Below are 57,424 nucleotides of genomic sequence, written 5' to 3'. Positions count from 1 at the left end.
GATGGCCCTGGCGCGCCGCTCCGGCGGAGTGCACTGCACGATCACCGAGAGCGTCGCGGGCATCAGCAGCGCGCTGCCCGCGCCCATGAACGCGCGTGCCACGACCAGCCAGTCCGCGCTCGGCGCGAACGCGCCCGCCGCGGAGGCCGCGCCGAACAGGAACAGACCCGCGAGGAGCGTCGAACGGGGACCGAAGCGGTCGGCGAGCGCGCCGCCCGCGAAGAGGGCTCCGGCGAACACCAGCGTGTAGGCGCTCGCCACCCATTCCAGCTGGGCCGGGCTCGCGCCGAGCCCCTCGGACGGATCGGCCAGCGTGGTGACCGCGACGTTGAGGACGGACGTGTCGAGCCAGATCAGCATCTGAGCGCAGACGACCACCAGCAGAAGAGGCCACGCGCGCGGGTCCGGCCGGTGCCGCCCGACTCGGCCGGTCACCTCGGTCCGGCTCACGCCGCTCATCGGTCACCTCCGTAGCTGCGCAGCGCCCGTTCCACCAGCGCGTCCGCCGCCCCGGTGTACCGGGCCGGGTCGAGGAGAGCGGCCAGGTCCTCGGGGGAGTACAGGGAGGCGAGTTCGGGGCGGTCCGTCAGGATCTCGGCGAGAGGCAGGCCACGGGCGGCGGCCTCCTGCGCCGCCACCGTGAGCAGTTTCTTCGCCGGGCCCTTGCCCAGCGCCGGCGCGAATGCCGCGGTGAGCCGCTCGCTGACGATCGCTCCGCCGCTCAGCGCGAGGTTCGCGACCATGCGGTCGGGGTGGACGACCAGTCCCTCGGCGAGTTCCACGGCGGTGTGCGCGGCCCCGCCGGCCAGCCGCAGCGCCTCCCGCAGCGGCTGCCACTCGGCATGCCACGCACCGGCCGGACGCTCGTCCTCGGCCAGCACGCTCTGCGCCAGGACGAGAGCCAGCGCGGGAACCTGCCGGGCCGCCGACACGATCAGCGTGGCCAGCGCGGGGTTGCGTTTCTGGGGCATCGCCGACGAGGCTCCGCGGCCGGCCGCGACCGGCTCCGACAGCTCGCCGATCTCGGTCCGTGAGAGTGTCTGCACGTCGAGGGCGAACTTGCCGAGGGCGCCGGTGACCAGTTGCAGGACGGCCCCCAGCTCGGCGACCGGGATGCGCGCGGTGTGCCAGGGGATGACCGGCTCGGCCAGCCCCAACGCGGCGGCGAACGGCTCGATCAGCTCGACTCCGCCGTCACCCGTCCCACCGTCCAGCACCGCGTACTCCCGGTAGGCGGCGAGAGTTCCCGCGGCGCCGCCGAGCTGGGCCGGCAGGCAGGCCGCGAGCGTCCGTACCCGGCTGAGCGCGTGGGCCGTCAACTGGAGCCAGCCGGCCGCCTTGAGACCGAGTGTCGTGGGCACCGCGTGCTGGGCCAGGGTGCGCCCGGCCAGCACGGTGTGCCGGTGATCGGAGGCCAGCGCGGCCAGGGCGGCACGGACCCGGTCCAGGTCGGCGGCCACGACGCCGAGGACACGGCGGGCGATCAGCATCGCCGCCGAGTCGAGGATGTCCTGGCTGGTCGAGCCGCGGTGCACGTACTCGGCCGCCGCCGGGTCCCGGGCGGTGACCTCCCGGGAGAGCATCGCCACCAGGGCGACCACCGGGTTCGCGGCCGAGCGTGCCTCGCACGCCAGGGCGGCCAGGTCCATCCGGTCCGCACGGGCCACGGCCGCGATGGTCTCCACGGCACCCGGAGGCGTCAGCCCCAGGGCGCTCTGGGCCCGGGCGAGGGCGACCTCGGCGTCCAGCATGGCCTGGAGCCACGCCTCGTCGGTCAGTTCGGCGGCGACCGGTGTGCCCGCCCAGGTCGGGGCGAGCAGGCCCGTGTCGGTGCCCACGGACAGCGTGTTCACATTCGTCCGCTCTCTGTGCTGTGGGGGTGGGGGTCCGCCGTGGCGGCCCGGGGGCACTCGGCCCCGTCGTGCGCCAGGCCCAGGACGGCCCGCGCGATCGCGTCCGAGTCCTCCAGCGTGACCGAGCCGACGCCGGGCCGGACCCCGACCGCCGTCACCCAGCGCACGCCTTCGGTCGGCACGCCGAAGGCGAAACGCCGAGGATGCGCCCGCCCCGCCGAGTCCAGTACCCGGGGCGCTCCCGAGGTGACCGCCAGCCCTCCGGTGGGAACGCCGTCGAGCCGGTGCTCCGTACAGCCGCCGGCCGCCCTCAGCGAGGCCAGCAACGGGTCGGCGGTGCGAGACAGGTCCGTCCTGGGCAGCCTGGCCTCGATCAGCGCGGTGACCGCGACCGGCGCGGCGGCCACCCCCTCGGCGTCGACGAGGAACGCGCCCGCCGCACCCGACGGCCGCACCCGGGTTCCCGGACCGAGCAGGTGCAGCACGTCGGCCTCGACCAGCGCGATGAGCTGCTCGATACGGAAGGCCGGCGGGCCGATCGACGTGAACGCGTTCAACGGGGTGTACCAGCCGTCGAGTTCGGCACGGTACGACCCTCCGGTGACCCCGCCGTGGTCGACGACCTGGCGGATCTCGTTGCGCAGGTCCCGCAACGCGTCGAGCGCCGCCTTCAGCGGCCCGCTCACATTGCCCAGCCTGGCCTCGGCGACATCCCGCCGCAGATACTCCAGCACCCACCGGCGGAAGTCGCCACGACCGGTGAAACGCCGCTCGCCGTAAGGGCGTTCGATCCGCCCCCAGTCCCAGCGCTCACCCGGCGGCACCCCCTGCCGGTCGAGCAGCTCCGCCTCCGCGCACCCGCCGCAGACCACGGACCGCACGAACTCCGCGGCGATCCTGGGCCCACGGGCGGTGCGCAGCCACGCCGCGTGGTACACCGTCCGCACCTCACGGTCGATCAGCGGCCACAGGTCTCTGCGGAAGCGGACCGGACGGCCGCGCAGAGCGGCGATGGCCTCGGGCGTGAGGAACAGCGGGTGGTGACGGCCGAGCGCGCCCTTCTCGTTCTCGCCCCGGGCGTGGTACGGCACCCCGCGCCGCGAACCGGCGTACAGCACCGGCTCGTTGCCGCTCGGGAGATAGACGAGGCCGCTCCCGCTCTCCTTGAACACCCCGCCCCGGCCCACGGTCAGCAGGGTGAGATGGTCGAAGAAGTTCAGGCCGAGGCCCCGCAGCGCCACCGGGCTCCCCGGCGCGATGCCGTCCAGGACCGCGTCCGCGGGGTTTCCCGGAACGACGTGCACCAGACCGTGCCGCCCGGCGAACACGGTCAGGTGCCGCTCCTCCCGCTCGGGAAGCTGCGGAGTGTGGCCCAGGGCCAGCACCACCGAGTCCATCCCGGCCAGCCGGCCGCCGTCGGCCAGCGTGACGGTCTGCCGTCCGTCCGCGCCGTCCTCCACCGAGACCGCCGTCGACCGGTGCGTGTGCACGGTCACCTCGTCGGGCAGGGTGCGTAAGAGATGGCGGAGCACCCACTCCAGGTAGTGGCCGTGGAACGCCCGCGTCGGATAGGTGTCCGGACCCAGCCGCCGGGCCTCTTCGCGGATGTGGCCCGGCTGGTCGCCGGTCAGCGTGCAGGCCCATTCGTACAGGCTCGGCCCCGGGACGACCGGCCCCGCGCAGCGCACGCTGTCGTCGGTGAACAGGGTCACCTGGGAGGCGACCGTGTTCATCAGCAGCTCGCTCGGCTGGCCGGTGCGCCACACGGCGCCCGGACCCGGCGGACAGGGATCGACCAGGTGCACGGCGACCGGCCGTCCGGTACCGGAGGCGCCGGCGCAGATCCGCTCCAGGACGGACAGGCCGCGTGGACCGACGCCGATCACGCAGACGGCGAGGGCCGAGGGGGACGTGCTCACTCCTCGCCCAGCCCTTCACGCCAGCTCGGCCGGCGGGGGCGCCAGCCGAGCGTGACGGACGCCCGGCTGTTGTCCGCCCCGCGGGCCGCGGTGAGCTGATGGGCCGTGAACCAGCCCAGCAGACGGGGCGCCAGCGCCTCCGGCACGACCCGCGGCGCGGGAGCGCCGAGCGCCTTCGCGTAGTGGGGGAGCCATTGCACGGCGGCGGCCGGTTCGTCGTCCGTCACGTGGAACACCCCGAACGCCTCCGACTCCACGGCCCGCACCGCGGCCCCCACCGCGTCCTCCACATGAAGGAACGACGTGACGCCGGCCCCTCCCGAAGGCAGGGGGAGACGGCCGGCCAGCACCCGCTGCCCCGTACCGCCCGCCCGGGCGTACACGGTCCCCGGCCCGTACAGGGCGCCGTAACGCAGCACCACCCCCTGGACGCCTTGGACCAGTTCCTCCAGGACGGCGACGGCCCGCACCGTCGCCGCCCAGCCCGGATCGGGGGCGTCCAGATACAGCGGGGCGTGCTCGTCGAGGACGTCGGGCCCCGCCGGAGCGGCTGCGAAGGCGATGGACTGCGCCACCAGCCGGCGCGCACCGCACGCGCGGACCGCCTCCACGAGGTGACGGGTCCCCTCGGTGCGCAGCCGCGCCGTACGCGCGAACGCCTCCGCGGGATCGTCCCCCAGCAGGCTGAGCGCCGACAGCTGATGGACCACCACCTCGGGGCGCGCGGCCGACACCGCGGTCAGGACACTCGAACGGTCCAGCGCGTCCGCGACGACGACCTCGTCCGCCTCCGGAGCCCGTGACGCGTCCCGCACCAGCGCGCTCACCCTGTGCCCGCGGGCACGCAGCGCGCCGACCAGCGGACGTCCGACGACTCCGGACGCCCCGGCGACCAGAACTCGCACCGCTCAGCCCTCCGATCCGGGGTCCGGGGGCGCGACACGCATCAGCAGACGGCACGCCTTGTCGCCGTCCCGCAGGCAGCTCTCGGCCCGGTTCTCCGTGAGCCGCACGCCGAGACCCTCGGACCAGCCCGCGTGGATGTCGGTGCACGGGCAGCGGTAGCCGTCGAGGGAGCCGGCCATCCGCACCATCGTGACGGCGAAGTTCCGCCGCAGGGTCAGCACGATCAGATCGTCCTGCTCCACCTCGGTCGAGGCGTTGCGCAGCTCCGGCGGGAACATCCGGTCGCCGCACGCGTCGTACCGGCGGCGCAGCTCCTCCAGGTCCTTGCCGGGGTCCCCGGTGCCCGGGAGCGGACCGCTGGAGCGGGCCACACGCCCCGCGACGTACACCGCGATCTTCCGCAGCGCCTCGGCGTTGATCTCGTTCGCCGCCTCCGGCCCGAAGCGGGCGGCCACCCCCTGGTACCAGTGCGCGTCGTGCTGCCACCACAGCCGGTACGCCTCCGACGTGCTCATCCGCGCCGCTCCTCGGCTGCCCGGGCGACGAACCGGTCGCGCATCACTCGCTTGAGAACCTTTCCGGTCGCGCCCTTGGCCACGTCCTCGGAGTTCATGGGCAGGGCCCGGTGCACCGGGGGAAGACCGGCCTCGGACAGCACGGAGTTGACCCGGTCGGTCCACACCTCGTCGGCCTGGCCGTGATCGGGCTCGGGCGAGAGCTGAAGCAGGACATAGACCTCCGCCTCCCCGTCGCCGTCCCAGTCGGCGCGTACACCGTTCGGCGCCACCCCGACGACCGTGCAGTCCGTCACCTGCGGCAGACGGGCCAGCAGGAGTTCCTCGGTGCCGGTGCTGAAGACGATTCCGGCACGGGTGCGGATGGCGTCCGGTACGCGGTCGAGATGGTAGAAGTTCCCCTTCTCGTCCTGGCGGGCGAGATCCCCGGTGAGCCAGTAGCCCCCCAGCCGCATCCGGTTCCAGGTCAGCGAGTCGTTCCAGTAACCGGGCGTCAGCGTCGGCGACTTGATCCCCAGCCGGCCCGTCCTGCCCGGCGGCAGCGGAGTGCCGTCCTCGGCGAGGACGGCGGCCTCCGCGAACCCGATCGGCCTGCCGACACAGCGCGCGTACGACGTGGTGTCCTTCGTGTGCCGGTTGTGGAAGACGGAGTGGCCCGCCTCCGAGGAGCCGAGCCCGTCCACGAAGACCGAACCCGCCACCCGTGCCCGGCGCAGGTCCCGGCCGATCTCCGTGCGGTTCCCGTGCCGGACGAGCTCCCTGATGTGCGCCTCGTGCGCCGCGTCCCCGGTGTTGAACCACACCTGGACGCTGGAGAGGTCACGCCGCGTCAGGTCCTCGGCGGCCATCTCGCCGAAGGTCCCCGCGAAGGCAAGCACCGCGCTGGGCGCGAACTCCTCCACCGCGTCGAGGACGTCGGCGCCGCGCTGGCTGGAGAGGAGCTTGAGGTCGGTCCGCAGGAGAAGGCAGTACAGCAGGGTCGCCACCATGGCGTTGTGCGCCCCCGGCAGCCCCACCAGAGTGCGTTCCATGTCACTGCCGGTGGAGAAACGCAGCCGGTGCACCTGCGCGTACATGAGCGTCCGGTGGGTGTGTGGCACTCCCTTCGGCATTCCGGTGGTACCCGAGGAGTGGGAGATCAGCACCGGGTCGGTGGGATCGTGCCGGTACGGGTACGACGCCGGCAGGAGCCCGCGGTGTCCGGGACCGATGTCCTCGGCGGTGACGTGGAAGCCGAGCCCCTGGTCCGCCAGCACCTCCCGGTGCGCCTCGTCCGTGAACGCGCCCACCGCGCCCTGGCGGCGGACGTACTCCCGGGCGGTGTCCGGCGGGAGGTTGCCGTTGACGAAGGAGGGGATGGCGCCGAGTGAGGTCAGCGCGAGGTAGTTGAGCGCGAACTCGGCGCTGGAGGAGGAGTGCACGGCCACCGGGTCCCGGGGCCGTACCCCGTGGGCGGCGTACCAGCCGGCGTACTCCTCGACCCGCTCGCACAGCCCGCCCAGCGTCAGCGCCGCGAGGCCGTCGGTGTCCGTGTGCAGCACGGTCTCGTCGAGGGGACGGCCGTACGCGCGCAGACGCTCCAGGATGTTGCCGGCGCCGAGCCGCTCGTCGGAGCAGATCCGCGCCCGTTCCTGTCTATCGATGAGCATGGTTGCCCTTCTCGTCCCTCGTCGGGGCCGGCAGAGATGTGGAGGCGGAGCCGGTCAGCATGAACGCGGCACGCCCGCGTCCCGGGCCCGCCTCCGTCACCAGGAGATGGTCGCCGCCCTCCCGCAGGAGCCACCGATGGGCCGCGGCCAGTTCGACCAGCCCCTGGACACTCCCGTGGTGCCGGGCCGCCGGCGCCAGGTACGGGCCGGACATGCCGTCCCTCGGCACCGCGGCCGACCGGACGGTGACCCCGTCCGGGCCGGGACGCCCGAGCAGCACCGCCGACGCGAGGCCCGCGGACGCCGGGAGCCGGGGAAGCGGACGGGCGTCGGCGTCGGCCGCCTCCTGGTGGAGCGCGGCCACACGCGGGCCGCCGCCGAGTTCCACGCCCACGACGAGGACGTGGTCCAGCTCGGTGTCCTCCAGCAGGAGATCCGCCATCAGCAGCGACTCGGTGACCGGGTCGTCGAGGGTGGAGACGCTGAACATCTGGCCGGTGATCCCGAACTCCCGGCTGATGTGGCCCAGCACGGAGTTGGCGGTGGCCTGCATGAACAGCAGCGGGTTGTGGACCTTCCCGGAGACCATGCGGCTGCTGGCCAGATCCGCGGTGGTGGTGTCACCGGCCAGACTCGCCAGGGCGACCGCCGTACGGGTCCCGTCCACCGGCTTCTCGATGAGGCAGCGACGGCTCACCTCGTACACGAGAGGGCTGAAGGCGGACTCGACGAAGCCCGGCAGCCTCGGCAGCGCGACGTCGTCGGCCGAGCCGGTGGCGTGGGTGGCGGTGGCGCTCGCCAGCACCGCCAGGGGGGATCGCAGCGCGGGTCGTGGTGTCATGGGCGCTCCAGGAGGAGTGCGGTGTTGGCACCGCCGAAGGCCGCGTTGACCGTCAGGGCCCGGCGCAGATCGGTGTGGCGCGGCCGGTTCGGCACGTGGTCGAGGTCGCATTCCGGATCGGGCCGGGTGAAACCGGCGGTGGGGGGAAGGACGCCGTCGGTCAGGGCGAGCAGCGTGATCACGAACTCCACGACGCCCGCGGCCTCCAGGAGATGACCGGTGGTGGACTTGGTGGAGCTGACCGGGATCGACTCGATGTGTTCCGGGAAGGCGGCCCGCAGCCCCCGCGTCTCGGCGCCGTCGTTGTACTTCGTACCGGTGCCGTGCGCGTTGACGTAGCCGATGGTCGCCCCGTCCGGATCGCCCGCGAGGCGGGCCGCCTGCCGGGCCGCGCGGGCGAGGCCGGCCCCCTCGGGATGCGGCTGCGCGATGTGATGGGCGTCCGTGGCCGTCCCCCACCCCAGAACCGACGCGAGCGCCTGCGCGCCGCGCCGCCGGGCGTGTTCGGCGGACTCCAGGACGACCACCGCCACACCGTCGCCCAGCAGCAGCCCGGTGCGGTCCGCGCTGAACGGGCGCACCGCGCCGTCGCGGGACAGGGCCCGTCCGGAGTCGAACTTCCCGAACGTCTCCTCCTCGACGAGGTAGCCGCCCGCGCAGATCGCCACGTCGGTCCGGCCGGAGGCGATCAGCCGGCATCCGTGGATGATCGCCGCGGCCGAGGCGACACAGGCGTTGGAGAAGGTCAGCCGGGGGCCCTTGAGACCGAGGCCGGTACAGAGCGACTCCGTGAGCCGGGCCGGAACGGCGTCCGACAAGGGGGTGTCACCGCGGACGGCGGCTCCCGGGGAAGGGCGCCAGTACCGGGTGACGCTGGTGTGGTCCCCCGCGACACCCATCAGGACGGCCGCCTCCGTGCCCGGACCCAGGCCCGCGTGATCCAGCGCCTCGGCGCCGCTGTCGGCCAGTGCGTGGCGCAACGCCCAGTCCCTGACGGCACCGATGCCGTCGGGGGCCGCCGCCGCCATCGGGGTACGGTACGGACCGGTGTCGAACCGTGTGGTGGGCGCGAAGGCCGGGACCCCGGCGAACACCCCGCGCCGCAGCGCGTCGGCACCGGTGCCGAAGGCCGTGCGTACCCCGAAACCGGTCACCGTGACCTCAGCGGGCATCCTGCTCGCCCTCCTCGGCCGGTTTCGCCGAAGCGGCGTTGAGATAGGCGGTGAGCCGGCGCAGCGAGGTCAGCTCGAAGATCTCCTCGTCGCTGGGTTCCACGGTCAGGCCGTAGCGCTCCTCCACGACGTGCAGGAGCCACACCAGGCCGAGGGAGTCCAGCACCAGTTCGGCGTCGTCGGCGAGGTCGGCGGGCAGTCCGGGGAAGACGTTGCGGTCCGACAGCAGCGCCCGGACCGTCTCCGGCGTGAACGGTGACACCATGCGGAACTGATCGCTCGTGGTCATGCCTTCGCACCGCGCCGGACGACCTCCGCGACCAGTCCGCCCAGGGTCAGGGCGGCCAGGGGCTCGATGTCGGTGTCCGGGATCTCCACGCCGAACCGGGTCTCCAGCCGCAGGCTCAGCTCGATGAGGCTCAGGGAGTCCACGTCCAGTCCGCCGACGGTCAGCGGGCTGTCGTCCGTGATGCCGTCACGGTCGGTCAGGATGTTCATCTCGTCGATGACCGAGGTGAGGACGAACTCGCGGATCTCGTCTTCCAAGGTCGAGGTACTCATGATCGGTGTCTCCAGGTCAGGGAGGTGGGAAAGAAAAGACGGGGAAGCCGGGGGGAGGCCGTCAGCGGTCCGCCGACGCCGCGTGCAGAACCGCGGCCTGGCGCACGAGCTTTCCGTTGGAGGTGCGCGGCAGCTCGTCCAGCAGGCGGATCACCCGGGGCGTCTTGAAGTCGGCGAGCCGCTCCCGGCACCAGCGCAGAAGCTCCTCGGGGGACGTCCGGGCACCGGCGGCCACGGTCACGTACGCCTCGGTCACCCCCTCGTGGACGAGAACCGCCTGATCGACCGCGGGATGCTCCCGCAGGACGTTCTCGACCTCGACGAGGTCCACCTTCAGCCCCCCGATCACCACGAGGGAATCGGCGCGTCCATGGAGCCGGACGGTGCCGTCGGCGGCCACCGTGACCCGGTCACGGGTGCGCAGCCAGCCGTCCGTGTACTGGTCACCGCCGGTGCCGTGCAGATACGGCGACTGCGCGAGGGCGACTTCGAGTTCGCCCCGCTGCTCCCGCACCACGATCCCGGGTGCGGGCGGGCCGGCCGCGGGGCGCAGGGCGCCGCTGACGTCCATGGCGACCACGCCGGTCTCCGTGGTGCCGTACGACTCGCCGACCCGGACCCCGTACAGCTCGGCGAAGCGCGCGGCGACCTGCGGCGGCATCTGCTCCCCGCCCGACACGGCGGCTCGCAGGTCGGGCAGGTCGGGGCGGGTGCCCGCGGCGCAGAGCAGCTCGTAGTGCATGGGGACGCCGAACAGGGTGGTCACCCGGTGCTCCGCGGCGGTCCGCAGGATGTCGCGCGCGGAGACCCGCGGGGCGAACACCACGGTGGCGCCGGAGACGAGCGAGTGCAGCAGTCCGCCGACGAGCCCGAAGCTGTGTGCCGTCGAGCTGAGCAGCAGCACCCGGTCGCCCGCACCGGGCATCCCGGGAATCCGGGAGAACCGCTCCACCTCCGAGCGCAGCGACTCGGCCGTTCTGCCGATGACCTTCGGCTGCCCGGTGGAACCCGAGCTGAACTGGACGAGCCGGTGGTCCGTCCCGGCGGGCCGGCCGCCGGGGAGGCGCTCGGTGACCACCTCGTAGTCGGCCCGGAAACCGAAAGCGGCCTGGACGTTGACGCCCGCACTCACCATGAACTGCGGACGGCACACCGCGCGCAGCGCCGTGATCTCCGCCGGTTTGAGCCGGTAGTCGAAGAGCTGGACCTGGGCGCCCAGCTGTCCCAGGGCGAGCAGCACCTCTACCTGGGTGAAGCTCGGTGGGGTCCGCAGACCGACGGTGCTCCTCCCGCCGATCCCGTACCCCTCGAACACGGCCGCCTGCTTCGCGACCCGTTCACGTAACTCGCCGCGCGTCAGCGACTCCTGACGGTGCGTCAGATACGGCCGGTTGTCGTCCTGAGGTCTGAGCAAGCCGTGGACCAGTTCGTCCATGGGGCTCACGTCTCCTTGCAGAACTCGCCGATGGGCAGGCCGACATGGCGTTTGTCCTCGGCGAGGTAGCCCAGGAGTTCGTCGCCCTGCCGCAGCTCGGTGACGTTGAGGACCTTGCCGCCGGGGCCGAGCACGCGGACGTGCCAGTCGTCCTGCACGGTCAGGCTGACCAGTCGGCCGTCCTCGGCCTGGGTGCGGATCTCCAGCAGCGGGCGGGACTCCAGCTTGGCGCGGCCGACCACCACCCGCCGGGTGCGGCCGTCGGCGCCGACTCCCAGCAGCGTGGTGCCGGAACCCACCTCGCTGAGGTAGTTGGTGCGGTTGTCGGGGCCGAGCGTGTACGAGTGCAGCGCGCCCGCGTTGACCCGGAACGGCCGGGTCGGCATGTACGGCAGCGGGTGCGTCTCGCTACAGCACAGCACGAACCCCGAGGAGTAGGAGCCGACGAGGATGCCCTCGTCCTCCTCGAAGTGCGAGCAGGTGTCGACGCAGACCCGGTCGCCGAGCCCGATGTGCCGGATGCTCTCCACGGTCAGCGTCGAGAGGCTGAGCTTCGGTGTGGTGGCTTCGAGCAGCCGGGCCAGGGCGAACACGTCGTCGGCGCCGCGCGGGGTGAACAGGACGCCGTCCGAACCGCGTTCCAGCACGTCGAAGACGATCGCCGCTTCCTCCAGGTCGTGGACGACGGTCACCAGCCGGCCCTCGGCGGACTCGGCCGCGGCGAGCACGATCTCCAGCGGGATCTTGGTGGGGTCGGCGAAGTGGATGACCGTGTACGGCAGCGCCATCGCTCCCGCGCAGGACAGCCGGAGCGTGCGGTCGTCGCGTACGTCGACGAAGCCGGCCACGGGTGTGCCGTCCGCCGTCCGCTTGAGCGCGGCGAGGGCGCTGAGCTCCTCCTCGGTGCCGAAGTCGCGCAACAGGACGTCGAAGCCCTTGGGTTCGGCGGCCTTGGTGTCCTTGGGCTCCTTGTCGCCGGGCTTCTTGCCGCCGGCCGGAGCCGGGGGCGTGAGCGCGCCGGTCGAGGCGAGTACCCGGGTGACGGTCGGCGGCAGAGTGCCGAGCAGGTGCGGGTCGGAGGAGACGACCCCGGCCATCCTGGCGTGGACTGCGGCGTCGACCACCGCTTCCAGCTGCGGGCGGGGGACCTCACGCAGATCGATCCATGCGAACCTCATGCGACACCTGCCACGATCGTCGAGTAGTCGGTGGTGCGGGCGGTCGTGCTCTCGGTGATCCCCTCGCGGCCGTGCACGACGGCGGAGAGCCTGGACACCATCGCGTACGGGGTGGGGGAGTTGAAGATCCTGCGTCCGACGGCGAGCCCCCGGCAGCCGGCCGCCATCACGGCGGTGCCGTAGGCGATGAGGTCCGACTCGTCCGGCGGTCCGCCGGCGGTGAGGACGGGGAGGGGGCTGTTGGCGACGACCTCGGCCATCCGTTCCACAGGCAGTGCGACGGACGTCTTCACGAGGTCCGCGCCCAGGTCGGCGGCGACGTTGACCACGTGGGCGAGGAGTTCGGGGTCGTGCGGGTCCTCGATACGGGGACCGCGCGGGTAGATCATGGCGATCAGCGGCATGCCCCAGGTCTCGCAGGAGCGGGCCACCGCGCCGAGGTCGGCGAGTTGCTGGGCCTCGGTGTCCGAGCCGATGTTCACGTGCACGCTCACCGCGTCGGCGCCGAGACGCACGGCCTCCTCGGCGTCGCCGACCAGGACCTTGGCGTGTACGTCGTGGGAGCGCGCGGTGCTCGCGCTCAGGTGGACCACCAGGGCGCAGTCCTTGAGGATCTCGGGGGCGAGGGCCCGGGCGCGTCCCTTGTGGACGATGATCCCGTCGGCACCACCGTTCACGAGGTCACGTACGAGGCTGTTCCATTGGCCGGCGGGGACGATCGGGCCGTCCGAGACACTGTGGTCGAGCGGGACGAGCAGATATCTGCCGTCTCCCGCCAGCGAAAGTCTTCTTAATCGCAGTAGCTTGCCGTTTTTGGGCACGATAAATACGTCTTCCCGGTGGGGGGTGAAAAATTGGAAAATTGGTCACGGGAACTCGAAATCAGGCGCAGCGCGACTGAAATATCAGCGTTCGTAGAAACTTCAATCTTCCTGGCGTCAGCATTCCCTGAGGAATCAGCGGTTGGCAAGGATCTGTTCAGAGTTAATATTTATGCGTGAATTTGTATAGACATTCATTGGTGGATTGATGGGAATGCCGCCCATTTCGGTCGTGTGCGGCATTCCCGGTGATGGTCGCGGAACTTGTTACGTTACGAAATGGCGCGCTGTCAGTACTACTGCGAATAGTGCCGGCCGATCGAATAACGCAGCATTCCTACGTGCTGGAGGCGGCCCACTTCTGGTTGCCCGCGCCCGTGCAGCTCCACAGCTGGACGGGTGAGCCGTTCGCCGTTGCCACGCCCGTCACGTCGAGACAGAGTCCGGACGCGTCGTTGGTGATGCTGCCGTCGGCGTGTAAGGTCCATTTCTGGCTGCTGCCGCTGTTGCAGTCCCAGGTGATGACCTTGGTGCCGTTCGACGTGCCGTCGGCTGCCGCGCCCAGGCACTTCCCGCCGATCTGGAGTTCGCGGCCGGACGAGTACAGATAGGTCTGGCCGGCGTTGCCGGACGCGCAGTCCCAGATCCGCTGCTGGACGCCATTGGCGGCGTTGCTCGTGTCGTCGAGGCAGCGGCCCGAGCCCTGGCCGATGAGTTGGCCGGCTGCGCCGGCCGCCTTCTTGGTGAAGGTGACCGTGGCGTGGGCGGGCAGTGTGTAGGTGAAGGAGCCTTCGCCGTTCCAGGTCATCGTGAAGGCGGTGGGGGAGGAGTTGTTGTTGTACGCCACCGTCGCCTCGCCGCCGTCGGGGTTGCGGTACGCCTGCGACCAGATCCCGCCGCCGTCGGAGGAGCCGATGCGGGTGGCACCGGGCATGACGAACTTCGAGAACTGCCCCAACTGGTAGTAGTTGTCGGTGTAGGTGACGTTTCCGGTGGACTGGTCGACGGTCACCAGCCCCGTGCAGTTGTCACAGCCGCGGCCCATCTTCGGGCCGCCGTCGGTGCCCAGGGCCAGGTTCCACAGGAGCGCGCCGCCGGCCCAGTTGAACGTGGACTCCAGGGCGAGCTGCGTGGCGTTCATCGGGGCGATACCCGGTCCGGTGGAGCACTCGGTCTCGTACAGCCTCTTCGACGGGAAGGAGTTGTGGATCGTCGTCATGAGGCCGAGGTTGTTCTGGTAGCAGTGCCAGGCCGTGCCGTAGACCGCGGCGGCGGTGGCGCTGTCGGAGAGCAGCGTGTTGGCGTACGGCGTGCTCACGTGGTCGCCGTCGCCGCCCAGGATGACCTGGTCCAGGCCCGCCTGGGTGAGCGCGGGGGCGAGGTTGTTCTTGATGAAGGACGATTCGTCCGCCGCGCTGAGCAGCATGCCGGAGTACGTGGGCGGGGCGAGTTCGGGCTCGTTCTGCGGGGTGACGCCCCAGACCTCGACCCCCTTCGCCCGGTACTCCTGGAGGAACTTGACGTAGTACTGCGCCAGCGGGCCGTACATGTCGGAGCGGAGGGTGCCGCCGCCCGCGCCGAGCATGGTGTTGGTGGTCTTCATCCAGGCGGGCGGGGACCAGTTGTTGGCGAGGAGCTTCATCGCCGGGTTGAGGGCCTGGGCCTGCTTGATGACCGGGATGACGTAGGCGTCGTCGTGCGCGGTGGAGAAGTTGGCGAGAGTGGGGTCGGCGACGCCGCCGTTGTCGTCGTACGAGTAGGTCGAGGGGCTGCTCGGCGGGGTGGCGGTGTAGTCGGAGGAGCCCATCGGGACCCGCATCAGGGAGAGGCCGATGCCGTTGCCCCGGCTGAACAGGTCGTTCATCACCCGGTTCCGGGTGGCGGCGCTCACCTTGTTCTGGAGGAGGTAGGTGGAGGCGTCCGTGAAGGCCGCGCCGAAGCCGTCGATGGTCTGGTACGACGTCGAGTCGTCCACGGTGAGGTTGACGGAACCGGAGGACACGGCCCCCAGGGAGACGCCCGGCTGCGGGGTCAGGGCGCTGCTCAGATCGGACGTCGTGAGGGTCACTCCGACCATGGTGCCGGCGGCCTGGGCGGCGGTCGGTGCCAGCACCGCCACGGCCCCGGCGAACACCGCCGCCAGCGCGGTGACCTGCGTGCGGAGCCCGTGGTGCGGGTGTCCTCGTCGTCTGTGGTGCCTGTCAGGCGTACGCATGAGGAGGCTTCTCTCTTCTCAGAGGGCGGTGAAGGTCCACAGCAGGTTGGTGCTGGTGTCGTACGGCCACATCTTGGTGACGGAGCCGGAGGCGACATCGCCGCCGCCGTCCAGGACCAGACCGGTGGTGCGGTTGGCGATGGAGTGGCGGCCGTCGCCGCGAGGGGTGATCGTCCACTGCTGGTTGGTGTGGCCGTTCCAGGTGGTCTGTCGGCAGGCGGTGCCGCCCGCGGTGGCCCCCCAGCTGTCCGCGACCATGCCGTTGGTGCGGTTGACCAGCTTGTAGTACCCGTTGCCGAGTTCCACGGCCTGCCACTGGAGGTTGGCGCTGCCGTCCCAGGTCCACTGCTTGAGGTTGGAGCCGGAGGCGACGTCGCCGCCGCTGTCCAGGGCCAGGCCGTCGGTGACGTTGGTGACCCGGAAGTACGCCGACGGGTTGAACTGCACCTTCAGGGAGGCGATCTGGTCGTTGTTGCCGGTGGTGCGCAGATCGGGGCTGTCGGCGGTGAAGGTCCACGACGTCCCGGTGAAGTCGTCGCCGGAGTAGCCGATCACCTGGTGGCCGGGTGCCGGCCGCAGGGAGGAGAGGGTCCGCGTGCCGAGGCCGGCCTGGATGAGCCGGTCGCCGGTGTAGTCGCCGAGCGGCAGGACCGTGCCGCCGCCGGAGTAGCCGACGTCCTTGAAGGCGACGGCGCCGGCGAGGGGACGCAGCGAGGGGATCTCGCCGGAGAAGGTGAGCTTCAGGACGTACGCGTCGGCGCTGTAGGGCGCCGACGACGGCAGGGTCACCTTGAGTCCGGTGGTGTCCTGGGTCGGAGTGGCGAGGCCGATGTAGGTGCCGGCGGTCGAGCCGAGGAGCTGTGCGGAGGTCAGGGAGGAGAGGCTGATCCGGTCGGAGCTGAGGGTCTTGACCGTCAGTGTGCTGCCGGGCCAGCCGAGGACGGTCGCGTACAGGACCTTGCCGGACTTGTCGCGGGTGAAGCGGATGTCCTGCGCGGTCCCGGCGGTCGGGGTGGTGAAGGCGCCTCCGCCCATCTTCGTGGGTCCCTCGCCGTACTGGGTCCAGGCCCGGGTCGCGTAGACGGCCTCGCCGAAGCGCTTCAGGTGGTTCCCGATGGCGAGCAGGATGTCCTTCTGCCCCTGCGGAATCGTTCCGTCGGCCATCGGCGCGATGTTGAGCAGCATGTTGCCGTTCTTGCTGACCCGGTCGAGCAGCGAGTGCAGCATCTGCTGGACGCTGTAGTACCCGATGCCCTGCGTGTAGCACCAGCTGGAGCTGGAGATGCTGTCGTCGGTCAGCCAGTAGGGCGCGGTGAGGTCGGCCGGGCCGCCGCGCTCGTAGTCGAAGACCTCACCGCGGCCGTTGAAGCCGTCCTTGTAGGTGGCGACGACCTCGCGGCCCCAGGCGTTGGCCTGGTTGTAGTAGTACGACAGGAAGTTCAGCCGCTGCGTCTCGTCGACGGCGTCCAGTTTGAAGTCCTGCCAGAGGATGTCGGGCCGGGCGCGGTCGATGACCTCTTTGAGCTTGTCGTACCAGAGCTGGTTCTCCGCCGCCGGACCCAGTTGCCCGTACAGCTTCTTGAGGCTGCCGTCCGTCTGGGCGGGGGCGAACTCGTAGAAGCCGTTGTAGTGGTAGGCGTGGTGCATGGCCACCAGCAGCTTCAGGTTCTTGGCCCGGATGGCCGTGGTGAAGAGCTGGAGCAGGTTCAGCTTCGGGCCCTTGCCGACCGAGTTCCACTCGTTGACCTGGCTGTCCCACATGGAGAACCCGTCATGGTGCTCGGCGACCGGGCCCGCGAACCTGGCGCCGGCGTCGACGAACAGCTGAGCCCATTCGTCCGGGTCGAAGTTCCCTCCCGCGGACTTGAGCCTGGGGGCGAACCGGACAGTGTTGCCCGCGAGGTCCCGGGCCCCGTCGATGAAGTTGTGGTACGGCCATGCGGAGGGCTGTCCGAAGGTCGCTATGTGGTGTTTGTTGGCGTTGCTTCCGTTCGCGTACATGTTGCGCGGGTACCACTCGCTGTCGTACGCCGGAACGCTGAATACGCCCCAGTGGAAGTAGATGCCGAACTTGGCGTCCTTGAACCATTCGGGGGCCGGCGGGTGCTGGTCGACCGAGTCCCAGGCGGGTGTGTAGACCGACGGGGCCGCGTACGCGCCGCCGGTGCCGAACACGCCGCCCGCGACGGTGGCCGCCGCGACGCAGGTGGCGCCGGCCAGGAACCGGCGTCTGTTGATCGAAATCGACATGAGGACATCCCTGGTGCGGTGGGGAGTTGGGGGGATGGGCGTTACGGACGAAGCTCTGGCATGTGTCCCGACCGTGTCAACGGGAGTGCAGGGATGAATAGCAGCGTTTGACCAATTGGCTTGGTCGGATTGTCCGTAAACAACGCATGTGTCATTGAGTAAACATGGCATGTTTCTGGGTTTGATTGATGGGATGGATCGGAAGCCCGACTGGCGGACCTCGACGCTGCATCCGGCTTCACCTGTGGCTCTGTACCGATTTTTCCCCAGGGCTGGACAGGTGCGGCGATCCCTGTCTATACATACATCCCATCTCTCCGAACAGTGTGAGGAAGCACCGATGAGACTCAGAACCGCCCTCTGTTCCACGGCCTCCGCCCTGTCCGCGCTGGCGCTGCTCAGCGCCTGTGGCGGCTCCGGCGACGTGGCCACGTCCGGCGACGCCCCCCTGGTCGGCGTCGACTACCCCCGTTCCGACACCGACTTCTGGAACTCGTACATCAAGTACACGCCGGACTACGCCAAGCAGCTCGGCCTCGGCCTCAAGACCACGAACTCGCAGAACGACGTCGCCAAACTCACCGCGAACGCCCAGACGTTCATCAGCCAGGGCGTCAAGGGCGTCGCCATGGCCCCGCAGGACACCGCCGCCATCGCCCCCACCCTGGAACAGCTCGCCGCGAAGAAGATCCCGGTCGTCACCGTCGACACCCGCCCCGACACCGGCAAGGTCTACATGGTCGTCCGCGCCGACAACCGCGCCTACGGCGAGAAGGCGTGCAAGTACCTGGGGACCAAGCTCGGCGGCAAGGGCAAGGTCGTCATGCTCCAGGGCGGCCTCGACTCCATCAACGGCCGTGACCGCACCGAGGCGTTCAACGACTGCATGAAGAAGGACTACCCCGGCATCACGGTCCTCGGCGAGGCCACCAACTGGGACGGCGCCGTCGCCGCGCAGAAGCTCCAGACCGACCTCACCGCCCACCCGGACATCAAGGGCGTCTATATGCAGTCCAGTTTCGCCCTCGCCGGGACGCTCCAGGTCCTCAAGCAGAAGGGCCTGCTGGTCGGCCCCCAGGACCCGAAGCACGTCTTCGTCGTCTCCAACGACGGCATCCCCGAGGAGCTGAAGTCCATCGCGGCCGGAAAGATCGACGCGACCGTCTCCCAGCCCGCCGACCTGTACGCCAAGTACGCCCTCTACTACCTGAAGGCGGCCATCGACGGGAAGACGTTCAAGCCCGGCAGGACCGACCACGACAGCACCATCGTCCAGGTCCGTGACGGACTGCTGGAGGACCAGCTCTCCGCCCCGCTCGTCACCGCCGACGGCGGCACCTACGGCGGGGTGCCCAGCCTGAAGAGCGACGACACCTCGCTGTGGGGCAACAACCTCGGCTGACGCCACGCCAGGAGACGGAAACCCTCACCAGCACAAGGCGGTTGTGATGAACGACGGGGAGCGAGAACCCCATCCCGCGCCCGATCCGGCGGACGGCGGACGGGTACGCGAAGCCCCGCCTGTCGTCGAGGCGGCGGGCATAGTCAAACGATTCGGTCCGACGGTGGCCCTCGACGGTGCCGGCATCACCATCAGGCCGGGGGAGACCCACGCGCTCGTCGGCCGCAACGGAGCCGGCAAGTCGACCCTGGTCTCCGTACTCACCGGCCTCCAGGCACCGGACCAGGGGACGATCGCCTTCGGCGGCGAGGCGGCCCCCCGGCTCACGGACCGCGACGCCTGGCGACAGCGCGTCGCCTGCGTCTACCAGAAGTCGACGGTCATCCCGACCCTGACCGTCGCGGAGAACCTCTTCCTGAACCGGTACGACCACGGCCGCGGCCGGCTCATCGCCTGGCCGACGGTACGCCGCCGGGCACAGGAACTGCTCGCCGCCTGGTCGGTCGACGTCGACCCGCAGTCCCCGGCCGACGGACTCAGCGTGGAACAGCGGCAGTTCGTCGAGATCGCCCGCGCGCTGTCGTTCGGCGCCAGGTTCATCATCCTCGACGAGCCGACCGCGCAACTCGACGGAGCCGCCATCAACCGGCTCTTCGACCGCATCCGCGACCTGCAACGACAGGGCGTCACCTTCCTGTTCATCAGCCACCACCTCCAGGAGATCTACGAGATCTGCGACATGGTGACGGTGTTCCGGGACGCCCGCCACATCCTGACCGCGCCGGTCGCCGGCCTGTCACGCACCGAACTCGTCGCCGCCATGACCGGCGAGGCCGCGGCCGACCGGCGCGAGGAACGCGCGACCACCCTCGACACGGCCGCCGCACCGGCGCTGGACGTCAGGAAGCTGACCGGCGACACCTACGACGACGTCACCTTCCGGGTGCGCGCCGGGGAGATCGTGGGACTCGCGGGCGCCGCCGGCAGCGGCCGTACCGAGGTCGCCGAGACCGTCGTCGGACTGCGCGCGGCGGACTCCGGGGACGTGGAGATCGCGGGCGACCGGCCCCGCCCCGGCGACGTGAGCGCCGCGCTGGCCGCCGGTGCCGGGTTCGTTCCCCAGGACCGGCACCACCAGGGATTCGTTCCCGACATGTCGATCGCGGACAACGCGACCCTGTCGGTACCGGGACGGCTCGGCCGGGGAGGGTTCATCAGCTCCCGGCGCCGGGACCGGCTCGCCGAGAGCATGATCGAGAAACTCGCGATCAAGGCCCCGGGGCCCGAACTGCCGGTCTCGGCACTCTCCGGCGGCAACCAGCAGAAGGTCGTCATGGCGCGCGCTCTCGCCGACGACCCCCGGCTGCTCGTCCTCATCAACCCGACCGCCGGCGTGGACGTGCGGTCCAAGGACTTCCTCCTCGGCAAGGTCGAGGAGACCGCCGGGACCGGCACCGGAGTGCTCATCGCCTCCGACGAACTCGACGACCTGCGCATGTGCGACCGGGTCCTGGTGATGTTCCAGGGCCGCGTCACGACCGAGATCACCCGCGGCTGGCACGACCACGACCTCGTGGCCGCGATGGAAGGAGTGGACCTCCATGCCTGAGACGATGCCCGAAACCTCCCTCGCGGACCCGCCCGCCGCCAAGGCGACCGAGCCGCCGGCGGGCCCCAGGACACTGTTCGGCGGCCGGATACCGCTGGCCCGGCTGCGCGACCTCGCGCTCGTCCCGGCCATCCTCGTCATCGCCGTCGTCGGCCAGATCGTCAGCCCCGTCTTCCTCCAGACCGACAACCTGATCAACGTCCTCCAGACCATGTCCGAGATGGCCCTGCTGGTCCTCGCCCAGGCGATGATCCTCATCGTCAAGAAGATGGACCTGTCGCTGGAGTCCACCATGGGCCTCGCACCCGGCGTCGCCGCCTGGCTGGTGGTCCCGACGGGCGCGGGGCACGGACTCGGCCTGCTGCCCGGCGCCTTCGCGATCCCCGTCACGCTCGCGGTGGGAGCACTGGTCGGCGTGGTCAACGCGCTGCTGATCATCCGCTTCGGCCTCAACGGCTTCATCGTCACCCTCGGCATGCTGATCGTGCTGCGCGGCGTCCTCACCGGGATCTCCGGCGGACAGACCTTCTTCCAGCTCCCGGAGTCGATGCTGTACCTCGGCACCGCCGAATGGTTCGGGATGCCGGCGTCCATCTGGATCTGCCTCACCCTGTTCGCCGTCGCCGTCGTCGTCCTCGGCTGGACCAGCTTCGGCCGCTCCCTGTACGCCATCGGCGGCAACGTCGACGCGGCCCGCGCCGCCGGCATCCGCACCGACCGCGTGCTGTGGACCGTCATCGTCACCGGCAGCGTGCTCGCGGCCCTCGCCGGGCTGATGCTCTCCGGGCGCCTCGCCTCCGTCGCCTCCGCGCAGGGCAACGGCTACATCTTCACCGTGTTCGCCGCCGCCGTCATCGGAGGCATCAGCCTCAACGGCGGCAAGGGCACCATGTTCGGGGCGTTCTGCGGCATCCTGCTGCTCTTCATGATCCAGAACGTGCTCACCCTCGGCGGTGTCCCCGCCCAGTGGATCGGCGCTCTCAACGGCCTGATCATCCTGGCCGCGCTCACCGTCTCCCGCATCACGGGCGGCAAGGCCCAGGAGTGAGCCGAGCGGCCGTCGCCGCCGGAATCCCGCCAGCCGTTCCCCTCTGTTTCCCGCTGCCTCCACAGGAGCCGCCGCCATGCCCTCCACCCTGCCCGCGTCCGCCCGCATCACCGCCCTCGACGTCCTTGACGTCCGCTTCCCGACCTCCGAACACCTCGACGGCTCGGACGCGATGAACCCCGAACCCGACTACTCCGCCGCCTACGTCGTCCTGCGCACCGACGCCACCGACGGACTGGAGGGCCACGCCCTCGCCTTCACCACCGGCCGCGGCAACGACGTCCAGGCCGCCGCGATCGCCGCCCTCGCCCCGCACGTCGTCGGACTCTCCGTCGAGGAGGTCTGCGGCGACCTCGGCGCGTTCTCCCGCACCCTCGTCCACGACCCCCAACTGCGCTGGCTCGGCCCGGAGAAGGGCGCCATCCACATGGCGACCGGCGCCGTCGTCAACGCCGCCTGGGACCTCGCGGCCAAACGGGCCGGCCTGCCCGTCTGGCGGTTCCTCGCCGAGATGGCCCCCGAGGAACTCGTCGCCCAGATCGACTTCCGCTGGCTCAGCGACGCCCTCACCCCCGAGGAGGCCCTGACGATCCTGCGGCGCGCCGAACCCGGCCGCGCGCAGCGCACGGCCCGCCTCCTGGAACGCGGCTACCCCGCCTACACCACCACCCCCGGCTGGCTCGGCTACTCCGACGAGAAACTCGCCCGCCTCGCCCGCGAGGCCGTCGCCGACGGCTTCACCCAGATCAAGCTGAAGGTCGGCGCGTGCCTGGAGGACGACGTACGGCGCATGCGGGTCGCCCGCGAGACGGTCGGCGACACCGTCCGCATCGCCGTCGACGCCAACCAGAGATGGGACGTCCAGCCCGCCATCGACTGGATGCGCCACCTCGCCCCCTACGACCCGTACTGGATCGAGGAACCCACCTCCCCGGACGACATCCTCGGCCACGCCGCCGTCCGTGAGGCCGTAAGCCCCGTCAAGGTCGCCACCGGGGAGCACGTCGCCAACCGCGTCGTCTTCAAACAGCTCCTCCAGGCAGGCGCCGTCGACATCGTGCAGATCGACTCGGCCCGCGTCGGCGGCGTCAACGAGAACCTCGCGATCCTGCTGCTCGCCGCCAAGTTCGGCGTGCCGGTGTGCCCGCACGCGGGCGGGGTCGGCCTGTGCGAGATGGTCCAGCACCTGTCGATGTTCGACTACGTCTCCGTCTCCGGCACGGTCGAGGACCGGGTCATCGAGTACGTCGACCACCTCCACGAACACTTCGTCGACCCCGTCCGCGTCGCCGACGGCCACTACCTCGCACCCGCCCTCCCCGGCCTCGGCGCACAGATGCACCCCGCCTCCCTCAAGGAGTACACGTATCCCGACGGCCCCGTCTGGTCCTCCCGTGTCTGACCCGCTCCCTCTCGTCGACGCCCACCACCACGTCTGGAACCTCGCGCACCGCCCCCAGCCCTGGCTGGACGAACCCGGCCACGAACCGATCCGCCGGACGTTCGGCCTCACGGACCTGCGGGACGCCGCCACCGGGACGATCGCCGGACGCCGGCTGGCACGCACGGTGGTCGTGCAGTGCGTCAGCTCGCTGCCCGAGACCCGGGAACTCCTCGCGCTCGCCGACCGGGACCCGCTGATCGGCGCCGTCGTCGGCTGGGCCGACCTCACCTCCCTCGCGATCGCCGACATGCTCGACGAACTGCGTGCCGGCCCCGGCGGACACCGGCTGCGGGCCGTACGCCACCTCGTCCAGAGCGAACCCGACCCGCGGTGGCTCCAGCGGTCCTGCGTGGAATACGGACTGCGCGCGGTGCGCGACCACGGGCTCGCCTACGACGTACTGATCCGCGGCCACCAGTTCGACCAGGCGGTCGGGCTCGCGGAGCGCCTTCCCGACCTGCCGCTCGTCCTCGACCACGCGGGGAAACCGCCCCTGGCCGACGGCGCACTCGCCGAGTGGGAGAAGGGGGTCCGGCGGCTCGCCGGACACCAGCAGGTCCGCTGCAAGGTCTCGGGACTGGTCACCGAGGCCGATCACGAGCGGTGGACGCCCGACGGCCTCCGGCCGGTGTGGGACGTCCTGCTCTCCGCCTTCGGCCCCGAACGCCTGATGTTCGGCTCGGACTGGCCCGTCTGCGTCCTCGCGGGCGGCTGGAACCCCTGGGCCGAAGCCGTCGAGGAACTCCTCGCCGACTGCACCCCCGCCGAGACCGAGGCGATCCTCGCCGGCACCGCCACCGACTTCTACGCCCTGGAAGAGACCCCCACGTGCTCCTGACCGAACTCCTGCACCCCGGGATGCTCGAAGCCCTCGCCGGAGCGGGCCACGGCTCCCGCGTCCTGCTCGCCGACGGCCACTACCCGGCCGCCACCGCCACCGGCGACCGCGCGCGAACCGTCCACCTCAACCTCACCCCGGGCCTGCTCGACGTCACCACGGTCCTCGACGTCCTCCTGCGGACCGTCCCCGTCGAATCGGCCCACGTGATGGTGCCGCCCGAGGGCGAACCGGAGCCTCCCGCCGTCGCCGAGTACCGCTCCAGGCTCGAACCCGTCCCCGTGGAGACGCTCGGCCGCTTCGCGTTCTACGACGCCGCGCGCTCACCCGACCTGGCGCTGACCGTCGTCACCGCCGACATCCGTACCTACGCGAACCTGCTGCTGACCATCGGCGTCCGCGCTGAAGGGACCCTCACATGACGCTCGCCGTGCGCTACACAGGCGCCCGCACCCTCGACACCGCACCCGCGAAGACCTCCGACCCCGGCCCCGGCGAGGTCGAACTGGCCCCCGCCTACGTCGGGATCTGCGGCACCGACCTGCACATCTTCCACGGCGACATGGACGCCCGGGTCAGCACACCCGCCGTCCTCGGGCACGAGATGTCCGGCCGGATCGTCCGCGTCGGCCCCGGCGTCGACGGCTGGGCACCCGGTGACGCGGTGACCGTGATGCCGCTGCGCTGGGACGGCACCTGTCCGGCGTGCCGGGCCGGCCACCGGCACGTCTGCCAGCGGCTCGACTTCATCGGCATCGATTCCCCCGGCGCGTTGCAGCAGCGCTGGACCGTCCCCGCCTCGACACTCGTCCGGCTGCCCGGCTCCCTCCCCCTGGACCGGGCCGCTCTCGTCGAACCCACCGCCGTGGCCGTCCACGACGTCGGCCGGGCCGGGGTACGGGAGGGCGAGCGGGTCGTGGTGGTGGGCGGCGGACCCGTCGGCACCCTCATCGCCGTCGTCGCACGCGCCGCCGGCGCCGAGGTCCGGCTCGTCGAACCGAGCCCCCATCGGCGCCTGCTCGCCGAGGAACTGGGCCTGGACACCTGGGACCCCGTCGCCGACGACGTCACCGACCTGGTCCGGCGGTGGACGGGGGAGGCGGGAGCGGACGTCTCCTTCGAGGTGTCCGGCGCGGCGGGCGGCGTCGACACCGCCGTCGACGTCCTCGGCGTACGCGGCCGGCTCTGCCTGGTCGCCATCCACCCCCGGCCCCGGGAACTGAACCTGCACCGCTTCTTCTGGCGCGAACTCACCCTCGTCGGCGCCCGGTTGTACGACCGCTCCGACTTCGAGAAGGCGGTCGCCCTGGTCGCCGACGGCACCGTCCCCACCGAACGGCTCATCAGCCAGGTCGTGCCGCTCACCGAGGCGCCCGCCGCGTTCGAAGCTCTGGAGAGCGGCGGCAACGTCATGAAGATCCTCGTCGACTGCACACAGGGAGCCGCTGAGTGAACGCCTTCGACCTCACCGGAAAGCTCGCGGTCGTCACCGGCGCCCGCCGCGGCATCGGCCGCGCCATGGCCCGTGCGCTCGCGGACGCCGGAGCCGACGTCATCGGCGTCAGCGCCTCCCTGGAGGAGAGCGGCAGCGACGTCGAGAAGGACGTGGTCACCGCGGGCCGCACCTTCGAAGCGATCCGCACCGACTTCGCCGACCCCGAAGCCGTCCGCGCCCTCGGCGCCCAACTCGCCGCACGCGAGCGCCCGGTGGACATCCTCGTCAACAACGCGGGGACGATCCGGCGCGCTCCCGCCGCCGAACACTCCTACGAGGACTGGGAGTTCGTCCTCCAGGTCAACCTCAGCGCACAGTTCGCGCTGGCCCGGTCGGTGGGCGCGGCCATGGTGGTCCGGGGCCGAGGGAAGATCATCTTCACGGCGTCGCTGCTGAGTTTCCAGGGCGGCATCACCGTGCCCGGCTACACCGCCTCCAAGCACGCCGTCGCCGGCCTGACCAAGGCCCTCGCCAACGAGTGGGCAGCGCACGGCGTCAACGTCAACGCCATCGCCCCCGGCTACATCGCGACCGACAACACCGAGGCCCTGCGCCGCGATCCGGCACGGGTCACGGCGATCCTGGACCGCATCCCGGCCGGCCGCTGGGGAGACGCCGACGACATCGGCGGCGCCACCGTCTTCCTGGCCTCCGACGCCGCCGCGTACGTCCACGGCACGATCCTGCCGGTCGACGGCGGATGGCTGGGCCGATGACCGCCGACCCGGCCGCCGTCCTCGGCGGCACCCGGATCGTGCCGGTGCTGACCGTCACCGACACCGCCACGGCCGCACCCCTGGCCGAGGCGCTCGCGGCCGGCGGAGCCCGGTGCGCCGAGGTCACGTTCCGCACGCCGCAGGCGGAGCAGGTCCTCGAAGTGATGGCGGCGCACGGCGGGCTGGCCGTCGGCGCCGGCACCGTGCTCACCCCCGAGCAGGCGGAACGCGCCGTGGCGGCCGGCGCCCGCTTCGTCGTCTCACCCGGCTACGACCCCGAAGTCGTCGACCGCTGCCGACAGTTGGGGGTGCCGGTCGTGCCGGGCGTCGCCACCGCGACCGAACTGACGCGGGTCCTGCGCGCGGGCCTCACCACCGTGAAGCTGTTCCCGGCCGAGTCCCTCGGCGGCCTCCGGACCCTCCAGGCGCTCGCCGCACCCTTCCCGCAGGTCCGGTTCGTCCCCACCGGGGGCATCGGGCCGGCCCACCTGCCCGGCTACCTCGGCCACCCGGCGGTCCTCGCCGTCGGCGGCAGCTGGCTCGCCACCGCCGGCCACCTGGCGCGCGGCGACTGGACGACGGTCCGGCGGCTGACCGCCGAGGCAGTGGAGAGGAGCGGACGATGACCGGACCCGAGGTGATCGCCCTCGGCGAGGTGATGCTGCGCCTCGACCCGGGCGAAGGACGCATCAGCACCACCCGCTCCTTCCAGGTGTGGGAAGGCGGCGGCGAGTACAACGTCGTCCGCGCGCTGCGCCGCTGCTTCGGCCTGCGGACGGCCGTGGTGACGTCGCTCGCGGACAACGCGGTGGGCCGGCTCGTCGAGGACCTCGTCCTCCAGGGCGGCGTCGACACCTCGATGATCCGCTGGGTACCCGGCGGCGGCATCGGCCGCACGGCACGCAACGGACTCAACTTCGTCGAGCGAGGCTTCGGCATCCGCGGCGCGCTCGGGGTCAGCGACCGAGCCCACACCGCCGTGTCCCAGCTGCGGAAAGGCGACGTCGACTGGGACACGGTCTTCGCCGCAGGACCACGCTGGTTCCACACCGGCGGCATCTTCGCCGGACTCTCCGACACCACGGCCGACGTCGCCGACGAGGCGATGGCCGCCGCCCGCCGGCACGGCGTGACCGTGTCCTACGACCCCAACTACCGGCCCAGCGTCTGGGCCGGCCGGGGCGGCGCCGACCGCTCCCGCGAGGTCGACCTGCGCCTCGCCCGGCACGCCGACGTCGTGGTGGGAGCACTCGGCCTGGCGGGGGACCGGCCGGGGGAGGTGCGGGTCGGCGCGGACGAGGTACCGGACGCCCTTGCCGAAGTGGCGGCCAAGCTGCCCGGCGCGCGCGTGCTGGCGACCACCCTGCGGGAGGTGCCGTCGGCCGGGGTGAACGACTGGTCCTCGGCGGCCTGGTCGCGCGAGGACGGCTTCGTCGCCGGACCCGCCGTCCCCGGCCTGCACGTCCTCGACCGCATCGGCTCCGGCGACGGATTCGCCGCCGGTCTCGTCTACGGCCTCGTCACCGGGACCGGCCTGGCACGCGCTCTCGCCTACGGCACCGCCCACGGCGCACTCACCATGACCACCCCGGGCGACGTCTCCATGGCGACCCTCGACGAGGTCGAAGCCCTCATGAACGGCGGAACGGCCCATGTCAGACGCTGAGTGACGGTCACCTTCCCCCCCTGGAGCACGTTGTGCAACGCAGACACGTCCACACCACCACCGTCGCCCTCACGGAACTCGGCTTCGGAGCCTCCGTCATCGGCAACCTCTACCGCGCCTCCTCCGAGGAACAGGCCCACGCGGCGGTCGACGCGGCCTGGGACGCGGGCATCCGCTACTTCGACACCGCGCCCCACTACGGCCTCGGCCTCTCCGAACGCCGCCTCGGCAGCGCCCTGCGCAGCCGCCCCCGGGGCGAGTACGTCGTCTCCTCCAAGGTAGGCCGCCTCCTCGTCCCCAACGAACGGCCCACCGGCGCGGACACCGAGGGCTTCGCCGTCCCCGACACCCTGCGCCGCCGGTGGGACTTCAGCCGTGACGGCGTCCTGCGCTCGATCGAGGCCACCCTCGAACGCACCGGCCTCGACCGGCTCGACGTCGTCTACCTCCACGACCCCGACGACCACTGGAAGCAGGCCGCCGACGAGGCCATGCCCGCCCTCGCCGACCTGCGCGACCAGGGAGTGATCGGCGCGATCGGCGCCGGCATGAACCAGTCGGCCATGCTCGCCCGCTTCCTCCGCGAGACCGCCGCCGACGTCGTGATGCTCGCCGGGCGCTACACCCTCCTCGACCAGTCGGCCCTCGACGACGTCCTCCCGGCGGCGCGCGCCCAGGGGAAGAGCGTCGTCGCGGCGGGTGTCTTCAACTCGGGCCTCCTCTCCCGCGACCGGCCCGCCGAGGGCATGAAGTACGACTATCGGGACGCCCCGCCCGAACTCGTCGCACGGGCCCGGGAGATCGCCGAGGTGTGCGAGAACCACGGCACCACCCTTCCGGCCGCCGCCGTCGCCTTCCCGTTCACCCATGCCGCCGTCGTCAACGTGACTCTCGGCATGAGGACGGAGCAACAGGTCGTCCGGAACACCGAGCTGTACGCGCGAAAGGTACCGGTGTCCCTCTGGACGGAACTGCGTGCGCGGAATCTGATCCGGGGAGTCGGCACTAAGATCGGCGTCACACTCGGCAGACCTGCCAGGGAAGGAGCCCGGGTTGTCCCTGACGGACAAGGCGATCGCGCAGATCCGTGAACTCATCCGCACCGGCGCGCTGCCCCCGGGCTCCAAGCTGCCCCCCGAGCCCGAACTCGCCGCGCAGCTCGGTCTCTCCCGCAACCTCGCCCGCGAGGCGGTCAAGGTCCTGGCCGTCGCCCGGGTGCTGGAGGTCCGCCGGGGCGACGGCACGTACGTCACCAGCCTCCAGCCGAGCCTCCTCCTGGAGGGCCTCGGCGGCGCCGTCGAACTCCTCCAGGGCGACTCCGCGGCGCTGCTGGACCTGATGGAGGTCCGGCGGCTCCTCGAACCGGTGGCCACGGCGCTGGCCGCCACACGGATCACCGACGAGCAGCTCGCCGAGGTCAAACGCCATCTCGACGCGATGCGCGACGCCCGCGACGACGTCGAGCTGCTCAACGCGCACGACGCGGCCTTCCACCGCGCCGTGGTCTCGGCCACCGGCAACGAGACGCTCCTGACGCTCCTGGAAGGCGTGTCCGGGCGCACCCTGCGCGCCCGCATCTGGCGCGGGCTGGTCGACGACCAGGCTGGGGGCCGGACCCTCGCGGAACACGAGGCGATCTACCACGCCCTCGCCGCGCGCGATGTCGTGCTCAGCCAGGCGGCGGCGCTGATGCACGTCAGCAACACCGAGGAATGGCTGCGCAGACACCTGCGCTCCGACGCGCCCTCGTCGCAGGGGGCGCCGGAGCGGGAGTGAACCGCTCAGAACATCGTGTTGTCGTTCAAGGAGGTCTCCGGAACGGCCTGCGTGACGTCCCAGTGCTCGACGATCTTGCCCTTCTCCAGCCGGAAGATGTCCACGACGGCCGAGCCGCGGTCCGTGGGGGAGGTCGTCTCGTTCATGTGGACGAAGACCAGGTCACCGTCGGCGGCGACGCGCTTGATGTTCTCCTTGAGGTCCGGCTGCTGCTCGGTGTACGCCTTGACGGCCTTCACGAACGCCGCCTCGCCGTCGGCGTAGCCGGGGCTGTGCTGGGTGTAGGTCGGGCCGAAGTAGCGGTCGGCGGCCTCCTGCGGCTTCTTCTTGTTGAACGCCAGGTCGATGAAGGCCAGCACGACCTGCTTGTTGTGCTCGGCGCCGCCGCGCGCGGAAGCCTTCGCGTGCGGGGCCGCGCCGCTCTGCGTGGCGTAGGCGGTGCCACCGAGGGCGAGCGCGGCCGCGGTCACACCGGTGACAACTGTCAGCTTCTTGTTCATGAAGGGTCTCCTGGGAGCGGGAACAGTGGGGGGTTCATACGAGGGCGACGTGGTCGAGGAAGGTGTCCACCAGCCGGTGGGCGCGCAGGGACGACTCCTCGCGCCGCAGCCGGGTCTCGGCGACCAGGAGCATCGGGTCCACGCCGTGCCGCTCGGCCTGGGCCGCGCCGCCGAGTTCGAGCCACCGGTCGAGGGTCTTCTCGGTGATCTCGGGATGGAACTGGACGCCGAGCGCCCGCCCGATGCGGAACGCCTGGGGGCCGGCCGTGCTGCGCGCCAGGCACTGGGCCTCGGGGGGAACGGTGAAGCGGTCGAAATGCCACTGGAACCAGGGCCCGGAGGCGATCAGATCCGGGCGTTCGGACTCGACGGTGAACCAGCCTATCTCCGGTTCCGGAGAGCGCGCGACCGCTCCGCCGAGGGCGGTGGCCAGCGCCTGGGCGCCGAAGCAGATCCCCAGGACCGGCACGTCCGCCGCGTGGGCGGCCCGCAGCAGGCCGAGTTCCCCCTCGATCCAGGTGCCGACGGAGGCGTCGTCGTAGACGGACCACGGGGCGCCGAGAGCGACCACCAGCCGGTAGTCGGAGAGGTCCGGGAAGTCGAAGCGCACGGCGGGATCGGCGAACCGTTCCTCGGGGACGACGGTCACCACGTCGAGGGTGTAGCCGCGCTCCGCCAGCCGGTCCCCGACGGGTCCGGGCGACGACGCGCTGTCGTGGGCTATGACGAGAGCGTGCACCGAAGTCCCCGCATTCCGCCCACCGTTCGGGGTGGGCACGTCGATCGCGGCCCGCGTGTCCGCGGGGCCGTGCTGTTTGAGGTCGAGCGCGCAGGAACCGGCCACGGCGCGTCAGACGAGCGCGGACACACGGCGCATGACGTCCGCGCAGAACGAGCCGACGGCCCGCGGATCGTCGATGAACTGCGAGGGCTTGACGCAGAACGTGGTGAAGCCCAGCGCCAGCTGCTCGGGGAGCGACTCCAGCGCCCGCCCGAGGTCCGCGCACGACGTGTCGTCCGGGAAGACCGCCCGGGTGCCGCCGATCATCTCCAGCTCCCCGATGTCCCGCCCCGCTTCGGCCATCGCGTCCGCGAGCCGGCCCAGCTCCTCGGGCGCCGGACGGCCGAGCGGGTTGAAGGCGTGCCCGTACCGGACGATGCGGCGCACCATCGCGTCGTGCATCCCGGCCCCGCCGAAACACAGCCGGGGCCCGTCCGGGCGGTACGCCTTGGGCTCGAAGTACACGTCCTCGAAGGAGTAGTGCTCCCCCTTGTGGGAGACCGGCGACGGCCCCCACACCTTCGCCCAGATCTCCAGGTGCTCGTCCAGCAGCCGGCCCCGCCGGCCGAACGGGACGTCCAGGGCGGCGTACTCGTCACGGCTCCAGCTCACGTTCGGCAGGACCATCAGCCGCCCCTCGGACAGCAGGTCCAGCGTGCCGAGTTCCCGGGCGAGCAGCAGGGGGTGGCGCAGCGGCGCGATCACGGCGGACGCGGCGAGCCGCAGCCGCTCGGTGACCGCCGCGATCGCGCCGAGCAGGATCAGGGAGTTCGGCCAGGGCGTGTACGGGTCCTGGTTGCCCGGCAGCGCGTAGTCGCGCGGGTTGCCCATGACGCCGTTCGCGCCCGCGTCCGGGCCGAGGACGACGTGCTCGCTGACCATCACCGAGTCGAACCCGGCGTCCTCGGCCTCGCGCGCCCAGCGCACCACCGCCGGGAGGTCGGCCCGGCCGCCGGTCATCGTCCAGTTCTCGCTGAGCACGAGTTGCATACGGGGGACCGTGGTCATCGTGATCGGTTCTCCTGTGGGAAAGGGGCTCAGAGCATCCACGAGTACTCGTGGAACTCCCAGTCCGTGACGGCCCGTTCGAAGCGGGCCAGCTCCTGCCGCTTGAGCGCGCAGTAGACCTCGGTGAACCGCTCGCCCAGCGCGTCCGCGAGCACCTTGTCGCGCTCCAGCGCTTCGAGGGCCGCGCCGAGCGAGGCGGGCAGTCCCGGACCGGCGTCGCCCCGGTCGCCCGAGATGGGCGGCGGGGGAGCGAGGTCGCGTTCGACGCCGTCCAGCCCGGCGGCGAGCAGGGCGGCGAGGGCGAGGTAGGGGTTGCTCGCGGCGTCGCCGATCCGGACCTCGACCCGGGCGCCGGGACCGCGCTCGGGCGGAATCCGGGCGTAGGCGAGCCGGTTGTCGTACCCCCAGGTGGCGTGCGTGGGGGCGAGGGAGCCCTCGGCCGCGAGGCGTTTGTAGGCGTTGACGTTGGGGTTGAGGACGGCCATCAGCGCGGGCGCGTGATCGAGCAGCCCGGCGACGAAGGACCGCGTCAGCGGCGTGAGCCCGTCGCCGGTGCCGTCGTCGTCGCTCGCGAAGAGGTTCGTGCCGGACGCGTCGGTGAGCGACAGGTGGGTGTGGCTCCCGCTGCCCGCCCGGTCGGCGAACGGCTTGCCCATGAACGTCGCCCGCATCCTGTGCCGGGCGGCGAGCTCCTTCACCGCGTACTTGAAGAGGAAGGCCCGGTCGGCGGCGTCGAGGGCCGGGCCGTGCGAGTGGTTGATCTCGAACTGGCCGCCGCTGAACTCCTGGATGCCGCCGTGCACGCCGAGGCCGAGGGCACGGCACTCGCGGATCAGCAGGGGGAGCATGTCGTCGGGGTCGTAGAGGGTGCCGACGACGTATCCGGACGTGTCCCGGTCGAGGTAGGCGCGCCAGCCGTGGGCGGCGGCCGGGTCCTCGCGCAGCAGGTAGAACTCCAGCTCCGGGGCCACCACGGGATGCAGGCCCAGGGCCAGCGCGCGGTCGATCTGGCGGCGCAGCAGGGAGCGGGGGTCGAAGCGCAGGGGGGTGCCGCCGGCGGCCGGGTCGGTGACCTCGGCGAGCAGGAAGGCGGTGCCCGGCAGCCAGCCGGGGCGGAACAGCGTGCCCGGGTCGATGCGGGCGTCGGCGTCGGGCCAGCCGCTCCCGTCGGACTCGGGGCCGCGCAAGGGGTTGCCGCCCAGGTCGGTGACCATCGCGGCCTGGCAGAACGCCACCCCGTGCCCGGCGAACCGGGGGAGTTCGGCGGCGGCGAGCTCCTTGCCGCGTGCCACGCCGTGCAGATCGCTCCACAGGACGCGGACGAGGTCGACGCCGTGGGCCGTGAGGTCGGCGGCGAGCGCGGAGAGCTGCTCGGCGGTGGCGTGCGGGGGGTGCTGGGACACGGAACTCCTCCGGCCTCACGGAATCATTTGGTGTCAAACAATAGGCCGGGCCGGGCCGCCCGGCAAGCAGTGGATTCCCGTCGGTCCCGCATGCGCCGGGCCTCTTGTCGGCGAGCCCGCGGACGCATAATGTACGGGCCCAAACGAAGGGGCTGCTCCGTCTGACCAGCCTGTCATCCCCCGAGCCGGTGAGCACGCTCCCGGCGATCCCGGATGGAGCGATCCATGTCGCACCAGACCGCACCACCCAGCGCCGCCCCCGAGACCCCCTCGGCGACCGGTTCGCTCACCCTCACCGACGTGGTGGCCCAGTCCGTCGGATTCATGGGCCCGGTCTTCTCCGTCTCCGTCCTGCTGCCCATGCTCGTCGGCGTCACCACCGCCACCGGCAACGGCGCCGGCGCGGCAGCCCCCCTCTCGGTGCTGCTCGGCACCGTCGGCATGCTCGCCATCGGCTGGATCGCCGCCACCTACGCCCGCCGCATCCGGGCCGCCGGCTCCCTCTACAACTACGTCACCGAAGGGCTCGGCACCCGGGTCGGCGCCGCCGCCGGGTACGTCTACTACCTGGGCGTCCTCCTCCTCGGCGCCGGGATCGCCGTCCTCATCGGCGGCACCCTCCACGACGACCTCAAGGCCGAGTTCGGCTTCGACGCCGTACCGGCCTGGGGGTGGCAGCTGGTGATCCTCGCCGTCCTCGCCGCCGTCGTCCACATCGGCGTCCAGGTCTCCGTCAAGGTCCAGCTCGCCCTCGCCCTGGTCTCCATGGGCGTCCTCGCGGTGTTCTTCGTGTACGTCATCGTCAAGGTCGGCGACGGCAACAGCCTGACCGCGTTCAAACCCTCCAGCTCCGCGCAGGGCTGGAGCGGCATCGCGTTCTCCGTGATCTACGGCGTCCTGCTGTTCACCGGCTTCGAATCGGCCGCCAACCTCGCCGAGGAGACCGCCGACCCGAAACGGTCCATCCCCCGCGCGGTCCTGATCTCCCTCGTCGCCTCCGCCGTCTTCTTCCTCCTCGGCTGCTACGCCCAGATCGCCGGCTTCCACTTCGACGTCGCCGCCGTCGCCGAGAACGCGGGCGCCCCCCTCGTCGTGCTCGCCTCGCCCGGCGCGTACGGCACGACCTGGGTGGCCCGGCTCGTCGAACTCGTCATCCTGCTCGACATGCTGGCCGTGTACATCGGCGTCTCGGTCGCCGTCACCCGGGGCGTGCTCACCATGGCCCGCGACGGCTGGCTCCCCAAACCCCTCACCAAGGTCAGCGCCCGGCGCGGCACCCCGGTCGGCGGCACCCTGATCGTCTGCGGCCTCTACCTCGTCGCGATCCTGGTCAGCCAGGTCTTCCCGCGCGGCGTCGCGGTCCCCGGCCTGCCCGACTACTTCAGCTGGTACGCCTGGATGTCCGCCTTCGGGATCTTCTGCCTCGCCGCCATCTACCTCGCGATGTGCCTGGGCGCCCCCCGAGGACTCGCCGGACACGTCGGCGCCCCGAAGGTGTGGGCCGCCACCGTGATCGGTGTGGTGATCACCGGCGGCGCCCTGTTCGGGGCCGTCTACAAGGTCCCGGAACCGACGATCTCCGCCGCCTACGCGGCGATCGGCCTCATCGTCGTCGCGATCGCGGCCGGGTTCACCGTACGCCCCCGGCCGCTGGAGACGGTGTGAGCGCCGTCCATCTCGTCGCCGGCGCCAGCAGCGGGATCGGGGCCGCCGTCGCCGCCGGCGCGGCGGCCTCGGGCGCCCGGGTCGCCGTCTGCGGACGCCGGCGCGCGCCCCTGACAGCGGTCGCGGACGACTGCGGCGCCACCGCGTACGTCGCCGACGTCACCCGCCGCGCCGACGTCGAGAAGCTGATCGCCGACGTCGTCGCCGACCACGGCCGGCTGGACGGCGTCGTCGCGAACGCCGGGATCATGCGGGCGGGCGGCCTCCTCGACCTCACCGACGAGGACTGGGACGCCACCCTGCGCACCAACCTCACCTCCGTCTTCCTGCTCGCCCGCGCCGCCCTCCCGCACCTCGCCCGCACCGGGGGCGCCTTCGTCACCGTCGGCTCCGTCGCCGGCCTGCGCGCCCCCTCCGGGATGGCCGCCTACGCCGCCTCCAAGGCCGGCGCCGCCATGCTGACGACCACGATCGCCGCCGAGTTCGGCCCCCTCGGCGTCCGCGCCAACACCGTCTGCCCCGGCTGGACCCGCACCGAGATGGCCGACGAGGAGATGCGCGAGTTCGGCACCCCCCTCGGCCTGTCCGCCGACGAGGCGTACGAGCAGGTCACCGCGCTCGTCCCGCAGCGCAGGCCCGCCGAGGCCCGGGAGATCGCCGACGCCGTGCTGTGGCTCCTCGGCCCGCACTCCTCCTACGTCAACGGCGCCACCCTCACCGTCGACGGCGGCACCACGGTCGTCGACCCCGGCGCGGTGCCCTTCGACTTCGCCCTCACCCCCAGGACCTGAACCGACATGGACCTACGACTCACCGGACGCGCCGCCCTGGTCACCGGAGGCGCCAGCGGCATCGGCCGCGCCACCGTCGACGCCCTCACCGCCGAAGGCGTCACCGTCACCGTCCTCGACCGGGCCGCGCCGCCCGCCGACCTGCCGCCCGGCGTCCGCTGGCACACCGGGGACGTCACCGACGAGGACGCGGTGGCGGCGGCCGTCCGCCTCGGCGGCCCGCTCGACATCGCCGTCGGCTGCGCGGGAATCTCCGGGCCGATGGGCAAGGCGGCGGCCGACATCACCCGCGAGGAGTTCTCCCGCACCGTCGAGGTCAACCTCACCGGCCAGTTCCTCCTGGCCAAGCACGCCTCCGCCGCCATGCCCGACGGCGGCTCGATCGTCTTCGTCGCCTCCGACTCGGCGTTCGTGGCGGCGCCCGGCATGGTCGCCTACTGCGCCTCCAAGGGCGGTGTCCTGATGCTGGCCAAAGCCCTCGCCACCGACCTCGAACCCCAGGGCGTCCGCGTCAACTGCGTCGCCCCCAGCATCGTCGACACCCCCATGTCCCGCACCGACCTCGGCCTCGCCGAGACCGGCTTCACGGGCCTGCCCTTCCCCGTCCACCAGCCGGAGGACATCGCCGCCGCCGTCTGCTTCCTCGCCTCCGACCTGGCCCGGGGCGTCAACGGCACCGCCCACGTCATGGACTTCGGGGCACTGGCGAGGTCGTCGTTCCCCGCGTGAGCGGTCAGCGGTAGACGTGGGTCCCGGGGCGGGCGCGGAAGATGCGGCCGTCGGGCAGGACGACGTCCGCCTCCGTGCCCGGCGGCACGGTCACGGTCAGCTCGAAGACCCCGTCCGGGGTGATCCGCCAGGCGGAACGTGCCGTGCCGTACGGGGTGTCCAGCGACGCCTCGGCCCGGGTGAGACGCCCGCCGGGCCGGGGCCGTACGGAGAAGCGGCGGTGGCCGGCGCTGTCCGGGGCGGGGTCCTCGGGGGCGCGCAGGCCGGCCGTGTGGGTGTGCAGGAAGCTGATGACGGCGCCCTTGCTGTAGTGGTTCAGGGAGGCGTGCGGGCGGCCCTGCGCGTCGATGCCGTTCCACTCCTCCCAGATCGTGGTGGCGCCGCGCTCCAGCATGGTCATCCAGGACGGTTCGCCGTCGCGCAGCAGCAGTTCGTAGGCGACGTCGAGGTGGCCGTGGTCGGCCAGGACGGGCAGCAGGTACGGGGTGGCGAGGAAGCCGGTGCCGATATGGGTGTCCGCCGCGCGGACCAGGTCCACCAGACGGGCGGCGGTCGCGGCGCGCAGCGGCTCCGGGACGAGTCCGAAGGCCAGCGCGCGGACGTAGGTGGCCTGCGTGGCGGGGGCCGCCGGGGAGAGTGAGCCGTCCGCCGCGAGGAACTCGGTGCGCCAGGCGTCCAGGACCCGCGCGGCCAACTCCGCGTAGCGGACGGTGTCTTCGAGGTGGCCGGTCAGTTCGCTGATCCGGGCCAGCAGGGAGGCGGAGCGGTACAGGTACGCCGTGGCGACCGCGCCCTGGTCGGCCGTGCGGAAGGCGTCCTGGTCGGCGCCGGGCTCGCACCACTCGCCCCAGTGGAAGCCGCCGTCCCACAGGTACCGCTCGTGCGGGGCGGGTTCGGGGCGGCGCTCGACGCGTGTGGGATGCCGGCGGCTGCGGGCGCGCCCGGCGGCGAACTCGACCCAGCGGACCATCATGGGCCGGAACTCCTCCAGCACACCGAGGTCCCCGTACACGCGGTACAGCTCCCACGGGACGACGACACAGGCGTCACCCCAGCCCGAGGAGCCCGCGAACCGGTCCAGGAGGCCGGCGTCGAGATGCTGGGCCGCGCTCCCGCCGGGGTCGGGGGCGAAGTTGTTCAGGCAGCCGTCGTCCCACTGGTCGGCGGCGAGGTCGCGCAGCCACTTCACGGAGAAGCCGGCCACGTCGTACAGGAACGCGGCGGTCGGGACGTAGAGCATCCAGTCGCCCGTCCAGCCGGCGCGCTCCCGCTGGGGGCAGTCCGTCGGGATGTCGCAGGCGTTGCCCCGGAAGGATCGGACGGCGATGTCGTGGAGCCGGTCGAGACGCTCGTCGGAGCAGCTGAACGTGCCGGTGCGGCGCAGGTCGGTGTGGACGACCGCGCCGGTCGCGTCGGCCGTCGACAGGGGGCCGGCGGCGCCCTCGACCCGGACGTACCGGAAGCCGTGGGAGGTGTGCCGGGGTTCGAACACCTCGCCCGCGCGGCCGGCCGGGCGGACCGTGTCGACCTGGCCCGCGTCCAGCAGGCCGCCGGTGAAGAAGTCGACGCCGCGCAGGTGTTCCGTGGTCAGGTCCCCGTCGGCGTCGAGGGCCTCCCCGTGGGTCAGCGTCAGCTCGCCCTCCTGGACGGGCAGCGCCAGCCGGAGGCGGCCGTTGACGTTCTGGCCGAGGTCGACCAGGTGGGCGCCGGAGGGCAGGGGAGCGACCGACACCGGCGCGATCTCCTCGACGACGCGCATCGGCGGGGCGGGGGAGGCGGTCAGCCGGGCGAGGTCGGCGTACAGCGCGCCGTCCGCCTCCTCGGCCTTCGCCCAGCCGGCCGTGTCGAATCCGGGCGCCGACCAGCCGGGCAGGGCCCGCCGCAGGTCGTGGCGTTCGCCGTCCATCAGATCGGCCGCCGTGATCTCCGCCGTCGCCGAGCGCCACCCGCCGTCGGTGCCCACGACGCTCACCGAGCCGTCGGTGTGCTCGATCCGCACCTGCGCGAGGAACGCCGTACGCGGGCCGAAGCCGTCGGCCATCCGCATCGCGCCGGTCCGGCCCCGGAACCAGCCGTCCGACAGCACCGCGCCGAGGACGGCCTCGCCCTCGGTGAGGAACTCGGTGACGTCGTAGGTCTGGACGTGGAGGTGCGTCCGGTAGGCGGTGTAGCCGGGGGTGAGTTCGAGGTCGCCGACCCGCCGGCCGTTGAGGTACGCCTCGTAGACGCCGTGCGCGGTGGCGTACAGGCGGGCGCGGGCCACCGGTGCGGGGACGGTGAACGTGCGGCGCAGCAGGTGGGCCGGACGTCCGCCCGGTTCGCCCGGCGCGGATTCCGACGGTTCGATCCAGCGGGCGGTCCAGTCGGCCGGGTCCAGCAGCCCCGCCTCCCACCAGGAAGGCGCCGACCAGCCGCTCTCGCCCGCGTCCGTCCAGACTTTGACCTGCCACTCGACGCGTTCGCCGGACCGGGTGGCGGGGCCCTCGAACGGGACGAGGACCGAGCGGTCCGACTCGACGCGCCCGGAGTCCCAGGTGCCGGTGCGGACGCGGTGGGCGAGCTGGACGCGGCTGCCGGCGGGGAGCGTCCAGGAGAGGCGGGGGCGGGGGAGGTGGAGGCCGAGAGGGGTGTCGAGATGCTCGACGCGCAGGCGGACGGGGACGGACACGGGGGCGGCTCCATGAGGAAGGACGTGCGGCGGTGCCGAAACCATAAACTCGAACACTGAATATCGCTAGGTATTCGCGGTGCGGACTTGCCGGAGAGTGACCCGGCGATCGACGTTGCACAACCATTGACAAGCTTGCGCAACCTTGCCGACGATGGCGGTACGCCGATCGGGCGTCACCGGTGAACCCCGGTGGCGCCCGGCGAGCGCCCCCGACGGAAACGGAGTGGCAGCGTGGCCCCGACCCTGACCGATGTGGCGAAACGCGCGGATGTCGCGCTCTCCACAGCCTCCCGCGCGTTCAGCGACCCCCAGCGCCTGGGCCCGGAAACCTTGCGCAAGGTCCTGCAAGCGGCCGAGGAACTCGGCTACGAGCCGACGCCGCCGCGCCCCGCCGAGGCACCCCAGGACTCCGCGACCGTCGCCGTCGTCGTCCCGGACATCGCGAACCCGGTCTTCGGGACCTTCGTCAAGGCGGCCCAGACCCAGGGCTGGCACCACCGGCAGACGATCGTCCTCGCGGACACCGACTTCGACCCGGACCGCGAGCGGGAGGTCATCACACACCTCGCCGCCAGATCGGCCGGACTCGTCGTCTGCTCGCCCCGCCTCGACTCCCAGGACGTCCTGGCCCTGTGCGGGGACACCCCGGTCGTCCTCGTCAACCGCGAGAGCACCACCGCCGACTGCGTCCTGGCCGACGCGAGCGACGGACTCCGGCAGGCCGCCGAGTACCTCGCCGCCCTCGGCCACCGCCACCTCGCCTACGTCCAGGGCTCCCAGCACTCCTGGTCCAACAGCCACCGCGTCGACGCGGCCCGCGCCCAGGCCGAACAGGCGGGGCTGCGCCTGGAGGTCCTCGGCTGGCAGTCCGAGACCGTCGCCGGCGGCATCGCGGCGGCGGCGGGCGTCATCGCCTCCGGCGCCACCGCCGTCATCGCCCACAACGACCTGGTCGCCCTCGGCGTCATCGCGGGCGCCCGCCAGCTCGGCGTCCGGGTCCCGGAGGACCTCAGCGTCGTCGGCATCGACGACATGCCCCTCGCGGCCACCGCCCACCCCGCGCTCACCACCATCGCCGTCCCCATGGCCCGCGCCGGCTCCCTCAGCCTGGAGCTGCTCGCCAAGGCCGTCGCCGACGAACACCACCGGCCGCGCACCCTGCGGCTGCCCACCCAGCTCGTCGTCCGCTCCTCCACCGCCCAGCCCGACCTCGCCCGCACCGCGACCCGGGAGGGCGCGTGAGAGGGCTCACGGTCGTCGTCGCCGATCCCCATCTGCGGCGGCTGCGCGAGGAGTTCGAGGCCGCGATGCCGCCCGGCACCACCGTGCGCTGGCCCGAGCCCGAGGAGACGGCCGACGCCCTGACGGACGCCGACGTCCTCGTCTCCGGGACCTGCCCGGCCGCCCTCGCACGGGCGGGCAGCAAACTGCGGCTCGTCCACGCGGCGGGCGCGGGCACCGACGGCATCGACGTCACCGCGCTCCCGCCGGGCACGCTCGTCGCCAACACCTTCCACCACGAGGACGCGATCGCCGAGTACGTCGTCGCCGCGACGATCCTGCTGAGGCGCGGCCTCATCCGCCAGGACGCGGCGCTGCGGCGGGGCGAGTGGGAGGCGCCGTCCTACCCCGGCCTCCTCGGCGAGGCCACCGTCGGGTTCGTCGGCTTCGGCCACATCGGCGCGAGGACCTGGCAGCTCCTGCGTCCCTTCGGCACCCGGGGAGTCGCCGTCACCCGGCGCGGCCAGGCCGACGCCGTCACCGAACACCTCGACCGGAGCGGCGGCATGGCCGACCTGGACGCCCTCCTCGACACCTCGGACGTGGTCGTCGTCTCCGTCCCGCTCACCCCCGGCACCACCTCACTCATCGCGGCGAAGGAGCTGGCACGCATGAAGGACACGGCGATCCTGGTCAACGTGGGCCGGGGCCGGGTCGTCGACGAGGACGCCCTCTACGACGCCCTGCGCGACGGCGCCATCGGCGGCGCCGCCCTCGACGTCTGGTACGACTACCCGGACCCCGGCGGACACGGCCGCCCCAGCAGGCACCCCTTCCACGAACTCCCGAACACCCTGATGACCCCGCACTCCTCGGGCCTCGCCCGGCAGACCTTCACCCGCCGCACCCAGGACATCGCCGTGAACGTCCGACGCCTCGCGGCGGGCCAGGACCTCAGCGACGTCGTGGCGGTGGCCCGATGAGCAAACCGGACTCGATCGTCGCCGCCGACGTCCTGGTCACCAGCCCGGGACGCAACTTCGTCACCCTGAAGATCACCACCGCGCAGGGCCTGACCGGCTGGGGCGACGCCACCCTCAACGGCCGCGAACTCGCCGTCGCCGCCTACCTCCGCGAACACGTCGCACCCCTCCTCATAGGCCGCGACCCGGCCCGGATCGAGGACACCTGGCAGTACCTCTACCGGGGCGCCTACTGGCGGCGCGGACCGGTCACCATGACGTCCGTCGGCGCCGTCGACCTCGCCCTGTGGGACATCAAGGGCAAGACCACCGGCCAGCCCGTCCACCAGCTCCTCGGCGGCCCCGTCCGCGACCGCGTCCTCACCTACACGCACGCCACCGGCTGGGACACCCACCAGCTCCTCGACTCCGTCGACGCCCGCCGCGCTGACGGATTCCTCGCGATCCGCGCCCAGATGGGCGTCCCCGGCCTGGACACCGTGTACGGCGTGACCTCCGGCGCCGCCGGCTACGAACCCGCCGGCCGGGGCGCCGCCCCCGCCCAGGAGACCTGGGACACCGCCGCCTACCTGCGCCACGCCCCCGGCGTCCTCGCCGCCGTCCGCGACCACACCGGCCCCGGACTGCACCTCCTGCACGACTCCCACCACCGCCTCACCCCCAACGAGGCCGCCCGGCTGGGGAAGGCGCTCGAAGACGTCGACCTGTTCTGGCTGGAGGACGTCACCCCGGCCGAGAACCAGGAGGTCCTGCGGCACGTCCGCCGGCACACCACGACACCGCTCGCGATCGGCGAGGTCTTCAACACCGTCTGGGAGTGCCAGACCCTCGTCACCGAGCAGCTCATCGACTACGTCCGCACCTGCGTCACCCACGCCGGAGGCATCAGCCACCTGCGCAGGATCGCCGCGCTCGCCGACGTCTGGCAGGTCAAGCTCGGCCCGCACGGACCCTCCGACGTCTCCCCGGTCGCCCTCGCCGCCTCCCTGCACGTGGGGCTCGCCACCCCCAACTTCGCCATCCAGGAGTACATGGGGTACGACCCCCTCGTCCACGAGGTGTTCCGGCACGACTGGAGCTACGCGGACGGCCATCTCCACCCCGGCGACGCGCCCGGCCTGGGCGTCGAGGTGGACGAGGAACTCGCCGCGCGCTTCCCCTACGAGCCCGCCTACCTGCCCGTGGCGCGACGGCGCGACGGCTCGATGACGGACTGGTGAGCATGACTGCGCCCACTCTGCCCCGCCTCGACGCGCGCAGTACACCCGGACGGTCGCTGCTGCACCGGCGGACCGGACTGGAGACCGGGATCGTCCACCTCGGGCTCGGCAACTTCCACCGCGCGCACCAGGCCGTGTACACCGCCGCCGCGCTGGAGGCGGCCGACGGGCCCTGGGGGATTCTCGGGGTCGCCAACAGTTCGGCGCGGGTCGCGGAGGCGATGCGGGAGCAGGACTTCCGATACTCGGTGGTGGAGATCGAGCCCGGCGCGGCGCGGATCGTCGTGCCCGGCGTGCACACCGGCGCGCTGGTCGCCGCGCGGCGGCCGGAGGCCGTGGTGGAGGCGATCGCGGCGCCGGGGACGCGGGTCGTGTCGCTGACCGTCACCGAGCACGGGTACACCTTCTCGCCGCGCACCGGACGGCTCGACCTCGACCATCCGGACGTCCGCGCCGATCTGCGGGGGGAGGGGGCGCCGCGCAGTGTCGTGGGGCGGCTGGTGCGGGGGCTGCAACGCCGGCTGCGCGGGGGCGCCCCGCCGGTGACCGTGCTGAGCTGCGACAACCTGTCCGGGAACGGGGACCAGACGGGGCGGCTGGTCCGGGAGTTCGCGGCGGCGCTGCCGGCCGCCGAGAGTGGTGAACTGGCTGAGTGGCTGAACCACTCGGCCACGTTCCCCAACACCATGGTCGACCGGATCGTCCCGGCCACCACCGACGCCTACCGGGACGTCGTCGCCGACCGCCTCGGACTGCGCGACGACGCCGCCGTACCCGCCGAACCCTTCACCATGTGGGTCCTCGAAGACAGGTTCACCGCCGGCCGGCCCGCCTGGGAACACGCCGGAGCGCTCTTCACCGACGACGTCGAGCCCTACGAACTCCTCAAGCTGCGCCTGCTCAACGGCACCCACTCCCTCATCGCCTACCTCGGCGCCCTCGACGGACAGGCCACCGTCCCCGAGGCGATCGCCCGCCCCTTCGTCGCCGACGCCGCCCACAGCGTCCTGCACGACGACTACCTCCCCACACTGACCGTGCCCGACGACATCGACCCCGACGCGTACGTCGCCCAGCTCTTCGACCGCTGGGCCAACTCCGCCCTGGGCCACCGCACACGACAGGTCGGCTCGGACGGCTCCGTCAAACTCCGCCAGCGGGTGCCCGAACCGGCACTCCACCACCTGAGCCGAGGGCGGCTCCCGCACCATCTCGCCCTCACGGTCGCGGCCTACCTGTGCTGCATGGCGCCGCCGCCCGGCCTCGACGCCGGACCGCACGCCGCCGACATGTCCGACCCGGCGCGAGCGGGGCTGCGCGAGCACGCCGAACGCGCCACGTCCACACGGGACTTCGTGGCCGCCGTCCTCGACGAGGGACTCCTCGGGGACGGGCTGCGCGAACACCCCGCCTTCACCGAACGCGTCGCCGACTTCGTCGACGTGATCACCCGGCACGGAGCGGCGGCGGCAGCGGCCGAGGCACGCACGGCCGCGTAGCAGCCGCCCGTCCGCTCCCTCACTCTTCTTTCTCCACAGCGCCGCTCAGCGCTCCCTCATGCCGCTTTCCCGCCGGCTCCGGCATCTCCCCACCTCCACGTCCCCCACCGTGCAGAGGGCCCATCCCATTCAAGGAGGCATGGCTGATGGACACTCCCACCGGATCACTCACGAACGACACCACCCCACCCGCTCCCGCCGACCCCACCCCCGCCGACCCCCGCGCGATCCGCCGCGCGGCCTGGGCGGGGCTCGTCGGCACCGCCCTCGAACAGTACGACTTCGTCATCTACGGCACCGCGTCCGCACTCGTCTTCGGCGACCTCTTCTTCCCCGACGTCTCCCCGGCGGTCGCCCTCCTCGCCAGCTTCGCCGCCTACGCCGTCGGCTTCGCGGCCCGCCCCCTCGGCGGACTGTTCTTCTCCCGCTTCGGCGACCGCCTCGGCCGCAAGTGGATTCTCATCACCACCCTGTTCCTGATGGGCGTCTCCACCTTCGCCATCGGACTCCTGCCGACCTACTCCCAGGTCGGCGTCCTCGCCCCGGCGCTGCTGGTCCTGTGCCGGTTCTTCCAGGGCTTCGGCGCCGGCGCCGAACAGTCCGGCGGGGCCACCCTGCTCACGGAGACGGCCGCCGTCGGACGGCGCGGCCGGTTCGCCTCACTGGTCATGACCGGCGCCGCGCTCGGCACCGTGATGGGCGCCGCCGCCTGGATACTCGCCCAGAGCCTGCCGGACGACCAACTGATGAGCTGGGGCTGGCGGCTGGTGTTCGCCAGCAGCCTGCTGGTGACCGTCGCGGCCGTCGTCATCCGGCGCAAGCTCGTCGAGAGCCCCGTCTTCGAGGATCTCAAGCGCCGCCAGGAGAAGCCGAAGTCGCCGGTCAAGGAAGTCTTCCGGCACGGCAGGAAGCCCATGCTGCTCGTGCTGTTCATGAACGTCGGGATCAGCTCCCAGTCGTACACGTACCAGGTCTTCATGGCCTCCTACCTGGTCACCACGGTCGGCGTCGACGCCTCGCTCGTGCCCAAGGTCCTGATGATCGGCGCCGCGTGCGGCGGTCTCGCAGCGATCGGGTTCGGCGCGCTGTCCGACCGGGTGGGGCGCAAACCGGTGTACGTGTCCATCCTCACCGCCCTCGTCCTGCTCCCCGGACCGTCCTTCGTCGCCCTCGACACCGGCTCGCCCGTCGCCATCACCGTCACGATGATCATCGGGTTCGTCCTCGCCGGACAGGGCGCGGTCGGGGTCCAGATGAGCTACTTCCCCGAACTCTTCGGCAGCCGCTACCGGTACGCCGGCGTCACCCTGGGCCGGGAGTTCTCCTCCGTGCTCGGCGGCGGCGTCGCCCCGCTGATCTGCGCCTCCCTCCTCACCGCGTTCTCCGGCTCCTGGATACCCGTCGCCGCGTACATGACCCTGATGACGGTCATCAGCCTCGCCGCGTCCTTCCTGGCCCCGGAGACCCGCGACCGTGACCTCACCCGCCCCGACGACGCCACCGCGCCGGCCCCCGACGGAAAGAGCACCCCGTGACGACCCTCGCACCCGACCGGACCCCGCCCGGCGAGACACTGCGGCGTACGGCGGTGGTGGCCGTACTGCGCGCCGGCTCACCGCGCCGTCTCGCCCCGGTGGCCGAGACCCTCGCCGAGGCGGGCGTGCTCTGCCTCGAACTGACGCTGACCACGCCGGGGGCGCTGGAGGCGATGGAGTCCCTGCGCGGCTCCCTCGGCGACGAGGTCGATCTCGGGATGGGGAGCGTGCGCTCCGCCGAGGAGGCCCGCCGGAGCCTGGACGCCGGAGCCGTCTTCGTCGTCTCGCCAGGCTTCCATCCCGGTGTCGTCGCGGCGGCTCGGGAGGCGGCGACTCCCGTCTATCCGGGCGGACTCACCCCCACCGAACTCGCCTTGGCCTGGGAGGCGGGTGCCTCGGCGGTGAAACTCTTCCCCGCCTCCACGGTCGGCCCCGCTCATCTCGCGGCCTTCCACGGGCCCTATCCGGAGATTCCGGTGCTGCCCACCGGCGGGATCGCCGTCGAGGACGTCGGCACCTGGATCAGGGCCGGGGCGATCGCGGTCGGGCTCGGGGGTCCCCTCGTCGGGGACGCGCTGGCCGGGGGCGACCTGCGGGCGCTCGCTGGGCGGGCGAGGCGGGCGCTGGAGGCGGTCGAGGGGGCGCGGGCGTGAGGCGGGGAGAAGGTGTGCGCGGGAGGAGCGGGACTGTCGGGGGCGGCGCCGGTATGGGTCGGCGGGGCGGTACCGCCGAGGGCGGAGAAGGTGTCGGCGGACGTGTCGTCACCCTCGGCGAGACCATGGGGCTGCTGGCCGCCACCACCGTCGGTCACCTCCGGCACGTCCCCCACATGGCCCTCGGCATCGGCGGCGCCGAGAGCAACGTCTCCGTCGCCCTGGCCCGCCTCGGCACCGACGTGACCTGGATCGGTCGCGTCGGCGCGGACTCCCTCGGCGACCGCGTCGTTCGCGAACTGACAGCCGAGGGCATCGACGTCCGGGCCGTCCGCGATACCGGGGCGGCGACGGGGCTGATGCTCAAGGAACGGCTGCCCGGGGGAGCGGTCAAGGTCTGGTACTACCGCTCCGGATCGGCGGGGTCCCGGCTGGAGCCGGACGACATCGATCCCGAACTCGTCGCCGGGGCAAGGCTGTTGCACGTCACGGGAATCACCCCGGCGCTGAGCGGACGTGCGGCGGCGGCCGTGTCGTACGCGGTTGACACGGCTCGGGCGCACGGGGTGACGGTCTCCGTCGACCTCAACTACCGCTCCGCGCTGTGGCCTCCCGAACAGGCCGCACCGGTGCTCCGAGAACTGGTCGCCCGAGCGGACCTGGTCTTCGCCGGGGACGACGAGGCCGCGCTCGTCGTGGGGGAGGGGACACCGGAAGAACTCGCCCTGAAACTGGGCGAGCTGGGCCCCTCCACCGTCGTCATCAAACTCGGCGCCCAGGGCGCGTTGGCCTCGGTCGACGGAGTCGTCCACCGCCGGCCCGCCGTCCCCGTGGAAGTGGTCGACTCCGTGGGCGCCGGAGACGCGTTCGTCGGCGCTTACCTCAGCGAACTGGTCGCCGGAGCGGAACCGAAACGACGCCTCGACACGGCGGCCCTCGCCGGCGCACTGCTGTGCACGGTCCCCGGCGACTGGGAGGGCATGCCGGACCGGGCGGTGCTGGAGGGGTGGAGGGGGGTGGGGGAGGTGGTGCGCTGAGGAGCGGGGGCCGAGGAGCGGGGGCCGAGGTGGTCATAAAGGCGTGGCGCTCGGTCGGCAAGGGAGTTTCCGCTGTCGAAACGGAGTAATGTCGGCCAGATTCGCTTCTGAGCCGTCTGGTGGTGCGCGGATCGACTTACGGTCCCCTGGTCCGGGAAACGTCTTCGGTTTTTGTGCGAGGGTTGATGTCTGAGCAGGATGAGCCCGGCATGGAAATGTTGGAATTCGAGCGGACCAGGGCGACGCGTCATGCCTGTGCGGTTCCCTACGCCAACGAATTCATGGCCGAGGTGTTCCGGGACCGGTTGTTCCAGGAGGACATCCGTCAACTCTCCTCGGCACCGGGGACCGATCTTGAACAGGTTCTTCTGCACACCCTCGATGCGAGGAGGCTGCACACCGACCGAGACAAGCGACTTCTGATCGCGGACGGTGTGCTGATACCGTCGGCCATTCTGGCGGGCAGTCAGGGAATGATCGCCGGAGCGGTGGTGATCGTGTTGGTGTTGATCGCCTGCTGCCTTCCGATCGTTCTCCGTGATTCACGGGAGGTCAGGAAGATCCTGGCCGAGATGTCGAGGCCGGGAGGGAGTTGGAAACGTGAGAAGAGGGCCGAACCGGGCAAGCTGAAGGCCCGTCTGGATCTCATTTCGTCGAATCAGTTCAGTGGAGCTTCCTGCCCACTCGACAACGTGTCGATCCACGACGGTTTCGAACCGTTTCGTGAATACGGGCACAAGGTCTCCGGGTGGTCCTTGGTGGTGCCGATGCGTCCACAGGAAGCGTCACTCCTGGGTCCGGCCAAGCCGTTCCAGGAGTTCACCGCGTGGGGTCTCTCGCGCCACCTCAAGCGAAGCCTGGAGGAGCTTCCGGGCAGGAGGTCCCCGGACGAGGCGGTTCTCGTCGAGGACCGGGTCTTCGTGAACGGGAACTCCGCTCGGGGCCTCCACTGGCTCTGGGACGTGGAACATTCCAGGCGGGTGTCCAGGAGATGCGTCCGTCCTGTGCGGCGTGTCGACGACATGCGGGATCTCGTCGACAGCCCCCATCCAGCGGCACGCCACTATCTCGGCGTTCACGTCGTGTCCTGGGGCGGCGAGCTGGTCACCAGCACCTTTCTCCATCTCGCCACTGCGCACAGGACTCTCTACATCGACTGCCAGCGAGTGATCATGCCTCCTGTCGCGGAGAGGTACCGCGTCCTCGACAGGATGGAGAGGAAGCCTTCGAGTGACGCCCGACTGTGGGGAACGGCACTCCTCATGACACCTGTTCGCATCGTCATGGCTCCCGCTCTGATCGTCGGTAGGAAGGCATCGGATCTGGCCCACCGGTGGGACCGGAAGAGGTTGGAGAAGCAGGCGGATTCCAGTTCGGGAGTTGATTTCTCCATCGGCCCCAACGTGCGAAAGGTGATCGGTGAAGGCTTGTACAGGAGCCACTTCCAGAAGATCGACTGCGACCGGCAGCTGAAAGCGGTCGAGCGTCACGTCCTCGCCGAGGTCATCAAGTTCCTCGACGAGAAGGGCATGGACATCTCCGAGTTCAAGTCCCAGCAGACCGTCATCCTGAACGAGGGAATCATCCAGAGCGGGGGAACCAGCCGAACCGACACCATGGTGGTGGGCCGGAACTCCCGCTCCCACCGGTTCACTTCATCACCCGAGGGAAAGTGACCGAGGACGGAGCCGGTTCCGGCCGGCGGCATCAGGCGGCTGTGTTCGGCACACGCCACTCGTGTCTGTCCGCGATCCATCTGGCTCTCGGCCTGTCAGGACAACCGCCAGATGATGAAGTATCCGCGACTCGTTCTCCCCTGCAACTCGGCTCGGACCTGCGCGATGAGATCTATGGCATCGTCCATCAGCTGGGCACGGGCTTCCGCTCGCGCCGGCCAGGTGCTCCATGGCGACCCGGTTTCGATACTCACGTCGTCGATCTCGCCTTCCGACTCCGCCCAGGTCACCAGCTGCGGAAGCCGTGGACCGTCGGTGGCGACGAGCCCGATGAGCTTGCCGCGGAGGGCCGCGTACCGGACGTGGATGACGTCGGAGGCGTAGAGGTCGAGAAGGCTGTCGATGTGAGGATCGATGTTCCATTCCTCGACCGACAAGTACGGCTTGGTGACTTCGTCCAGTTCGTCGAGCCCTTCGAGCAGCCGGTCGGCCCATTTGATCAGGGCGAGATACGGTTCGGCTCGCTTGTCGCGTAGGTCCTGCGCGTGTGATCGCTGGTGAAGCGCGCGCTCTTGCGCGGCCGACAGCCGCTCTTGGGCGTCGAGCGTGTAGCGCGTGTTCTCCCGCTGTGCGCGCAGGGAGAGCAGCGTCGTCGCCAGGCTCGCGACGACCGCCAACCCCGCGACTCCTGTAGATGCCAGACTCACGATGATCTGGGACTCCACGAGCGTCAGCCTCCCAGGGCTTCGGCGTTGCTGGTGACGTGCGGATCGTGGTGTTCGGTCAACTGGGTGCCAGTCCGGGGAGGTCGACAGGCACGGCTTCCAGGATCGGGGAGTTCCCCACGCCCTGCGATCCGAATGGGAAGGCAGGGCCTGGCTGAAGTGCTCGACCCACGTGAGTGGGCATTCGTCCCGATCCGTTGGCGCCCTGGGCGTGCAGGCCGTGCCCGGCAGGACAGTCTCCTTGAACGTCAGGCGAGCGCCGTCAGGCGTGTCACGTCTGTTTCGGTGAGGGTGAGGTCGGTCGCGCGGAGGTTTTCGGTGAGGTGGTCCACCGAGGTCGTGCCGGGGATGGGCAGGACGACGGGGGAGATGTGGAGGAGCCAGGCGAGGGCGAGCTGGGCGGGGGTGGTGTGGAGTTCGGCGGCGATGTCGGTCACCGGGCTGCCGGGCTGGGCGAGTTTGCCCATGGCCATGGGGAACCAGGGGATGAAGGCGATGTTCTGGGCGGTGGCGTACTCAAGGACGTCCTGGGACTGGCGGGTGACCAGGTTGTAGAGGTTCTGGACGCTGGCGATCTCGGTGATCGTCTGTGCCTCCTTGAGCTGTGCCACGGTGACCTCGGAGAGGCCGATGTGCCGGATCTTGCCCTCCTTCTTCAACTCCGCGAGCGTGCCGACCTGTTCGGCCAGGGGGACGGCCGGGTCGACGCGGTGGAGCTGCATGAGGTCGATCCGCTCGGTCCGCAGCTCCCGCAGGGACAGTTCCGTCTGCTGCCGCAGATAGGCGGGGTGCCCGACCGGCACGAACACGCCGGGCCCGGGGCGGGCGTTGCCCACCTTGGTCGCCACGACGACCCCCTCCGGGTAGGGGTGGAGCGCGTCGGCCACGAGACGTTCGGTCACCATCGGCCCGTACGAGTCGGCGGTGTCGATGAAGGTGACGCCCTGCTCGACGGCGGCGCGCAGGACACGCAGGGCGTTCGGCCGGTCGGCGGGTTCGCCCCAGACGCCGGGGCCGGTGAGCCACATCGTGCCGTAGCCGAGACGGCCGACGGTCAGGTCGCCGCCGAGAGAGAAGGTGCGGGGGGTGGTCATGGTGGTGTTCCTCGGGGTCGTTGTCGGGGTGCCGGTCAGCGCGTCGCGCCGGGCAGCGGCTGGAACGTCCAGGCGGCGACGCCGCTCGGGTCGACGGCCGTCGTGAGGTCGAGCCGTCCGGCCGCGAGCGCCTCGTCGTGCGCCGTGAAGGCGGCGGCCGGGTCGCCGTCGATGTCCCAGACGGTCAGGCACCGGTACGGGCTCGGCGGGAGCTGGTCGCTCAGCCGGGCGGGGTGCAGGCGCAGGCGACGCGCGGAGGTCCAGCCGGGGAGGGCCGAGACCTGGGGGATGTGGGTGTGGTCGTACCAGTGGTCGAACTCGGCCTCCCGGCCCGGCAGCGGGGTCGAGAGGACGAGGAGCAGGCTGCGTTCGGACATGGGGGTGCTCCGTGGAGGCGTGGGAAAAGGGGGAAGCCGCGACGGCGGGTTAAAGTGAACCAGCGGTTCATGATTTATAGTGAACCACACGTTCACGTTATTGCAAGCGCCGGACCCCACGGCCACCGGAGGAGCCCCATGACCCCGCCCCGCGCCCCGCGCGCCGACGCCGTCCGCAACCGGCGGAAGATCGTCGACGCCGCCCGCGAACAGATCGCGCTGCACGGACCGGACGTCGGAATGGACGAGATCGCGGCTGCGGCCGGCGTCGCCGTCGGCACCCTCTACCGGCACTTCCCCAACAAGACCGACCTGGTCACCGGCGTGATCGCCGAATACCTCCAGGGCGTCGCCACCGAAGCCGAGGCCGCCGCCGAACGCCTCGCCTCGGGCAGCCGCCCACTGGACGAGATCACCGGATTCCTCGAACGCGTCGTCGAGGCGTCGGCGGCCGACCGCGCGGTCAAGTCGGCCGCCCTCGCCCTCGGCGCCGACCCGGTCGACGAGGCCGCGGTGGCCCGTACGGTCGAGGCGCTCACCGTGCTGATCCGGGCCGGCCAGTCCGACGGCGACATCCACCCGGACATCACCATCGACGACTTCTACCTCCTCTTCGCCACCGCCCCCACCGACCGCCCCGCCCCCGTCCGGGCCCGCTGGCTCACCCTGTTCCTCTCCGGCTTCACCACCCGCGCCCGCGGCGCCGTCGACTGAACGCCCCCTCGGGGACGCCGCGTTCAGCGCATCCCGCACACGTACCGGTGCACCCCGGGCCCCGCCTCGAAGCCCGCCCCGTCCGGCAGCACCACGGCCGCCGACGCCGTCGGCGGGACCGTGACGTCGAGAGTGAAGCGGCCGTCCTCGATCCGCCAGCTCACCGCGATCCGCCCGCGTACCGAGTCGAACTCGGCCCGAGCGCGCGTCAGTCCGCCACCCGGTCGCGGCCGGACGTCGAAACGGCGGTAGCCGGGCGCGTCCTCACGCGGGTGGAGGCCGGCGACATGGCGGTGCAGGAAGGAGACGACCGCACCCTTGCTGTAGTGGTTCATGGAGCCGTGGAGACTGCCGTCGGACCGGACGGCGTCCCAGTCCTCCCACACCGTGGTGGCCCCGGCCGCCACCATCGCCAGCCAGGACGGCACGGTGTCCTGGAGCAGCAGCTCGTACGCCACGTCGAGATGCCCGGCGTCGGCCAGGACGGGCAGCAAGTACGGCGTGGCGAGGAACCCGGTGCCGAGATGGGTCCCCGCCTCACGGACCAGCGCCACCAGCCGCTCGGCGACACCCGCGCGCGCCTCCTCAGGGACCAGCCCGAACGCGAGGGCGCGCACGTACGTTGCCTGAGAATCGCGGGCCAGACCGCCGTCGGGCCGGACGAACTCCGTGCGCCAGGCGTCCAGCACGCGCCCGGCGTAGGCGGCGTACCGGGCGGCGTCCGCGTCCTCGCCCAGCACCGACGCGGCACGCGAGAGGAGCTGCGCGGAGCGGTACAGGTAGGCCGTCGCGACGATCCCCTGGTCCTGGAGGTAGAAGGGGACGTCGCCGTCCCGCGCGGGCTCGGTCCACTCGCCCCAGTGGAACCCCGCGTCCCACAGGTACTCCTCGTGCGGCGCGGCCTCGGGACGGAGCCGGACGCGCTCGGCGTGCCGGCCCTCGCGCGCGGCCGTGGCGGCGAACTCGACCCAGCGGACCATCGAGCGGTAGCTCTCGGCGAGGACGCGCTCGTCACCGTACGTCTGATACGTCTCCCAGGGCACGAGCACGGCGGCGTCGCCCCAGCCGGCCGAGCCGTTGATGTAGGCGTAGGTGTCCTCGGAGCGCCGGTCCAGGCCGGGTTCGGGGACCCAGTTGGGGACGCGGCCGTCGGGCCACTGGTCCGCCGCGAGATCGCGCAGCCACTTCACGGAGAAGCCCGCGACGTCGTAGAGGAAACCGGCCGTCGGGGCGAAGATCTGCCAGTCGCCGGTGAACCCGGCCCGCTCACGGGTGGGGCAGTCCGTGGGGACGTCGCAGGCGTTGCCCCGGAAACTCCACACGGCCATCTCGTGCAGCCGGTTCAGACGCTCGTCGTCGCACCGGAACCAGCCGGTCCGCCGCAGATCGGTGTGGACCACGACCGCCCGCACGCTCTCCGCCGCCAGCGGGCCGGGATGGCCCTCGATGCGGACGTACCGGAACCCGTGGACGGTGTGCCGGGGCTCGAACACCTCACCCGGCCGCCCCGCCGAGACGACCCGGTCCCGCTGCCCCACCGGCAGCACCCCGGCGACCGGGTCGTCCGCGTCGAGGTGATCCGTCGTCACATCCCCGTCGGGGCCCAGACACTCGCCGTGCGTCAACGTCAGCGCCGTACCGGACGGCCCCAGGTCGGCGAGCCGCACCCACCCGTTCACGTTCTGCCCGAAGTCCACGACATGGACCCCCGCCCTTGGCACCCCCACCGAGACGGCGGCCAACTCCTCCACCTGCCGCACCGGCGGCGCCGGACTGCTCGTCAGCCGCCCCGCGTCCCCGTACAGACCACCGCCCACCACCCGCGCCGCCTCCCACCCGGCCCCCTCACCGCCGGGTTCGGACCAGCCGGGGACCACCCGCCCGAAGTCCGTGCTCTGGCCGTCCATCAGATCCGCCGACACGATCTCCGACCCCTGCGAGAACCACCCCTGCCCGGTCCCCACCTCGACGACCGACCCGTCGGCGGCCTCGGCGCGCAGCACACCCCACAGGGCGGTACGGCCGCCGTAGCCGTCCGGAATCCGGTGGAAACCGGTACGCCCCCGGAACCAGCCGTCCGACAGCACCGCCCCGACGACGTTCGCCCCGGGCCGCAGCAGACCGGTGACGTCATAGCTCTGCACATGCAGCCGCGAACGGTACGCCGTGAACCCGGGGGCGAGTTCGTGGTCGCCGACCCGGCTGCCGTTGACGAACAGCTCGTACACGCCGTGCGCCGTCGCGTGCACGCGCGCTCGGACGGGGACGGTGTCCAGGGTGAACGCGTGCCGCAGCAGGTGGGCCGGACGCCGCCCCGCCTCCGGCACCTCGCCCTCGGCGGGTTCGATCCAGCGGGCCGGGGTGTCCGCGCCGATGCCCAGGACCTCCCAGTGGGCGGGCGCGGACCAGTCGCTCTCGCCCTGGTCGGTCCAGACCTTGACCTGCCAGGTGACCCGCTCGCCCGGCGCCGGGTCGGGTCCCGTGTAGGGGACGAGGACGGTGTCCCCGCTCTCCACGCGGCCCGAGTCCCAGGTGCCGGTGCGGACGCGGTAGGCGGTCTGGCGGGCGGTGCCGTCCGGCAGCCACCAGGAGAGCCGGGGCCGGAGTTCGTGGGTGCCGAGGACGGCGTCGTCGAGGTGCTCGACACGGAGACGGGTGGGTGCGGGCATGGCGAACCTCTGGAGGGGGAAGAAGGGGAGCCCTCGGCGTCGGCGCGGGTGAGTGCACGCGTGGGCGCACGCCGGGGTGATCAGGAACAGGGGAGGAGCGCGCGGCTCAGGCGCCGTCGGTTTCCGCGACCGGCAGGCTGCGGCACATCGAGTTGAACGCCTCGATCGTCTCCGCCATCTCGACGTCCGGATTCAGCAGCCACTGCAACTGGAGCCCGTCGGAGAGCGCGACCAGCATCCGTGCCATCCGGTCCGCGCCGACGTCCGTGCGGACCACGTCCTGCTCCTGGCCCTGCCGGAGCCCCCGCTCGATGGACTCCGTGAGATCGGCGTACCGGCGGGTGAAGAACGCGTGCGCCGGGTGCTCCGGGTCCGAGGCCGCGGCGGACAGCGTGACGAACAGGTCCACCAGACCGCGGTGACCGGCGTTGTGGGCCGCGGTCCGTACGACCGCCTCGCCCGGGGAGGTGACGTCGGTGGTCGCCTCGACGTCCAGCGCGTCACGCTCCGCCAGCACCGCCACCAGCAACTCCTCGCGGGAGCCGAAGTGATGCAGCACCCCCGCCTGCGAGATCCCGACCCGCTCGGCGATCTCCTTGAGCGACGAACCCCGCTCGCCGTGCTCCGCGAACACCTCCAGAGCGGCCCGCAGAATCTGCTCGCGGCGTTCGCGGCCCTTGCGGTAGGGGCCCCGGGGGTTCTGCGGCATCGTCACGCTCCGAAGGTACTGCACCGGGGCCTTCCGCATGCCACCGGGGACGAGGGCGGTGATCCCCGGGGACAGGCCGTCGCGGCGGCGGGTGAGGCCGAGCGGGGTCCGACAGAACATGGGCGAGGCTGCCTTTCGAACAAGGAGCAAGGAGTAAGGAACAAGGAGGGAGGAGCCGGGGCCGCCGTCGCGGGGCAGGTCGTACGGCGGCCCCGGCGGTCAGGCGCCGGCCGCCGCCGGTTCGGCCGGGCGCAGCCGGGGGATCAGCAGGACCGCCAGCGCGCCGAGGACGGCCAGACCGGCGCCGAGGAGCATGGCGTTGCGGTAGCCGGCGTCCAGATAGAAGCGGGTGCCCTGGACGATCCGGCTGTCCTGGGCCAGCACGACGTACACCGACTGGCTGACGACGGCGATCACCACACCCTGGAACAGTGACTGGAGACCGTTGGCGGCGGCTTGCTCCTGCGGGGTCACCGCCTGCATGAGAAGCACCGGCCAGGACGACACGATCAGGCCCAGCGCGAACGCGGACACCACGCCGAGCAGCATCAACTGCCCGTCGCTGTAGTGCCATTGCCGCTGGAGCAGGAACCCGGCGGCGGCGAGCAGGGCGCCCAGCCCCAGCGGGACCCGGGCGTCCAGCTTGCGCAGCGCGGCACCCGAACCGAAGCCGACGACGAGGATGAGGACGCTCGACGGGATGCCGATCACCGCGAAGTGCGTGGCGGTCATGCCCAGCCCGTCGGAGACCCCGGGGATCTTCGGGAACAGGACGAGCAACTGGCCGATGATGCCGGTGCCGTACACCGTCCCGGTGACCAGGGCGGCGGCCAGCGTCACGGTCCACACCGAGCGGCGCGACAGCATGCGCAGGTCGAAGATCGGGTGCGCGCTGCGGGTGTCGGTCACGACGTAGACGAGGACGGCGAGGAGGCCCCCGAGGATGAAACCGAGGGTGCCGGAGTCGGACCAGCCCCAGTCGCCGCCCTTCCCGATGCCGTACGTGAGGCTTGCCGCCCCGCCGCCGAGGAGGGCGCCGCCGAGCCAGTTCACCTTGGTGCGCGGGGTGCGCTGCGGGGTCTCCGGGATGACGGTGAGCAGGAGCAGCAGGCCGATGCCGGTCGCGGCGGACAGCGCCCAGAGCACCCCGCGGAAACCGAAGGAGTCGAGCAGCCAGCCCGTCAGGAAGGGGCCGCCGAGCGCCACGAAGGCGATGCCGCTGCCGATCAGCCCGCTGGCCGTGCCCGCCTGTCTGGGTGGGAACAGCTCGCGGACGGAGGCGTAGGCGAGGGCCGCGATCGGCCCGTAGAACCCGGCGATCGCCCGGCCGAACAGGAGCATGCCGTAGCTGGTGGACAGCGCGGCGACGATGTCGCCGACCAGGCCCAGCACGGTGATGGCGATCATGACGTTGCGCTTGCCGTGGAAGTCGGCGAGCTTCACGACGAACGGTGTGATCGCGGTCGTCACCAGGCCCGGGACCAGGATGAACCAGCCGATCTGCGTGGTGTGGAAGTGCTGCGCGACGGACGCCTGGGCGTTGCCGCCGAGCAGACCGGACAGCGAGAGCAACTGCGTCGGCCACATGAGCGCGAGCGCGATCAGGGCCAGACGTACGCCGAGTCCCGAGGACTCCTCGGGCCCCTCGGCGGGAGCCGGGGCGGTCGGGGACGGGGTGGTGGAAGAAGACACGGCGATGTGACCTCTCTGCGGGGAGGGGCGATGGCGGGATTGAAACCTTTCAGTACGTCGACGACTTGAGGGATGTTCGGGTGTCGACCGGTACCCGCCAAAGGGGAGGGGAGTGGTGAGCGCTCGTCGAATCTGTCTGAACAGTTCGAATCGGCGCGTGAGCGGCGGGGCTCACCCTCGGAAAGCTAGCGCCGTTCAGTATTCGTGGCTAGGGTTTCGGCCAAGGAATCTGATTCCGTCACGAGGAGGGGGAGGGGTGGCGGGTCGGCTGCCGAGGTGATTCGCGCGGTGAGTGAAACGATTCATGCATTGGAGGCGCGGGCACTCCACCCTCACCGGCCGGTGATGTCCACCCGCATCTCCACCCGTGGGTCCAGGTGCGTGAAGCCTTCCGTCAGCAGGATCGAGGCATGAACACGACCGACTGGATCACCGACATCGCCCTCGTCCTCATCGTCTTCCGGCAGTTGCGGGAGGACCGGCTGAGCCTCAAGTCCTACCTGATCCCTCTCGGGATCGTGGCCTTCGTGGCGTCCCAGTACCTCACCGGTGTGCCCACGGGGGGCAACGACCTGGTGCTGATCGGCGCTCTGACGGCCGTGGGCGCGGCCCTCGGCATCGCGGGGGGCGTCTTCACCCGGATTCGCGCCGTCGGCGGACACCTCCTCATCAAGGCGGGCGTCGCGTCCGCCCTCCTGTGGGTGCTCGGCATGGGTGCCCGGATGGCGTTCCAGATCTGGGTCGATCACGGCGGCGCCGACGA

At 71.7% G+C, this 57,424-nt stretch carries 51 protein-coding genes (2 of these 51 cut by a window edge); 25 read left to right on the top strand and 26 right to left on the bottom strand.

Translation table 11 applies throughout. From position 1 onward, the window contains the following. The 15 genes from ABZX85_RS31120 to ABZX85_RS31050 form a co-directional block, all read right to left on the bottom strand. A protein-coding gene (locus tag ABZX85_RS31120; RefSeq protein ID WP_355875749.1) for an MFS transporter crosses the window boundary here: on the bottom strand, positions 1–459 show its 5' end (the start). It extends 1,131 nt beyond the left edge of the window; 459 of the gene's 1,590 nt are visible here — the first part of the coding sequence; its start codon is at positions 457–459; its stop codon lies beyond the left edge, outside the window. Beyond that, positions 456–1,853, bottom strand: a complete 1,398-nt coding sequence (locus ABZX85_RS31115; protein ID WP_355875746.1) for an adenylosuccinate lyase family protein — start codon at positions 1,851–1,853, stop codon at positions 456–458. The genes ABZX85_RS31120 and ABZX85_RS31115 overlap by 4 nt, the downstream gene beginning before the upstream one ends. After that, on the bottom strand, positions 1,850–3,772 hold the full coding sequence (locus ABZX85_RS31110) for an FAD/NAD(P)-binding protein (RefSeq protein ID WP_355875743.1): 1,923 nt from the start codon (positions 3,770–3,772) through the stop codon (positions 1,850–1,852). The genes ABZX85_RS31115 and ABZX85_RS31110 overlap by 4 nt, the downstream gene beginning before the upstream one ends. Further along, on the bottom strand, positions 3,769–4,677 hold the full coding sequence (locus ABZX85_RS31105) for an NAD(P)-dependent oxidoreductase (protein WP_355875740.1): 909 nt from the start codon (positions 4,675–4,677) through the stop codon (positions 3,769–3,771). Before ABZX85_RS31105 ends, ABZX85_RS31110 begins: the two co-directional genes overlap by 4 nt. A 3-nt stretch (positions 4,678–4,680) precedes the next feature. Continuing rightward, positions 4,681–5,193 (bottom strand): hypothetical protein, encoded by a 513-nt coding sequence (locus ABZX85_RS31100; protein WP_355875738.1) that lies wholly within the window; start codon positions 5,191–5,193, stop codon positions 4,681–4,683. Continuing rightward, entirely contained in the window at positions 5,190–6,842 is a 1,653-nt protein-coding gene (locus tag ABZX85_RS31095) for a class I adenylate-forming enzyme family protein (protein ID WP_355875735.1), read from the bottom strand. The genes ABZX85_RS31100 and ABZX85_RS31095 overlap by 4 nt, the downstream gene beginning before the upstream one ends. Continuing rightward, complete coding sequence (locus ABZX85_RS31090; RefSeq protein ID WP_355875732.1) at positions 6,829–7,683, bottom strand: beta-ketoacyl synthase N-terminal-like domain-containing protein; 855 nt, start codon at positions 7,681–7,683, stop codon at positions 6,829–6,831. The genes ABZX85_RS31095 and ABZX85_RS31090 overlap by 14 nt, the downstream gene beginning before the upstream one ends. Then, positions 7,680–8,855: a beta-ketoacyl-[acyl-carrier-protein] synthase family protein gene (locus tag ABZX85_RS31085; protein WP_355875729.1), complete on the bottom strand. Its 1,176-nt coding sequence runs from the start codon at positions 8,853–8,855 to the stop codon at positions 7,680–7,682. Before ABZX85_RS31085 ends, ABZX85_RS31090 begins: the two co-directional genes overlap by 4 nt. Beyond that, positions 8,845–9,144, bottom strand: a complete 300-nt coding sequence (locus ABZX85_RS31080) for a phosphopantetheine-binding protein (RefSeq protein WP_355875727.1) — start codon at positions 9,142–9,144, stop codon at positions 8,845–8,847. Before ABZX85_RS31080 ends, ABZX85_RS31085 begins: the two co-directional genes overlap by 11 nt. Then, the gene (locus ABZX85_RS31075; protein ID WP_355875724.1) at positions 9,141–9,416 is read right to left on the bottom strand and encodes a phosphopantetheine-binding protein; all 276 of its coding nucleotides are present in this window, start codon (positions 9,414–9,416) and stop codon (positions 9,141–9,143) included. The genes ABZX85_RS31080 and ABZX85_RS31075 overlap by 4 nt, the downstream gene beginning before the upstream one ends. 61 nt (positions 9,417–9,477) lie before the next feature. Next, entirely contained in the window at positions 9,478–10,851 is a 1,374-nt protein-coding gene (locus tag ABZX85_RS31070; RefSeq protein WP_355875721.1) for a fatty acid--CoA ligase family protein, read from the bottom strand. A gap of 5 nt (positions 10,852–10,856) precedes the next feature. After that, positions 10,857–12,029: a 3-dehydroquinate synthase II gene (locus ABZX85_RS31065; protein ID WP_355875719.1), complete on the bottom strand. Its 1,173-nt coding sequence runs from the start codon at positions 12,027–12,029 to the stop codon at positions 10,857–10,859. Then, positions 12,026–12,850: a 2-amino-3,7-dideoxy-D-threo-hept-6-ulosonate synthase gene (locus ABZX85_RS31060; protein ID WP_355875716.1), complete on the bottom strand. Its 825-nt coding sequence runs from the start codon at positions 12,848–12,850 to the stop codon at positions 12,026–12,028. Before ABZX85_RS31060 ends, ABZX85_RS31065 begins: the two co-directional genes overlap by 4 nt. A gap of 337 nt (positions 12,851–13,187) precedes the next feature. After that, positions 13,188–15,065, bottom strand: a complete 1,878-nt coding sequence (locus ABZX85_RS31055; protein ID WP_355875714.1) for a ricin-type beta-trefoil lectin domain protein — start codon at positions 15,063–15,065, stop codon at positions 13,188–13,190. A gap of 18 nt (positions 15,066–15,083) precedes the next feature. Continuing rightward, positions 15,084–17,315 carry an alpha-L-fucosidase gene (locus ABZX85_RS31050; protein WP_355875711.1) on the bottom strand — a complete coding sequence of 744 codons (2,232 nt, stop codon included), beginning with the start codon at positions 17,313–17,315 and terminating at the stop codon, positions 15,084–15,086. A 340-nt stretch (positions 17,316–17,655) separates the two neighbouring features. Between ABZX85_RS31050 and ABZX85_RS31045 the strand changes: the two genes are divergently transcribed. From ABZX85_RS31045 to ABZX85_RS30990, 12 genes are all read left to right on the top strand, one after another. Next, positions 17,656–18,717 carry a sugar ABC transporter substrate-binding protein gene (locus ABZX85_RS31045; protein WP_355875709.1) on the top strand — a complete coding sequence of 354 codons (1,062 nt, stop codon included), beginning with the start codon at positions 17,656–17,658 and terminating at the stop codon, positions 18,715–18,717. A gap of 46 nt (positions 18,718–18,763) precedes the next feature. Further along, positions 18,764–20,326 (top strand): sugar ABC transporter ATP-binding protein, encoded by a 1,563-nt coding sequence (locus tag ABZX85_RS31040; protein ID WP_355875708.1) that lies wholly within the window; start codon positions 18,764–18,766, stop codon positions 20,324–20,326. 4 nt (positions 20,327–20,330) lie between these two features. Beyond that, a complete protein-coding gene (locus ABZX85_RS31035) occupies positions 20,331–21,374 on the top strand; it encodes an ABC transporter permease (RefSeq protein WP_355875923.1) in 1,044 nt (347 codons plus the stop codon). Between the two features lie 76 nt (positions 21,375–21,450). Beyond that, positions 21,451–22,776 (top strand): L-fuconate dehydratase, encoded by a 1,326-nt coding sequence (locus ABZX85_RS31030; protein WP_355875706.1) that lies wholly within the window; start codon positions 21,451–21,453, stop codon positions 22,774–22,776. After that, complete coding sequence (locus tag ABZX85_RS31025; protein WP_355875703.1) at positions 22,769–23,656, top strand: amidohydrolase family protein; 888 nt, start codon at positions 22,769–22,771, stop codon at positions 23,654–23,656. Before ABZX85_RS31030 ends, ABZX85_RS31025 begins: the two co-directional genes overlap by 8 nt. Beyond that, positions 23,647–24,078, top strand: a complete 432-nt coding sequence (locus tag ABZX85_RS31020) for an RbsD/FucU domain-containing protein (RefSeq protein WP_355875700.1) — start codon at positions 23,647–23,649, stop codon at positions 24,076–24,078. The genes ABZX85_RS31025 and ABZX85_RS31020 overlap by 10 nt, the downstream gene beginning before the upstream one ends. Beyond that, positions 24,075–25,109, top strand: coding sequence for an alcohol dehydrogenase catalytic domain-containing protein (locus tag ABZX85_RS31015; RefSeq protein ID WP_355875697.1), 1,035 nt, complete (start codon positions 24,075–24,077; stop codon positions 25,107–25,109). The genes ABZX85_RS31020 and ABZX85_RS31015 overlap by 4 nt, the downstream gene beginning before the upstream one ends. Further along, a complete protein-coding gene (locus tag ABZX85_RS31010) occupies positions 25,106–25,867 on the top strand; it encodes an SDR family oxidoreductase (RefSeq protein WP_355875694.1) in 762 nt (253 codons plus the stop codon). Before ABZX85_RS31015 ends, ABZX85_RS31010 begins: the two co-directional genes overlap by 4 nt. After that, positions 25,864–26,493, top strand: a complete 630-nt coding sequence (eda, locus tag ABZX85_RS31005; RefSeq protein WP_355875691.1) for a bifunctional 4-hydroxy-2-oxoglutarate aldolase/2-dehydro-3-deoxy-phosphogluconate aldolase — start codon at positions 25,864–25,866, stop codon at positions 26,491–26,493. Before ABZX85_RS31010 ends, eda begins: the two co-directional genes overlap by 4 nt. After that, on the top strand, positions 26,490–27,533 hold the full coding sequence (locus ABZX85_RS31000; RefSeq protein WP_355875689.1) for a sugar kinase: 1,044 nt from the start codon (positions 26,490–26,492) through the stop codon (positions 27,531–27,533). Before eda ends, ABZX85_RS31000 begins: the two co-directional genes overlap by 4 nt. 32 nt (positions 27,534–27,565) lie before the next feature. Then, a complete protein-coding gene (locus tag ABZX85_RS30995) occupies positions 27,566–28,624 on the top strand; it encodes an aldo/keto reductase (protein WP_355875686.1) in 1,059 nt (352 codons plus the stop codon). Continuing rightward, positions 28,587–29,309: a FadR/GntR family transcriptional regulator gene (locus tag ABZX85_RS30990; protein ID WP_355875683.1), complete on the top strand. Its 723-nt coding sequence runs from the start codon at positions 28,587–28,589 to the stop codon at positions 29,307–29,309. The genes ABZX85_RS30995 and ABZX85_RS30990 overlap by 38 nt, the downstream gene beginning before the upstream one ends. Positions 29,310–29,314: 5 nt before the next feature. Here ABZX85_RS30990 and ABZX85_RS30985 read toward each other — a convergent pair whose 3' ends face one another. Genes ABZX85_RS30985 through ABZX85_RS30970 form a run of 4 tightly spaced genes read right to left on the bottom strand, consistent with a single transcriptional unit; the run spans position 29,315 to position 33,001 of the window. After that, on the bottom strand, positions 29,315–29,809 hold the full coding sequence (locus ABZX85_RS30985; protein ID WP_355875680.1) for a nuclear transport factor 2 family protein: 495 nt from the start codon (positions 29,807–29,809) through the stop codon (positions 29,315–29,317). Positions 29,810–29,843: 34 nt separating this feature from the next. Next, on the bottom strand, positions 29,844–30,653 hold the full coding sequence (locus ABZX85_RS30980; protein ID WP_355875677.1) for a type 1 glutamine amidotransferase: 810 nt from the start codon (positions 30,651–30,653) through the stop codon (positions 29,844–29,846). A 6-nt stretch (positions 30,654–30,659) separates the two neighbouring features. Continuing rightward, the gene (locus ABZX85_RS30975; RefSeq protein ID WP_355875675.1) at positions 30,660–31,598 is read right to left on the bottom strand and encodes a TIGR03619 family F420-dependent LLM class oxidoreductase; all 939 of its coding nucleotides are present in this window, start codon (positions 31,596–31,598) and stop codon (positions 30,660–30,662) included. A gap of 29 nt (positions 31,599–31,627) precedes the next feature. After that, a complete protein-coding gene (locus tag ABZX85_RS30970) occupies positions 31,628–33,001 on the bottom strand; it encodes a glutamine synthetase family protein (RefSeq protein WP_355875673.1) in 1,374 nt (457 codons plus the stop codon). Between the two features lie 225 nt (positions 33,002–33,226). Here ABZX85_RS30970 and ABZX85_RS30965 point away from each other — a divergent pair, with 225 nt between their 5' ends. The 3 genes from ABZX85_RS30965 to ABZX85_RS30955 are packed head-to-tail and all read left to right on the top strand — an operon-like array spanning position 33,227 to position 36,186. Further along, the gene (locus tag ABZX85_RS30965; protein ID WP_355875670.1) at positions 33,227–34,666 is read left to right on the top strand and encodes an APC family permease; all 1,440 of its coding nucleotides are present in this window, start codon (positions 33,227–33,229) and stop codon (positions 34,664–34,666) included. Continuing rightward, positions 34,663–35,457, top strand: coding sequence for an SDR family oxidoreductase (locus ABZX85_RS30960; RefSeq protein ID WP_355875667.1), 795 nt, complete (start codon positions 34,663–34,665; stop codon positions 35,455–35,457). Before ABZX85_RS30965 ends, ABZX85_RS30960 begins: the two co-directional genes overlap by 4 nt. 6 nt (positions 35,458–35,463) lie before the next feature. After that, positions 35,464–36,186, top strand: coding sequence for an SDR family oxidoreductase (locus tag ABZX85_RS30955; RefSeq protein ID WP_355875664.1), 723 nt, complete (start codon positions 35,464–35,466; stop codon positions 36,184–36,186). A gap of 4 nt (positions 36,187–36,190) precedes the next feature. Here the strand turns inward: ABZX85_RS30955 and ABZX85_RS30950 are convergent, their stop codons facing one another. Then, complete coding sequence (locus ABZX85_RS30950; protein ID WP_355875661.1) at positions 36,191–38,854, bottom strand: family 78 glycoside hydrolase catalytic domain; 2,664 nt, start codon at positions 38,852–38,854, stop codon at positions 36,191–36,193. 234 nt (positions 38,855–39,088) lie between these two features. On the opposite strand from ABZX85_RS30950, the gene ABZX85_RS30945 reads away from it, so the two are divergent. From ABZX85_RS30945 to ABZX85_RS30910, 8 genes are all read left to right on the top strand, one after another. Then, positions 39,089–40,099, top strand: coding sequence for a LacI family DNA-binding transcriptional regulator (locus ABZX85_RS30945; RefSeq protein WP_355875658.1), 1,011 nt, complete (start codon positions 39,089–39,091; stop codon positions 40,097–40,099). Continuing rightward, positions 40,096–41,061: a 2-hydroxyacid dehydrogenase gene (locus ABZX85_RS30940; RefSeq protein ID WP_355875656.1), complete on the top strand. Its 966-nt coding sequence runs from the start codon at positions 40,096–40,098 to the stop codon at positions 41,059–41,061. The genes ABZX85_RS30945 and ABZX85_RS30940 overlap by 4 nt, the downstream gene beginning before the upstream one ends. Further along, positions 41,058–42,281 carry a D-mannonate dehydratase ManD gene (manD, locus tag ABZX85_RS30935; protein ID WP_355875653.1) on the top strand — a complete coding sequence of 408 codons (1,224 nt, stop codon included), beginning with the start codon at positions 41,058–41,060 and terminating at the stop codon, positions 42,279–42,281. Before ABZX85_RS30940 ends, manD begins: the two co-directional genes overlap by 4 nt. A gap of 2 nt (positions 42,282–42,283) precedes the next feature. Continuing rightward, a complete protein-coding gene (locus tag ABZX85_RS30930; RefSeq protein ID WP_355875650.1) occupies positions 42,284–43,780 on the top strand; it encodes a mannitol dehydrogenase family protein in 1,497 nt (498 codons plus the stop codon). Between the two features lie 146 nt (positions 43,781–43,926). After that, the gene (locus tag ABZX85_RS30925) at positions 43,927–45,315 is read left to right on the top strand and encodes an MFS transporter (RefSeq protein ID WP_355875647.1); all 1,389 of its coding nucleotides are present in this window, start codon (positions 43,927–43,929) and stop codon (positions 45,313–45,315) included. Beyond that, positions 45,312–45,968, top strand: a complete 657-nt coding sequence (locus tag ABZX85_RS30920; RefSeq protein WP_355875644.1) for a bifunctional 4-hydroxy-2-oxoglutarate aldolase/2-dehydro-3-deoxy-phosphogluconate aldolase — start codon at positions 45,312–45,314, stop codon at positions 45,966–45,968. The genes ABZX85_RS30925 and ABZX85_RS30920 overlap by 4 nt, the downstream gene beginning before the upstream one ends. A 14-nt stretch (positions 45,969–45,982) precedes the next feature. Further along, positions 45,983–47,005, top strand: a complete 1,023-nt coding sequence (locus ABZX85_RS30915) for a sugar kinase (protein ID WP_355875642.1) — start codon at positions 45,983–45,985, stop codon at positions 47,003–47,005. Positions 47,006–47,214: 209 nt separating this feature from the next. Then, positions 47,215–48,681, top strand: coding sequence for a hypothetical protein (locus tag ABZX85_RS30910; RefSeq protein WP_355875639.1), 1,467 nt, complete (start codon positions 47,215–47,217; stop codon positions 48,679–48,681). A 95-nt stretch (positions 48,682–48,776) separates the two neighbouring features. Here ABZX85_RS30910 and ABZX85_RS30905 read toward each other — a convergent pair whose 3' ends face one another. From ABZX85_RS30905 to ABZX85_RS30895, 3 genes are all read right to left on the bottom strand, one after another. After that, complete coding sequence (locus ABZX85_RS30905) at positions 48,777–49,406, bottom strand: hypothetical protein (protein WP_355875637.1); 630 nt, start codon at positions 49,404–49,406, stop codon at positions 48,777–48,779. Positions 49,407–49,654: 248 nt separating this feature from the next. Further along, positions 49,655–50,500 (bottom strand): aldo/keto reductase, encoded by an 846-nt coding sequence (locus ABZX85_RS30900; RefSeq protein ID WP_355875634.1) that lies wholly within the window; start codon positions 50,498–50,500, stop codon positions 49,655–49,657. Between the two features lie 35 nt (positions 50,501–50,535). Beyond that, positions 50,536–50,877, bottom strand: a complete 342-nt coding sequence (locus tag ABZX85_RS30895; protein ID WP_355875631.1) for a hypothetical protein — start codon at positions 50,875–50,877, stop codon at positions 50,536–50,538. A gap of 138 nt (positions 50,878–51,015) precedes the next feature. Between ABZX85_RS30895 and ABZX85_RS30890 the strand changes: the two genes are divergently transcribed. Continuing rightward, entirely contained in the window at positions 51,016–51,591 is a 576-nt protein-coding gene (locus ABZX85_RS30890) for a helix-turn-helix domain-containing protein (RefSeq protein WP_355875628.1), read from the top strand. A gap of 23 nt (positions 51,592–51,614) precedes the next feature. Here ABZX85_RS30890 and ABZX85_RS30885 read toward each other — a convergent pair whose 3' ends face one another. The 3 genes from ABZX85_RS30885 to ABZX85_RS30875 form a co-directional block, all read right to left on the bottom strand. After that, the gene (locus ABZX85_RS30885) at positions 51,615–54,260 is read right to left on the bottom strand and encodes a family 78 glycoside hydrolase catalytic domain (protein ID WP_355875625.1); all 2,646 of its coding nucleotides are present in this window, start codon (positions 54,258–54,260) and stop codon (positions 51,615–51,617) included. A gap of 106 nt (positions 54,261–54,366) precedes the next feature. Continuing rightward, positions 54,367–55,089, bottom strand: a complete 723-nt coding sequence (locus ABZX85_RS30880) for a TetR/AcrR family transcriptional regulator (protein ID WP_355875622.1) — start codon at positions 55,087–55,089, stop codon at positions 54,367–54,369. Positions 55,090–55,188: 99 nt separating this feature from the next. Then, the gene (locus tag ABZX85_RS30875; protein ID WP_355875619.1) at positions 55,189–56,661 is read right to left on the bottom strand and encodes an MFS transporter; all 1,473 of its coding nucleotides are present in this window, start codon (positions 56,659–56,661) and stop codon (positions 55,189–55,191) included. 410 nt (positions 56,662–57,071) lie between these two features. Here ABZX85_RS30875 and ABZX85_RS30870 point away from each other — a divergent pair, with 410 nt between their 5' ends. Beyond that, positions 57,072–57,424 carry the 5' portion of a hypothetical protein gene (locus ABZX85_RS30870; RefSeq protein ID WP_355875617.1) on the top strand. Its footprint extends 190 nt past the window's final position, so only the first 353 of its 543 coding nucleotides appear in the window; the start codon lies at positions 57,072–57,074; its stop codon lies off the right edge, out of view.

The sequence above is a fragment of the Streptomyces sp. NPDC004539 genome (assembly GCF_040610055.1).
GTDB lineage: Bacteria > Actinomycetota > Actinomycetes > Streptomycetales > Streptomycetaceae > Streptomyces.
The sequence above is the reverse complement of the archived record's forward strand: the minus strand, read 5'-3'. Positions and strand labels throughout refer to the sequence as shown.

What these genes read in the sequence shown, in the direction of transcription:
- ABZX85_RS31100 (WP_355875738.1), bottom strand. Translation starts at nt 5,193, where the DNA reads ATGAGCACGTCGGAGGCGTACCGGCTGTGGTGGCAGCACGACGCGCAC.
- ABZX85_RS31095 (WP_355875735.1), bottom strand. Translation starts at nt 6,842, where the DNA reads ATGCTCATCGATAGACAGGAACGGGCGCGGATCTGCTCCGACGAGCGG.
- ABZX85_RS31090 (WP_355875732.1), bottom strand. Translation starts at nt 7,683, where the DNA reads ATGACACCACGACCCGCGCTGCGATCCCCCCTGGCGGTGCTGGCGAGC.
- ABZX85_RS31085 (WP_355875729.1), bottom strand. Translation starts at nt 8,855, where the DNA reads ATGCCCGCTGAGGTCACGGTGACCGGTTTCGGGGTACGCACGGCCTTC.
- ABZX85_RS31080 (WP_355875727.1), bottom strand. Translation starts at nt 9,144, where the DNA reads ATGACCACGAGCGATCAGTTCCGCATGGTGTCACCGTTCACGCCGGAG.
- ABZX85_RS31075 (WP_355875724.1), bottom strand. Translation starts at nt 9,416, where the DNA reads ATGAGTACCTCGACCTTGGAAGACGAGATCCGCGAGTTCGTCCTCACC.
- ABZX85_RS31070 (WP_355875721.1), bottom strand. Translation starts at nt 10,851, where the DNA reads ATGGACGAACTGGTCCACGGCTTGCTCAGACCTCAGGACGACAACCGG.
- ABZX85_RS31065 (WP_355875719.1), bottom strand. Translation starts at nt 12,029, where the DNA reads ATGAGGTTCGCATGGATCGATCTGCGTGAGGTCCCCCGCCCGCAGCTG.
- ABZX85_RS31055 (WP_355875714.1), bottom strand. Translation starts at nt 15,065, where the DNA reads ATGCGTACGCCTGACAGGCACCACAGACGACGAGGACACCCGCACCAC.
- ABZX85_RS31050 (WP_355875711.1), bottom strand. Translation starts at nt 17,315, where the DNA reads ATGTCGATTTCGATCAACAGACGCCGGTTCCTGGCCGGCGCCACCTGC.
- ABZX85_RS31045 (WP_355875709.1), top strand. Translation starts at nt 17,656, where the DNA reads ATGAGACTCAGAACCGCCCTCTGTTCCACGGCCTCCGCCCTGTCCGCG.
- ABZX85_RS31040 (WP_355875708.1), top strand. Translation starts at nt 18,764, where the DNA reads ATGAACGACGGGGAGCGAGAACCCCATCCCGCGCCCGATCCGGCGGAC.
- ABZX85_RS31035 (WP_355875923.1), top strand. Translation starts at nt 20,331, where the DNA reads ATGCCCGAAACCTCCCTCGCGGACCCGCCCGCCGCCAAGGCGACCGAG.
- ABZX85_RS31030 (WP_355875706.1), top strand. Translation starts at nt 21,451, where the DNA reads ATGCCCTCCACCCTGCCCGCGTCCGCCCGCATCACCGCCCTCGACGTC.
- ABZX85_RS31015 (WP_355875697.1), top strand. Translation starts at nt 24,075, where the DNA reads ATGACGCTCGCCGTGCGCTACACAGGCGCCCGCACCCTCGACACCGCA.
- eda (WP_355875691.1), top strand. Translation starts at nt 25,864, where the DNA reads ATGACCGCCGACCCGGCCGCCGTCCTCGGCGGCACCCGGATCGTGCCG.
- ABZX85_RS31000 (WP_355875689.1), top strand. Translation starts at nt 26,490, where the DNA reads ATGACCGGACCCGAGGTGATCGCCCTCGGCGAGGTGATGCTGCGCCTC.
- ABZX85_RS30985 (WP_355875680.1), bottom strand. Translation starts at nt 29,809, where the DNA reads ATGAACAAGAAGCTGACAGTTGTCACCGGTGTGACCGCGGCCGCGCTC.
- ABZX85_RS30975 (WP_355875675.1), bottom strand. Translation starts at nt 31,598, where the DNA reads ATGACCACGGTCCCCCGTATGCAACTCGTGCTCAGCGAGAACTGGACG.
- ABZX85_RS30965 (WP_355875670.1), top strand. Translation starts at nt 33,227, where the DNA reads ATGTCGCACCAGACCGCACCACCCAGCGCCGCCCCCGAGACCCCCTCG.
- ABZX85_RS30955 (WP_355875664.1), top strand. Translation starts at nt 35,464, where the DNA reads ATGGACCTACGACTCACCGGACGCGCCGCCCTGGTCACCGGAGGCGCC.
- manD (WP_355875653.1), top strand. Translation starts at nt 41,058, where the DNA reads ATGAGCAAACCGGACTCGATCGTCGCCGCCGACGTCCTGGTCACCAGC.
- ABZX85_RS30930 (WP_355875650.1), top strand. Translation starts at nt 42,284, where the DNA reads ATGACTGCGCCCACTCTGCCCCGCCTCGACGCGCGCAGTACACCCGGA.
- ABZX85_RS30925 (WP_355875647.1), top strand. Translation starts at nt 43,927, where the DNA reads ATGGACACTCCCACCGGATCACTCACGAACGACACCACCCCACCCGCT.
- ABZX85_RS30910 (WP_355875639.1), top strand. Translation starts at nt 47,215, where the DNA reads ATGGAAATGTTGGAATTCGAGCGGACCAGGGCGACGCGTCATGCCTGT.
- ABZX85_RS30900 (WP_355875634.1), bottom strand. Translation starts at nt 50,500, where the DNA reads ATGACCACCCCCCGCACCTTCTCTCTCGGCGGCGACCTGACCGTCGGC.
- ABZX85_RS30895 (WP_355875631.1), bottom strand. Translation starts at nt 50,877, where the DNA reads ATGTCCGAACGCAGCCTGCTCCTCGTCCTCTCGACCCCGCTGCCGGGC.
- ABZX85_RS30890 (WP_355875628.1), top strand. Translation starts at nt 51,016, where the DNA reads ATGACCCCGCCCCGCGCCCCGCGCGCCGACGCCGTCCGCAACCGGCGG.
- ABZX85_RS30885 (WP_355875625.1), bottom strand. Translation starts at nt 54,260, where the DNA reads ATGCCCGCACCCACCCGTCTCCGTGTCGAGCACCTCGACGACGCCGTC.
- ABZX85_RS30880 (WP_355875622.1), bottom strand. Translation starts at nt 55,089, where the DNA reads ATGTTCTGTCGGACCCCGCTCGGCCTCACCCGCCGCCGCGACGGCCTG.